The following is a 57,671-nucleotide window of genomic DNA, read 5'->3' on the forward strand; positions in this document are numbered from 1 at the left end:
GCGGGTTGTTGACTCAATGACCACGCAACACTTCAAGTGGATTCGTCAGGCCGCTGCAGAACCATGGCGGAATGATTACCCATCATTGAACCTGATCTCTACTTCAACTGTATTCCAACAAGACCATAACGGTTACACCCACCAAGATCCAGGTATGTTAACCCACTTGTCTGAAAAGAAGTCTGACTTTATCCGTCAGTACCTTCCAGCCGATGGGAACACGCTCTTGGCTGTATTTAACCGGGCCTTCAACGACCGTCAAAAGTTGAACCACATCGTTGCTTCTAAGCAACCTCGTCAACAATGGTTCTCTATTGATGAAGCCGAAGAATTGGCTACTAAGGGTGTTAAGACTATCGATTGGGCTTCCACTGTTGCCGAAGGTGAAGATGCTGATATCGTCTTTGCTTCTGCCGGTGTTGAACCAACCATCGAAACTCTGGCTGCTCTTAGCCTGATCAACGACGCCTTCCCAGCCGTTAAGATGCGTTACGTTAACGTTGTTGAATTGGAACGTCTTCAAAAGAAGAACGGCCCTCTGAACGACGAACGTGCATTGAGCGATGCTGAATTCACGTCACTCTTCGGTCAATCTGGTACGCCAGTTCTGTTTGGCTTCCACGGTTACGAAGACTTGATCGAATCCTTCTTCTACGAACGTCAACACTTAGGCTTGCACGTTCATGGTTACCGTGAAGACGGTGATATCACGACTGCTTACGACATGCGTGTATACTCCGAATTAGACCGGTTCCACCAAGCCAAGGATGCTGCGAACACCTTAGCTGCTAAGGGTGTTATTGACGAAGCTGCCGCAAAGGCCTTCGACAAGAAGATGGATGACATCTTAGCTAAGCACTTCAAGGTTACCCGTGACGAAGGTCATGATATTGAAGAATTTACGAAGTGGGCTTGGAGTCCATTGAAGAAGTAATTTCTTCTTACTAAATTTTTCAGAGAGGGTCATCTCCAATTGGAGGTGACCCTCTTTTTGGTAGAACTAAAAAATGGACCCAGAAATTTTTAGTTTTTTGATTTTCGGTTGCAAAAAGTGAAAGAGAGGTCGCTCTCAGAGAAATCGAGGGTGGGCCATCTCTTCAGTTTGATTTCACTACGGTTAATTATTAGACGTGTGTCAGGCTATCAGTCATCTCATAGCCAATTGATGTCACCCCACAACAAAACCCCACGCTTTCACGGCAGCGTGGGGTTTTTGGAAGTATTGAAGTTTTTGAAATGATTACTTAGTGAAGTCGACAACCATCCGGCCAACGATCTTGTTAGCCTTCATTTCATCGATGATATCGTTAACTTCGTCAAGACGACGAGTCTGAACGATAGGGTGAACCTTGCCTTCAGCACCGAATTGGAAGGTTTCAGCTAAGTCTTGACGGGTACCAACTAAGGAACCACGAACTGAGATACCATCCAGAACAGTCTTGGCAATGTTCAATTCCATATCACCTTGAGGTAAGGCAACGGCAACCAACTTGCCATCTGGCTTCAAAGCGTTAACGGATTGGGTGAAGGCGTCCTTCGTAACGGCCGTAACTTGGGCGTTATCCACACCGCCGACCTTCTTTTGGATTTGTTCAGCAACATCACCGTCATGACGGTTGATTAAGATTTCAGCACCGTCTTTCTTGGCAGCGGCTAACTTGTCAGGGTTACCATCAACGGCGATAACGTGGGCACCGAAGACGTTGTGAGCGTATTGGATAGCCAAGTTACCTAAACCACCGGCACCGACAACTTCAACCCATTGGCCGGGCTTCGTTTCACCAGTCTTCAAAGCCTTGTACATGGTAACACCGGCACAAGTCAGGGAAGTTGCTTCGACAGGGTCCAAACCTTCTGGGACCTTAACGGCGTAGTTGGCATCAACGATACATTCTTCAGCCATGGCACCGTCAACGGTGAAGCCAGCGTTCTTAACGTTCCGGCAAAGAGTTTCGCGGCCGGTCAGGCAGTATTCACAGTGGCCACAGCCCTTGAAGAACCAAGCGATCGAAACACGGTCACCAATCTTTAAGTTTTCAACGTCGTCGGCAACTTGGATAACCCGGCCAACACCTTCGTGTCCAATAATCCGGCCCGGTTGCTTACCAAAATCACCAGCGGCAACGTGTAAGTCGGTGTGACAGAGACCACAGTATTCCATCTTAACTAAGGCTTCACCATGGGTGATGGGACGTAAGGTAACATCTTTAATGTCAACGTAACCGTCAACTGAATCGCGAATAACAGCAGCTTTCATTTCAAAAAACCCCTTTTCTTTTTTCTACAATGCCTAGTATACTAAAAACTCACTCAATTTCAAGTGAAAATGTGAACAAAAACAAAAAACTTAATATGTGATCCGTTGTTCAAAGCCGACAATGGTCGCTTTCTTGGATTGTTGATTAAACGGCCTAATGTGAAAGAAAAAATTTGAAGGGTTTTCAAAAGCAGATTGTCAAATTGTATGCAACCGGTTGTCATTGATAGCCAATTTGAAAATCAGCTGGCCAATAACGTAAAAATTGGATAAATGTGAGGCGACTGGTGGTTTTCGCATACAATTATGAGAAACTATGATAAAATTAAATGTTGAAATGAATAACGGACGCCCGCCGCCGGTATGGATTTGTTTGGTGGTGGACGCATTTAATTAGTCAGAGGAGTTAAAGCGCAATGAGTCGAATTTTAATTATTGAAGATGAAAAAAATCTCGCCCGCTTTGTCGAGCTTGAATTGAAGCACGAAGGCTACGAGACCAACGTGCAGTTCAACGGTCGGACGGGGCTGGAAGCAGCGCTATCCCAAGACTTCGATGTTATTTTGCTGGACCTAATGTTGCCAGAACTTAACGGAATTGAAGTGGCCCGGCGCGTGCGGGAAGTCAAGAGTACGCCGATCATCATGATGACGGCGCGTGACTCCGTGATCGATCGGGTATCGGGGTTAGACCACGGGGCTGATGACTACATTGTTAAGCCATTTGCGATTGAAGAATTATTGGCACGGGTGCGGGCCTTATTACGGCGGATTCATCTGGAAGGTGAACAGAAGAACACCAAGCAGACGACCGTTAAATTCAAGGACCTTACCATTGAAAAGGAAAACCGGATCGTGCGGCGGGGCGATGAAGTGATCAATCTGACCAAGCGCGAGTACGAACTGCTCTTGGCCTTGATGGAAAACATCAACGTGGTCTTGGCCAGAGACGTGCTCTTGACCAAGGTCTGGGGTTACGAATCCGAAGTGGAAACCAACGTGGTCGATGTCTACGTGCGGTATCTTCGGAATAAAATTGATGTGGCCGGCCAGAAGAGTTACATTCAGACGGTCCGGGGCACGGGGTACGTGATGCGTTCGTGAAAGCCATCAATCTAGAAGATCGCGAGAAGCAGGCAGAAGAAGCCCCGAAGAAGAAGGGCTTTCGTTTTTCTCTAAAATGGGAATGGACGTTGTCAACGGCCTTTGGGGTGCTGATTATCTTTGCGGCCATCGTGATTTTAATTTTTAGTAGTTTTATGACGGTTCTGATGCGGCAGGAGAAAACGCACGTGGCGGATTCGTTAAACGTCGTGGTCGAGCGACTGAGCAATCAGAGTGCCACGCTGACGGACCATCAGGTTGATCAGCTCTTGCGGCCGCGGAACGTCCTGGCCGATGAGACCAGTGGTTCCAACCAGGGAGCGCCCTACAACAACGCGGTGGTCACGACCCTAGCGCGGGACAGTCAGACAGTGACGGTGTACGATCCGCAGGGCAAGGCGCTCTTCTCAACCGGGGACACCACCGCTAAATTTAAGGCGGTCGGCAAGCAACATATCGCCGTCACCACGCTGAATAAGCGCAAACACTTGGTCGGACGGATGCCGATTCACAGTAAGGAAAATGACCAGTTGCTGGGGTACGTCCAGGTGACGGATAATCTGAAGGATTACCGGGCCACGCAGGTCAAGTTATTCCAGGTCGCCATTGTCTTGGGCTTGATTGCGGGGCTGGCGGTCGCCATCCTCAGTTATATTCTGGCGTCATTTCTTCTGCGGCCAGTGGAGTCGATTCGCGAGACGATTCACGCCGTTAGAGACGATCCGCAGACGGATAAACGGGTACCGGAGATTCGCCACACGGATGAGCTCAGCGACCTCGGTAATCTGTTCAACGGCATGCTGGATACGACGCAGGGCTACATGGACCAGCAACAGCAGTTCGTGGAGGATGTTTCCCACGAATTGCGGACGCCCGTGGCGATTATTCAGGGTCACATGGAGATGCTGGATCGCTGGGGTAAGGATGATCCCGAAGTCCTCGATGAATCCATCAAGGCTTCCTTACAGGAGACCAAGCGGATGAAGAGCCTGGTTCAAGAAATGTTGGACCTGCAACGGGCCGAACAGATTGAGGTGAACTACACCAATGAGGTCACCAACGTCAGTGAAGTGGTTCAACAGGTTTACGACAACTTCAAGATGATTCACCCGGACTTCGTCTTTATCCTCGATGACGACGTTCACCAGCCGGTTCAGGCGCAGATTTATCGGAATCACTTGGAACAGATTCTGATTATTCTGCTGGACAACGCGGTGAAATACACGCAGACGCGGAAGGAAATTCACCTGACCTTCGAGAGCGACTCTAGGAACGTCGAGGTGGCCGTTCAAGACTTCGGTGAGGGAATCTCCCAAGAGAACCGTGACCGGGTCTTTAACCGCTTCTATCGGGTTGATAAGGCCCGTTCGCGGACCAAGGGTGGCAACGGACTGGGGTTGGCGATTGCTAAACGGCTGATCGAAGCCTATCACGGGAAGATTACCATTGAAAGTGCCGTGGGCTACGGGTCCGTCTTCCGGATTTCCCTGCCGATTCTATCGGATGAGGATGCCCGCGTGCTGAATGAAAAGAAGGAACGTGCGCAGGCCGAGGCTAACGATACTGGGATTCCGGGGATCAAGTCGGCCTTGCTGGAGGATTCTCCAGACCAGACGGCGTCCGAACACGAAGATCCAACCAAATCAAAATCTTAAAGATTAGCAAGAGAACCCTCACGGAACGGACAGCGTTCTGTGGGGGTTTTTAGGTTGATTTTGATTTTGGTGGTTGACAGGTTAAGGGGCATCGGGTATTCTAAGATAACTAGTTAGTTACTCTAGTAGTTAACCGATACGGGGAGGAAATTTTAAAATGAAATTTTTACTGAAGTTTGTCTTGTTTTGTGGGGGATTAGTAGTGTTGCTGGGCGCCGGCGCCGTGATTACGCCCAACCTGACCAAGAACCAGGGTTCGGAGTTGGCTTTAGCCATTGATAACGTGAATCCGGCGGTCAAGACGGAGGCCGTTTACGCCGAGACTACCGTTAAACCCATTCGTCACTACATCGGTGGGGGCGGTGAACACGAATACGTCTACGAGATGCAGACCTATAATCAACGTGGGGAAGCCCGCAAGCTCCACTTCGAATCGCAATGGGTGCTGAAGCCCCATCACTATCTAAAGATCACCACGAAGGGGCAAAACGTGGAGACCTGGGAGGCCGTGGATAAAGCCGATGTTCCCAGTGGCGTACGGCAGAATTTGTTGATGTCGTAAAGCGTGTGGTGCCAGGCGCTGAACCTGAATGGCCAATTGTCTCAAATTAGCCTGATACTTGCTAAATACAAGCATACCGATTGTTATAGCCAATAAGCGCAGCTACAGGGTTTGCAGTCGGTGATGGAAAATATCAGCAATCAAAGAGGTTAATAACCGCTAAACGCCAAAAAGCTCTCAGTCATCGCGACTGAGAGCTTTTTCGTAGTCATTTGAGATTGAATTAATGATGCCGTTGTTGCTTACCGGCATTCCGGTTACGGTTTTTCTTTTGTTGCGTGGCACTGGCTTGGGCCTTGGCCGCCGGTGTTGCGGGCTTGGAAACGACCGGTTCAATCACCGGAGCGGGCCGGTCTTTCATCTTTTCCTTGATTTCCCGGCGAATCTTAGGCCGGTAGAAGTTGATGATTAACGTCTGAACACAGGCGAACAGCCCACCCACGAAGAAGTAGAGGCCTAACCCGGCTGGTGAACTCAACGTGAAGAAGAGAATCATCATTGGGGAAAGAAGTAGCGTAATTCGCATCTGTTTCTTCTGATCTTCGGGCATCCCCAGCATAGACAGGTAAGCCTGAAGCAGGTAAGACAGGAAGGACAGGATGGCCAGAATCCAACTGGATTTCCCTAATGGAATCGAGAAGAACACGGCGCTGGATAATTCCGGTGAATACCGAATCGCGGCGTAGAGGGCGGCGAAGATGGGCATCTGAATCAACAGTGGTAAACAGCCAATTCCACCGGTCATGCTAATGCCGTTTTCCTTGTACATGGCCATCATGGCCTGGCCGGCAGCGGATTGTTCTTCCGGCGTCTTGGCTTCCTTCTGGCGCTTCTGTAGGGCGGCCATCTGTGGTCGTACCATGGAGATTTTTTCTTGTTGGACGGTCGCATTGCGCATCTGCTTCACCATGACGGGGAGCAGCACCATCCGGACGATCACCGTCAGGACGATGATGGCCCAGCCATAACTGTTACCAAAGATTTGGGCCAGCCAATCCATAACGTGTTGCCCGGGAACGGCCAAGTAGTCGTAGACGAAGCCGTACGGTTTACCGTTCTTGGTCTGCACACAGCCGCTCAGGACGAGGGCCATGGCCGCTAGAGCACCGGTAACCGTGACTTTCTTGGAGATTTTCATTTAATTTTGAACCCCTTTGTATTTAAAACGTAGAGCGCGCACGCCCCCAAACGGCAGAAACGCCGCTAACATCAAACATATTACTTGATTTGGTGTTGATTTTCAAATGATTATCTAGTGATTATGCGAAAATCGCTGAAGCGTTGCGTCCGGGCCGCGGTTATCTTGAGGTCGTGGACCACCGCCCAGGGGGTGACGCCCCGCTTAATTTGCTGGGCGAAGTCGGCTAGTTGGGGCTCATCCCCGCTGGCGACGATGGCGACCTGTCCCGTGGGCAAATTCTGAACCGTTCCGGTAACGCCCAATTGGCGGGCCAACTTCGCGGCGGACCAGCGAAAGCCCACCCCCTGAACCTGGCCGGTGACTAACATGTGTTGCGTGATCACAAAAAGTTCCCCCTCATGTGGAAATTTAGATTAATCATACCGCGAAGTTCCGCGAGTGCCTAGTGATATGGTAAAATTAACCGTGCAACTTGTGGCGGGGTTTAACCCCACGCTGACGGTTAAAGTTAGGTCAGCGTTTAATGAAACGGATTTCTACTATATATAAATGAATAAATGCGGCTGAGATGGAGGCTATTAACTTGAGAGAAAAAATAACGTCGGGTCAAAACAAGCGCGTCAAGCAGTGGCGGGCCTTAACTTCGAAGAAGGGGCGGCGGGCCACGCAGTCCTACTTATTGGAGGGGTGGCACCTGGTTCAGGAAGCCTTGAAGGCCGAGCTTCCTTTGACCGCCATCATGGGGACCGCGGAGCAATTGGCCGCGCACGAGGCGGCTTTTCCGGCGACCGTCGACGTCTTCGAATTAACCGACAGCATTGCCCAGACCCTGGGAGACACCAGTACACCGCAGGGCATCTTCGCTACGGCCCCGATCCCCGATGAGACGGCGATTGACCCGGCCACGGCCACGGGAACCTGGCTGTTCTTGGATCACGTCCAGGACCCCGGCAACATTGGCACGATGGTTCGGACGGCCGATGCGGCGGGATTGACCGGCGTGGTCTTGGGCTTGGGGAGTGCGAGTCGCTTTCTGCCGAAGGTCTTACGGTCCATGCAGGGCAGTCAGTTCCACGTTCAATTGGTGGAAGGCGACCTGCACGACTGGATTAGCGCGTTTACCCGGCGGCAGTTGCCGGTCTACGGGACGAACCTCGATCCCCAGGCAAAGGATTACCGAGACGTGGCGCCCCTGAGTGCTGGGGCCATCGTGATGGGAAACGAGGGGAATGGCATGGCGCCGGACCTCCAGCAATTAACCACACGAAATCTTTACATTCCGATTAAGGGGCAGGCGGAATCGCTCAACGTTGCCGTTGCAGCGGGGATTGTCATGTTCCGTTTGGTCGGTTGAACGTTAAGAAACGGTAAATCAGACCGATTTTCAGGACATTTTCATTGCTTTTTCTTTAAAAGGAAGTATGATATAGGGTAATTGAGAAAGACTAAAAATCATAATTCTAAATGAAAAGGAAGCATTCTATGACCAAACTTACTTGGCGTGATGACCCCGAGTACCTCGCTTTAGTTTCTGATTTGTTGGAAAAGGAGCCGGTTCAACGCCTGGCGAATTATACCCAGCATCACCATTCAACCCGTTTGGAACACTCTATTTCGGTGTCCTATAACAGTTATTTAGTTGCAAAGAAACTTGGCTTGAATACCCGGGCCACCGCACGGGGTGGTTTGTTACACGATCTATTCTATTATGACTGGCGCACGACGAAGTTCAACTTGGGTTCCCATGCCTTCATTCATCCGCGTGTGGCCCTGCGGAACGCTGAAAAGCTGACCGACCTGAGCCCGATGGAAAAGGATATTATCTTGAAGCACATGTGGGGTGCAACGCTGGCAATGCCGAAGTATCGGGAAAGTGCCATCGTCTCCTTGGTTGATGATTACGAAGCCGTTCATGAATTCTTTGGACCAACTCGCAAGCACGTCCAAGCCTTCGTTGAAAAGCTTACGCCTAACGCCTAGTTTCGCTCGAAACTTAGATGGGAGGCTAGAATTAACATGCAAATGATGTCATCAGAGAAGCCGGCGGAGAAAGTTGATTTCTCACTCTGTCCGCGGTTCGAACAGACCTTCTCTTTCCTTGGGAAGAAGTGGAATGGTCTCATCATTGACGTGCTCCTCCACGAGGGGCCCCAACGATTTAAAGACCTCGCCCGTAAGGTACCCCGTTGCAGTGACCGGGTCTTGGTCGAACGTCTTAAGGAACTTGAGGTTAACGGCGTCATCGTTCGGCGGACTTTCCCGGACAACTCGTTGATCGAATACGAGTTGACCACGAAGGGCGAAGAATTTAAGGATGTCATGGCCGCGGTTCATGCGTGGTCCGACAAGTGGTCTTGCCCAACCGAGGAAGACCAGAAGTAGTTGACAGTCGTTTAAAAGTCGGCTAGTCTATAACATGTAATAATTTAAAAACGATGATAGAAAAGCAGTAGCCGGTGCAATTTGTCAGGAAGAGTTTGCCAAGACTGGAAGCAAACTTCAAATTACTGGGTGAATTCAGTTCTTGAGTTGTAATCGGGAGTCGTGGCGACACGATGAATGATTTTCCGGTGAGTGACCGTTATCACTTCTGAGTGTGGTTGGCAACCTTTGGGGAGCTAACTGAATCAGGGTGGTACCGCGAAGCTTCGTCCCTAGTTTAAGGGACGGAGCCTTTTTTTGTGGTCAGGGGTACCCAACGGAAGTAGAAAAAAGCAGAGAAAATGGAGGATGACGTATGTCGTTAAAGGATAAACTCAGCGAATTGCGGCAACGCGGTTTAGCAGATATCAAAAAATCTTCAGACTTAAAAGACGTTAATCAAGTGCGCGTCCAGTTGTTAGGGAAAAAGGGGCCCATTACCGAAGTCTTACGCGGAATGCGGGACCTAGACGCCGAAGAACGGCCCAAGGTGGGGGCGTTTGCTAACGAGATTCGTGACGACTTGACCAATGCCTTGGCCCAACGCAAGGCCGAACTGGAACAGGCCGTTTTAAACGCTCAATTGGCCAAGGAAACGTTGGATGTTACCTTACCCGGGACACCGGTTGCCAAGGGTGAACCCCACGTGATCCAACAGATCGTGGACCAGATTGAAGACCTCTTCTTGGGGATGGGCTACCAAGTCCTCAGCGGTCCTGAAGTGGAAGAAGACAAGTATAACTTTGAAATGATGAACTTGCCCAAGAACCACCCAGCCCGGGATATGCAGGACACGTTCTACATCACGAAGGAAATTCTGATGCGGACGCAGACCTCACCGATGCAGGCGCGGACGCTGGAGAAACACGACTTCAGCCAAGGGCCACTGAAGATGATCTCTCCCGGTGTGGTTTACCGGCGCGATACCGATGACCCGACCCACTCCCACCAATTCCATCAGGTGGAAGGATTGGTCATTGACAAGCACATCACGATGGCTGATTTGAAGGGAACCCTACAGGTCTTGGCCCACGAATTATTTGGTGACAAATTTGACGTCCGGTTGCGGCCGAGTTACTTCCCATTCACCGAACCCTCGGTCGAAGCCGATATTACCTGCTTTAACTGTGGTGGGAAGGGCTGCAAGGTCTGCAAGAACACCGGCTGGATCGAAGTATTAGGAGCCGGAATGGTTCACCCGAACGTCTTGAAGATGGCCGGCGTTGATCCCGACGTTTACGGTGGCTTTGCCTTTGGGGTTGGTCCCGATCGCTTTGCCATGTTGAAGTATGGTGTCGATGATATCCGGAACTTCTACTTAAATGACGTCCGGTTCCTCACCCAATTTACAAAGAAAGGATAATCGCCAACCATGAAGATTTCATACAATTGGATTAAAGAATATTTGGATTTAAATGTAAAGCCCGCTGATTTGGCGGAAAAGATCGAACGGACTTCCGTGGAAGTTGACGGGGTGACCACGCCGAGTGATGGCCTCAAGAAGATTGTGGTTGGGCACGTCCTCTCAATGGTTGCCCACCCAGATTCCGACCATTTACACATCTGTCAGGTCGACGTCGGCGAAGACGATCCCTTACAAATCGTGTGTGGCGCGCCCAACGTGGCGGCCGGTCAGAATGTGATCGTGGCCTTACCCGGTTCCCGGATTGCCGACAACGTTAAGATTAAGAAGTCCAAGATGCGCGGTGTGCCTTCTGCCGGGATGATCTGTGCCTTACAAGAAATTGGCTTCAGTGAAGACGTGGTCCCCAAGGCTTACGTGGACGGGATCTACGTGTTGCCCGCAGACGCCAAGCCAGGGGATGCCGTTTACGACTACCTGGGCATGAACGACAGCCTGATCGATTTGGACGTGACGCCTAACCGGGGGGACATGCTGAGCCTCTACGGAACCTTGCATGACTTGGCCGCCATTTACGACCAACCCGTCAAGCTGGACCATCCCGAGGTGAAAGAATCCGGTGCGGCCATTGCCGACCAACTCGCCGTGCACGTGGATGACCAGCTGTCACCACAGTACCGGATGCGCTTAGTGAAGAACATCAAGCTGGCCCCAAGTCCCATGTGGCTGCAGATTCGCCTCTGGAATGCCGGGATGCGGCCAATCAATAACGTGGTGGACATTACCAACTACATCATGTTGAAGTATGGTCAACCACTCCACGCCTTCGACTACGACAAGTTTGCCGGTGAAGACGTGTACGTGCGGACGGCCAAGGCCGGTGAAAAGCTGACGACCTTAGACGAAAACGACCACGATCTCGACGAAAATGATATCGTGATTGCCGACGAGAAGGCCCCAATCGCCTTAGCCGGTGTCATGGGTGGTTTGAGCACGTCGATTCAGGACGGCACGACCACGGTGGCTATTGAATCCGCCGTCTTCGAACACGACCACATCCGTAAGGCCGCTCAACGGCACAACTTGCACACGGACGCTTCCCAACGTTTCGAACGGGGCGTTAACCAAGCCGGTGTGCAAGAAGCCTTGGATGCCGCCGCTCAGATGATGAACGAGTTGGCCGCCGGTGACGTGCAGGTTGGCACGGTGGTCGGGAGTGAAAATATTCCCGCCCCCGCAGTAATTGACCTCACGTTGACCCACGTCAATGCGGTTCTGGGAACCGAACTCACCATGGACCAGGTTTCACATATTCTGGAGAGCCTGGGCTTCAAGGTGGCCATCAACGGCGATACGTTGACGGTGACCGTGGCCGTTCGCCGGAACGATATTCACATTCCAGCCGACTTGTTGGAAGAAATCGCGCGGATTTACGGTTACGACCGGCTTCCCGCAACCTTACCAACCGGCCGGATGACGATGGGCACGTTGACCACCAAGCAACGCCTGATGCGTGCCACGCGGCATTCGCTGGAAGGCTTAGGCCTGAACCAAGCGATCTCTTACGCCCTGACGACCGAAGAAAAGGCACAGATGTTCATGATGAAGGCCAGCGAACCGACCCACTTGGCTTGGCCAATGACGGTGGATCACGCCGTTTTGCGGATGAACGTGATCTCCGGTCTATTGGACGACATCGCTTACAACTCCGCCCGTAAGGTCAAGGACGTGGCCCTGTACGAACAAGGCCGGGTCTTCTACCGCGAGGACGGTAACGAACGGCCAAGCGAAGAGGAACACATCGCCGGAGCCATCACCGGGACGTTGATGCCCGAAGCCTGGAACCAACCCGCTAAACCGGTCGACTTCTATCAAATGAAGGGGATTGTGGCGGCCTACCTGCAAGACATGGCGGTTAACGGGGACGTGACCTACGAACCGAATGCCGACATGCCTGAAATGCATCCAGGTCGGACTGCAGATGTGCTGGTCCACGGCCACCGGATTGGTTTCTTGGGGCAAATTCACCCGTTGATTGCTAAGCAATTTAAGATTGCGGCGACCTACGTCTTCGAACTAAATCTTCAGGCGATCATCGATATGCCTAAGCAAGAAAACCAATACGATGTCATTTCCCGTTATCCAGCTATCACCCGCGACATTGCGATGTTGGTGGACGATGACATTACCAACGAACAGGTCGTGGCCTTGATTGAACGCCGCGGCGGGGCCTTCCTGCAATCCGTTAAACTGTTTGATGTTTACGACGGCGTGAAGGTGCCGAAGGGCAAGAAGTCTCTGGCCTACACCTTGACCTACCAAGACAAGCACGAGACCTTGGTCGACGACGCCGTGACCCAAGCCTTTGAGAAGGTATCTAAGCGTCTGGAAGACGACTTAGGTGCGCAGATTCGTTAATAATGAGTGAAGAGACGCGCTTGATTTCTCAGTTAGAAATCGAACGCGTTTTTACTGAATCGTTGGACCATGTAAAAATGGGGAGCAACGGTTTAGTCGGTGATTTATTACAATTTCATCAAAGTCGAGCTTTCGTGTTTCCGCTCACCGGGAATTTCTGTATAATAGAGAAGACTATGGCATAGAACGGAGGAAATAAGTTGGATAATGGCAATACGCCCACACCGTCGAGGCAGGATTCGGGCAAAAAACGATCGTTTGGCCGACGCATCATGATTGGTGTGGCGAGTCTGCTGGTTTTACTGGCAGTGGTGATTGGAATCTTCGGGTATCATTACTTCCAGACGGCACTCAAGCCAATGAATACCAAGGATAATAACGTGGTTCAAGTTCACGTCCCCCTAGGCGCTACGTCCAATAAGATTGGACAAATCTTGCAGGACAAAAAAGTTGTGAAGAGTGGGATGGTCTTCAACTACTACGTGAAATCGAATAAGTTCACGAACTTTCAGGCGGGGTATTACCAGTTAAAGCCGTCCATGACATTAAAGCAGATTGCCAAGCAACTCCAAAAGGGGGGCTCGGCAGAACCCATCCAGAGTACGGCGGGGAAGTTGCTAGTTCGTGAGGGCGAGACGGTTGACCAGTTAGCGGCCGAGATTCCGATTCAAACGGACTTCACCAAGGCGGAGTTCTTAAAGCTGATGAAGGATCAGAGCTTCTTTGACCAGTTGGCCAAGAAGTATCCGCAACTGTTGACCTCGGCCAAGAACGCCAAGCACGTGCGCTATCGGTTAGAAGGCTATCTGGCACCCGCCACGTACCAGGCCGGTAAGAAGATGACCCTCAAGGATATCGTGACGCAGATGGTCGCCAAGACCGACCAGAACCTGCAGGGCAGTTACGCCACCATCAAGAAACAGAAGCGAAGTGTCCAAGAGGTCCTGACGTTGGCGTCCCTGGTTGAACGTGAAGGGGTCTCACAGACGGATCGCGACAAGATTGCCGGGGTCTTCTTGAACCGGATTAAAGCTGGTATGGCCTTACAGTCCGATATTTCCGTGCAATACGCCTTGAAGACGAACAAGAAGACCTTGACCTACAAGGATCTTAAGGTGAAATCACCATACAACCTGTATACGCATACGGGGTATGGTCCGGGGCCATTTGCTAATCCAAGTGTTTCCTCCATCAAGGCGGTGTTGCACCCTAAGGATCAGAAGAAGGGGTACTACTACTTCATCGCTAATACCAAGACGGGAAAGGTTTACTTCTCCCAGACTTACGCACAGCATCAAGAAAAGACCAGTTCATTAGCAAGTGATAATAAGTAAAGGATGGCGACAGTGTTGGCAGACAAAAAGCGACCGATTATTATTGGGGTTACCGGGGGTTCCGGAAGTGGCAAGACAACGGTTAGTCGGGCAATTTTTAATCAATTGATTGGGCATTCCATCATGATTTTACAGCAGGATTCGTACTACAATGACCAATCGGACATGACCATGGAAGAACGGGCGGCCGTCAACTATGACCATCCGTTGGCCTTCGACACGGACTTGCTGATCTCGCAACTCAAACAGCTGTTGGATAGAAAGCCGATTGAAAAACCGGTCTACGACTACACGCTTTCCACGCGGAGTCATAAGACCATTCACCAGGAACCACGAGACGTCATCATCTTGGAAGGAATTCTGATTCTGGATGACGAACGCCTGCGTAACCTGATGGACATCAAGGTCTTCGTTGATACGGATGATGATATTCGGATCATTCGGCGAATCGAACGGGATATGAATGAACGGGGTCGTTCCTTGGAATCCATCATTCAACAATACCTAGCAACGGTTAAGCCAACGTACCATCAATTCGTGGAACCAACCAAGCGTTACGCTGATTTGATTGTTCCCGAAGGTGGCGAGAACCAGGTCGCCATTGACCTCTTAGTCACGAAGATTCGGGCGATTCTCGAAGCCAGTGGCAATGAACAAGTTTTTGACAATCCAGATACAACCATATAGAATAGGACGGGTTAGCTGGTAAACCGGCTAACCTTTTCTACAAACTAAAATTTAGGTTAGCGCACGCGTTAATATTAAAAAAATAATTTAAAAGGGGTGGCCAGTGTGGCACAAGATAAAATGTATCCAATGACTGAAGAAGGTAAGGAAAAGCTCGAAAAAGAGCTGGAAGACTTAAAGATGGTGCAACGGCCAAAGGTGATTGACCGGATTAAAATTGCCCGTTCTTACGGTGACTTGTCCGAAAACTCGGAATACGAATCAGCCAAGGACGAACAAAGTATGTTGGAAACGCGGATTAGCACCGTCGAACGGATGCTTCAATACGCCCAAATCATCGACAACGATGGGACCGACAAGGATGAAATCACGGTGGGGAAGAAGGTTACCTTCAAGGAATTACCCGATGAAGAACCCGAAGAATACACCATCGTGGGGGCCGCTGAAGCCGATCCTATGTCCGGTAAAATTTCCAACGATTCCCCAATTGCCAAGGGTCTGTTAGGCCACCGCAAGGGTGAAGAAGTCACCTTCGATACGCCGGGTGGTGACATGTCCGTGAAGGTTTTGGACGTGGAATAACGGAATTTCCGTTTCGATAATTAAAGTTATCTGCTGAAAAGTCTGGGACGTCTGCCCGGGCTTTTTTTGCGTGATGAGCGGTCAGGCGGCCCGGCTAGTTAGAATTGCTGGCAACCGGGGGCTGTGTCAGAAACTTGCCAAGAAGACCTCTGCCATGTTATAAATGAGGAGAACATGAAAACGGATTCATAGTCTGCCTAAGAGGAGTCTTGGATAATGAAAATTACGGTTACTGATGCAGCAAGTAAATGGTTTCGAGAAGAAATGGGAATGACCGGTCGCGGCATTCGCTTCTTCGGTAAGGTTTACGGTAAGACGCCAGTGCACGAAGGATTTTCACTGGGGATGACGCCGGATGACCATCCCCGAGATCCTGTTGTAACGGAGACCAAGGACGATGTGACTTACTACATTACTGAAGGGGATCAATGGTTCTTCGTGGGCTACGACCTGACCATCGATTACGACCCCAAGACGGATGGGCCGACCTATATTTACGATGAGAACGGTGAATTGGACCGATAGTTAAAAGCTCTGTGCGTGACGGCAGAGCTTTTTGCTTACGGTTGGTGATCGGGCTTAACGGTCGCAGGGCTTTTGCTTGTGTTCTGCGGGAACTTCCGGTAGGATATGAGGCACAGCTAGGAACCTTCAATGTAAGATATGACGTCAAACAAGCGGTCCACCAATTCATTTGGCGGGCCGCTTGTTTGGTTTCATTTGACTGTGAATGTACGAGAACGCTGACTTGAGCGCAATAGGTTTTCATTGACCAGCATGACGGGATTGGCTGGCCTTATCGCTTCCTCCCGATGAGCTGGCATCACCTCTGATGATCTCAGACGTGGTAGTCATTAGCCACGATCCGGTGTTGGAGAAGCTAGGCGATGTGATGTTTATTGCGGGGGAGTCTGCGTTTGTAGCCGTGAGTGAAGCGACATCTAGGCTCAGCCGGGGAATTCACCAGCGGTTTTGGCTGGTGAATTGGTGACTTTGAAACGCGGTCTTTTCGCGGTTCAAAGCAAGGTTCGAGACCGGGGTGTGGCTCGGACCGTCCTTCCCCAGCGTTCCAGCCTAGATGTCGCGAACGGCAAGGCGACCAGCACGGTCAGTGTGACAATAGCTCGAACCATCTGAGCTTAGCGTCGCCGGTGAACCAGCCACCAGCCGCCGGTCAGGACCACCAGAGTCAGGCCACTGATGAGTAAGCCAAGGTTCAACAGGGGTGGCCAGTAAGACAGGGTCACCGTGTTTTTGCCCTGCGGCACCTTCACCGCGGTAAACATTCCGACCGTTTTGTAGGTCTTGGCCGGTTTGCCATTGACCGTGGCGTGCCAACCTTTGGAATACGGAATCGAAGTGTTCAGAACCTGGTTGGCCTTGGTGGTCACCGTTCCGCTGAAGTAGCGGCTGGAATGCTTGGTGAGGTGCCAAGGCTGGGCCTTGAGTTGGGTCACGGCCGACTTGAAGCGGTTAGCGTTCAACCGGTACAGCGTGAAGTTTTCCAGCCACAGGGAGCCCTTCTTCAGGGTGATGGTCAGCTTGATGGTCTTGCCCTTGGCGTGATCGGCGGCACTCACCAGAATGGTATTCCGGTAGGTCTTGTACTGGTTGAGCGTCTTGCCGTTGAGCACGAAGGTGGCGTTGTCCGGGTTAACGGTCGAGCCAAACGTCAGGTAGTATGGGTCGTTGGTCGTCGGCTTAATGGTCAACGTGATACTTCCGGGCTTCAGCAGATTCTTCTTCTGCAGCATGGCGCCGGTGATCTTCGTTTGCTGATTAATGTTAGCAAAGGTAACCTGATCGAAGTTCTCCGCCACGTACAGCTGCCGATCGGCGGTGTTGCCGGTCAAGGCAGCTAGCCAGTTGGCCTGGTACTGTGCCGGGTCGGCCGTCTTGTTCTTCAGTGAAAGAATCTGTGAGTTAGCCGCATAGCCCAATGGGAGGGCGTAGGGGTTCCGATAGGTGGTGGCCCAGTGGTCGGCACCAACTTTAGTGTAATCGGCCACATCGGCCTTATTAGACGAGGCTGGAAGCATGCTGGAACCGCTGAGTGCCCCGGAGAGTTCCTTTTGTTTGAAATAGTATTTCATATTCAGCAGGGAATCCGTGACCAGCGTCCCGTTGCTGTAGGCCACAAAGCCGTCGCCGTCCGGGTTCCCGGTATTGCCATAAAAGGCGGGCACGGCCTTCGGTAAGACGGAGGAGAAGACGCCCCCGCCGTTGAAGCCGGTCTGGAAGGCATCTCCCTTGGTCCGCATGAAGGTCTTTCCGATGCGGTAGAAGCCCTGGTCTTTCTTCTGGACACGGTTAACCAGCCGTTGAAGTTCGTTGGTGTAGTTGCCGTATTCGCCCTGAGAGACGTAACTAATGTTGTTTAACGAGATGAAGGCGTTGGCTGTCACTTCCGTTACCCCGATGACGAAGAACATCAGCGGGTAGATCCAGTAGTGGCGGATTGGCAGGGTGGTGAGGATTAATGCCATGACCACGAAGAACATGCCCAGTAGAACCTGATTGACCTGGAGAAATTTGAAATGCTTCAGGTTCAGGGCCACGTAAGCCGCTCCGGCGACGACGATGAGCGTCACCACGGCGATGGCTAGCCACCCCGGTTCGAAGTCGTCGGTGAGGGTCTGCGCCGCCAACCAAATCAGCCAGAAGCTGACGATAAAGGAAAAGCGGTACGGGTACCAGACGGGGAATTGCCCGGCGTGCCACAGGAGATCCAGCGGTTGCACGCACAGTGAGAGGGCGAGAAAGGCGGTGACGATGCCCGCCGTAATCCGGGTACGTAACGCAATCTTGCGGTCGCCGAAGTAGAAGAGCGCGCCCAGCAAGGCAATGGCCCCAATGAAGAGGTTAGCCGTCCCATCGGGCATCTGGTCAAAGTTAAAGGCCCCTAGGAAGAATTTCGCCAGCATTTTAGGCGGGAAGAACTCGAACTTCCACTTAAATGAAGTGACCGTGTACTGGGCCTTACTCTGGGCCAGTGACCACCAGGTAGGTAGAAGAATCACGGCCGACAGGAGGCCGGCGGCAATCGAGGTCCAGGCGAACTGACCAGCCCGCTTGAGTACGCCACGAAAATCGGTGTAACGATCAACCGCGAGGAAGATAAAGGCGAGGATCATGAACAGACAAATCATGTAGGCCATGTAGTAGTTCACGACGAGCGTAATCGCCAGCCAGACGACGTAGGTGCGCCACTTGCCGGTGGTCATCAGGAGATACAGACCGTAGAACACGAGCGGCAAGAGGTAGGCTGCGTCCAACCACATGATGTTCAGCTGGTTAGCAATCGACCAACCCATCAGCGCATAGGCCGTGGCGAAGGTGATCGCCTTGAGCCCGGATTGCGGAGTGGTCTTGAGCAGTAGCCAAGCGAACGCCAGCCCGGCCAGTCCGTATTTGACGACCGTCAGGAAGAAGACCCCGGTCGTCAGCGAAGACCCCGGACACAGCAACAGAATCCAATTTAAGGGGCTCAGCAGATAGTAAGCCCAGGTCCCCAACATTTCCCCGCCCAAGCCATTGGCAAAGGAATAGAAGATGCTGCTGGGGTCGTGGAGTAAGGCCCGCCGCATGTAGGCAAAGAAGTCGATGTATTGTTGGCCTAAATCGACCGTTAACAGGCTACTCGACCCAAAGGGGGCCATTTGACGGTAAATAAAATAGGCCGTCATGAGAACAAACGGGGTTAAAAAAGCCCCGAGGAGGGTAAATTGGCGTGGTGAGAGGCGCCAGCGCCGGTTTCGAACTTGCAAGTAAGCCACCTCAATCTTTAGAAATTATAAAAGTTAACTTGGAGCCTGTACATTTTGCGTTCTGGTCTCTAGAATAGCATAGAAACATTAAATTTCGGTAGCGGGATAGTTGTCTCAAGCGAAGTTTGGTAAAATAGTAGCTGTACAATAAGGAGCAGAGCTGTTGTGAAGAATTTTTATAATCGAGTTAGCAACCGTAACCGGCGTTCTGACGGCCCCCAGAAGTCGCAGATCCCGTTTCGGTTAAACTTCCTATTCATTATCGTTGCCCTGTTATTTGCAGCGCTGATTGGTCAGTTGGCGTATTTGCAAGTGATTTACGGGTCAAAATTTAAGGCGGAGGTCAATTCGACCGATACCACCATTGAGACAACCAACGTGCAACGGGGGATGGTTTACGATTCCACCGACAAGGTCTTAGTGGGTAACAAGGCCCATCAGGCGATCTCGTACACCAAGGGGGTCAACGTCTTATCGACCAGCATGTACGATATTGCCAACAAACTTGGCCAATATTTGACGGTCTCAACGAGTAGCCTAACGCCTCGTCAGGCCATTGATTATTACCTGACCGACACGAAGCGGTTGAAGGCGGTTGAAAGCAAGCTTTCCGGAACCAAGGGCTTGTCGACCACGGCACTTTACAACAAGGCCTTGAGTTATTTGGAGAATGATTCTTCCTTCAAATTAACCAAGACTCAGCAAAACGCCGCTGCCATCTTTGCGAAGATGAGTGGGGCCTACGCGTTGTCAACCACCTACATCAAGGATTCTGGCGTGTCGAGTACGGAAATTGCCGAGATTGGTGAACATCTGTCCGAGATGCCCGGGGTTCAGGTCGGCACGAGTTGGTCGCGGGACTACCCGAACGGTAAGTCGATGAATTCCATCATCGGGACCGTTTCGTCCGAAAAGACCGGGTTACCGAGTGACCGGGTCAATGAGTTACTGGCGCAAGGTTATTCGCGTAATGACAGTGTGGGGCAATCCTACCTGGAACAGGAGTACGAATCCGTGCTGCGCGGGACCAAGGCCGAGAAGCAGGTCGAAGTGGCCGGGAACAATACGGTGACTAAGGAAGTCAAGAAGTATGGCGGGCAGAAGGGGGATAACCTTCAGTTAACCATTAATTCTAAATTCCAGAGTCAACTGCAGAGTCTGGTCAAGTCGGCCGAGTCTGGGGCCGGTGGAAACTCCACCGGGACCTACGCGGTGGTCATGAACCCGAATACCGGTGGGGTCATCGGGATGGCCGGGGTCGACCGGAACCCATCGACGGGTAAGATTACCGATAACGCCCTGGGCACCATTAACAGCGACATCGTTATGGGGTCCGTTGTCAAGGGTGCCATGGTGTCCGGAGCCCTGATGGACGGTGTTATCACGCCCACCAACAGTGTCTTGACCGATAAACCGATCACGGTTGGTGGGGTCAAGAAGGCTTCCTGGTTCAACAAGTCCGGGGGTCAGGATATCGCGGTTACCGCCGCGGGCGCCCTCGAAGTGTCGTCTAACTCCTACATGATGCAGTTGGCGATGAAGGAAGCCGGCTTTAACTATTCCTCCGGTGCCGCGTTGACCATGAGTACCAAGGCGTTCGATATCGAGCGCGGGTACTTCAAGCAATTCGGTCTCGGTGTGAAGACGGGCATTGACTTGCCGGGTGAAAGTTCCGGCTTGGAAGGGTCTAGTTCGTATTCTCACATTGGGAACGCCTTGGACCTGTCCTTCGGGAACTACGATGCCTATACGGTGATGCAGGTCGCCCAGTACATGTCTACCATCGCTAACGGCGGAACCCGGATCGCGCCACACGTGGTGCAATCCATTCGGGGGACGACGTCGAGTGGGAAGCTCGGTGCAGTCAAGTCGACGGTTGAGCCGAAAGTCTTGAACACGATTGGTATGACCGAAGCGGAGAAGAAACTGGTCAAGGAAGGGCTCTACGATGTGGTTCATGGGAGCAATACCTACAAGACCGGTGGCGCCATGTCTTCGATTACGCCGAAGATTTCCGCCAAGACCGGGACGGCCCAGACCTACTACAAGGGTAGCGAAACGGTTACCCTGAGTCTGGCATCCTTTGCGCCATCAACGAATCCCCAAGTGGTCGTGGCCTTGGCCATGCCTAACCTGGGAACTGATGCCGAAAGCAACAACATGACGTTGGCCAAGAAGATTTACGCCGCCTACTGGAAGACGGTTCAGTCAACCTCAACGATTAATCAATAATGACCGTTAAGCAACGTCGACTAGTCCGGAAGGCTGGTGGGCGTTGCTTTTTTGGTGGGCCGATACTTGATGCCTAAAGGTTGAAAGTAGAATAAACGCGCTGATTCCCGGAACGGCAGTGTTCTGTCCACTAAAATTAGTGAGGCCAGGAGCCTGCGCCTGCCGGGGGTTCATATTTTTGCGAGCGGTAAGGCGACCAGTCACCCACGAATGTTTTGATCGGCGAAACCGCATTGGTAGCCGTTAATTTAGCTGTTAAGTATTTTTCCTTAACATATTTGGATTTATAGCTGGTAATTGCGCCGAATTAATGGTAATATATTACGAGTTAAGGCTCATGCCTGTAATTCTGAACAAGTTGGGAGGTTACCCACAATGCGTGTACACATCACTTTAGAATGTACTGAATGTCACGAACGCAACTACTTATCCAGCAAGAACCGGCGTAATAACCCGGACCGGGTTGAATTTAAGAAGTACTGCCCGCGTGAACGGAAAGTAACTTTGCATCGCGAAACTAAGTAAGGGTACGGGCGAGAGTCCGACCCTTTTTTTATATCACGAAAGAATCAAGGGGGTAAATGATGCCAAGTAAAGCAGAGATTCGCCAGCAAACGATTCAGGCACTGTCCGCAATGGCCGTGCTGGATCGGCGGCGGGCGGCCGATGATCTTTATCAGCAACTTTGGTCGTCTGCCGCTTACCAACAAGCCCGGACGATTGCGACGACGATTAGTGGGGGCTTCGAGTTGGCCACGCGACCGATCATTGAACGCGCCCAAGCCGATGGAAAGACCGTTGCCGTGCCTCAGACCCTGCCGCACCGGCAGATGGCCTTTCACGTGATGGATGAGACCACCACGCTTGCCCGGACGAAATTCGGACTGATGGAGCCGCAGGACAACCGCGTGATTGACCCGGCGGACTTCGATTTACTCATCGTTCCTGGATTGGTCTTTGCGGCCACTGGTGAGCGCGTGGGCTTCGGTGGCGGCTATTACGACCGTTACCTGCCGCACACGACCGGGACCAAGGTAGCCTTGGCGTTACCGGCCCAACAGATTGACCGGCCGACCTGGCCCGTAGATTCTTTTGACGTATTATTGGACGCGGTACTAGCCGCTAAATTAGAATAGAGAGGAAGCGGCAGTGTGGCGCAAGTTAAATATCGACTGAGCCGGCTTAATCAATATCCCTTTATGACCGTGGGCCTGATCGTCATCATGGTGCTGGTCTATGGGGCAATGACCCTCGCTGGGGGGAGCACCAACGTCAATGTCCTGATTGCCTTTGGGGCGAAACTCAATGCGCTGATTCAACAGGGCGAGTGGTGGCGGTTGGTGACCCCTATCTTCCTGCACATTGGCTTTACGCACATCCTGATGAACATGATTACGTTGTATTTCGTGGGGATGCAGATTGAGGCGGCGTTTGGTCACACGCGATTCCTGGCCCTGTTCTTGGTGTCTGGGATCGGCGGTAACATCGCTAGTTTTTGTTTCTCGAATAGTTTATCGGCGGGAGCCAGCACGGCCATTTTCGGTCTGTTTGGGGCGTTTATGATGTTAGGGGAATCCTTCTGGCAAAATCCAGTGATTCGCCAGCTCGCCCAGACCTTCCTGGCCTTCGTGGTGATGAACATTCTGTTTGATTTATTCGCGCCGGGGATTGATTTGGCGGGACACATTGGTGGACTGGCCGCGGGCTTTTTGGTAGCGTATTCACTGGGGGTTCCTCGAATTGGTAAGGTTAGCCCGGTTAAACGAGTTGTAGCAACGGTTGCTTTAATCGTTGGATTGGTATGGTTGTATCTGCACGGTATGGCGCAGTAGAAGCGAAAATGTCTCGTGCAATTTCACGGAGGTTGTGGCACAATGAAAACGTTATATGATGTTCAGCAGCTACTTAAAAAATTTGGTATTTATGTCTACGTGGGCAAGCGTCTCTGGGACATCGAAGTCATGGCATTGGAATTGGATCACCTCCATCAAGCACGGGTGGTCGACGACAAGACCTTTGTGGCGGCCAAGGTGGTTCTCACACATGAACACCGCATTGAAGTACAACATGCAAAAGATCAACACCAATCCATTGGAGGGATTTAGAGTATGGCACGGAATTTAATTGGAATCGACTTAGGTGGGACCACGACAAAGATGGCGTTTCTGTCCACTGCTGGCGAGATTCTGGCAAAGTGGAGCATTCCGACGGATATTTCAGACGAAGGAAGCCACATCGTTCCCAACATCATCGATTCAATCAACCAACATATTAGCAATTCAGAATTTAGCAAGGACGACTTTATTGGCATCGGCATGGGGACGCCGGGCTCTGTGGATATTGACAATGGAACGGTCATTGGCGCCTTCAACTTAAATTGGAAGAAGCGCCAACAGGTGCGCGACCAGATTCAGGCCGGCATTGGGCTTCAATTTATCCTAGATAACGATGCCAACGTGGCTTCCTTAGGTGAATACTGGAAGGGTGCCGGTGAAAAGGATGCCGATGTGGTCTTCGTGACCTTGGGCACCGGTGTCGGCGGTGGGGTCATCGCTGGTGGTCACCTGCTCCACGGGATTAACGGTGGCGCCGGTGAACTTGGCCACGTGACGGTTCAACCTAACGGCTACCTGTGCACCTGCGGTAAGCGCGGTTGCCTGGAACAATACGCTTCGGCAACCGGCGTGGTTCACGTGGCCGCCGATATGGCCAAGGACTTCATGGGCACCTCGCGCTTGAAGGAAATGGAAGACAATCAGGAGAGCGTCACCTCCAAGATGGTCTTCTACCTGGCCGACAACGGCGACATCTTGGCCAACCAAGTGGTCGATCGCGTGACCTTCTACTTAGGCTTGGCCCTGGCTAACGTGGCCAACATCTTGAACCCAGCCAACATCATCATCGGTGGTGGGGTCTCGAATGCCGGTAACACGCTGTTACAACCAACGACGCGGTATTTCCAAGAAAATGCCTTCCCGGCGGTTCGGGACTCAACCAAGTTACGGTTGGCTCAACTTGGGAACGATGCCGGCGTCATTGGCGCGGCGTCATTAGCTTTACGGTTTCAAAAAACAAATTAAAGATTTAGAGGATTAGGAAGGAAGATTTCGTTTTGGTTATTGGTGCAATCTCAGGATGGACGGTCTACATGATTGTCCTCATCATTCTTATTGCCGTGTGGGGCGGCTGGCAGTTGACCACGGTTATTCGGCGCAACCGGGTAGCAAAGTTGATCGATGCCGATACATTTGAGGCTGGTATTCGGACGGCTCAAGTCGTTGACTTACGCGAAAAGAAGGACTTTGACGCGGGACACATTTTGGGGGCGCGCAACTTTCCTTACTCCACGTTCAAGGCTTACCACAACCAGCTGCGTAAGGATCTTCCGGTCTACTTATACGACCAAGGGAAGACCATTAGCACACGTGCGGCCATCATGTTGGGTAAAGATGGTTTCCAGCAGATCTTTATCTTAAAGAATGGTTACGTTCGTTGGGAAGGTAAGACGAAGAAGACGAAATATTAAAAAATAAGGACGCTCGGCATTGGCCGGGGGTCCTTATTTTATGGGCGTTACCCACGGAAAGCTCGTCGGTGAAGACGCCCTGATCATGTCATTAATCGTTTTAATTGTCCGGGCCATACACAAGACGGCAGAGATTGCCTTTAATTCAGGTGAAGCGATGGAGCGGTTAGCTGGCGAGTCCAGTAGGCAGAGCCGGTCGTGGGACGACCATCCCCAAAATAAAAGGAACCCGGAACGCTTTCCGGATTCCTGAGGGGCTTAACCATTGTGCGCAGAATGACTCTTCCGGTTGGCCCGTTTGCGGTTTTCTTCAAACCGTGCTTCTTGATCTTCAATTGGCTGAACGACTTTCTTTCTGAAAGAGAAGACGGCTCCGGCCACGGCACTAGCCGTCGCAACAACGCCAAAGAGGAATCCCTTTGTGAAATGTTTCATCGTATCGACTCCCATCATTTTTAATTAGTTATCCGCTTCCATTATGCTGGTTTTTGTACGAAATAGCCAGTGATTAGCAGATGCCAGTCGAAAAAAATCGTGGTTTTGTGGTACGCTAGATTTTAAGAATAGTGAAGGGAATGGGAACCGTGTTTACCCGACAAATAACGCAAATTATTGCCCACCGTGGGAGTAAGGGAACCCGGCCGGAGAATACGCTGTTGGCCTTCCAGGCGGCACTGGACGATGGTGCCGATGGGATTGAAACGGATGTTCAGTTGTCACGCGACGGGCAAATGATCATCATGCACGACGAGCAGGTGGACCGGACGACCAATGGGAGTGGGCAGGTGCGCGACCTGACACTGGCGCAACTCAAAGCGTTAGACGCGGGGAGCCACGTTGATCCCGCCTATGCGGGCACCCAGATTCCGACCTTGGACGAGGTGATTCGCCTTCTTCAGCGGAACTGCTTCACGGGGATTTTTAATCTCGAACTCAAAACCAATAAATTTCCATATCCCGGCCTCGAACAGCAACTGGCCACGTATTTCACGCAGCATCCGGTTGGCTTTCGGCTGGTCTTTTCCAGCTTCCGGGCCCAATCGTTGGTGACGTTAAGGCGGCTGTATCCGCAGGCGGAATACGCCAAGCTCTTCCAGACGGCGAGTCGACAGGCCAAGAAGATGGGACGGCTTCACCAGGTTGCGGACCTTCACCCGGACATTCGCTGGGTGAAGGCGCACCGCTTCTGGTTGCCCCACATGCAGTTACGGCCGTGGACGGTCAATTCGAGTGCGGACATGACCTATTGCTTCAAGCGCCGGTTTGCGGGAATTATTACCGATTATCCAGCCCAGGCAGTTCGTCTGCGGCAGCAAATACAAGGAGTGTCCGATTCATGGAAAAAGTCTTAGCAATCGTGGGGCCGACCGCCGTGGGGAAAACCGCGCTGGCCATCGCCCTGGCACAAAAATTCAACGGTGAAATCATTTCCGGCGATTCCATGCAGGTCTACCGTCACCTAGACATCGGAACAGCCAAAGCCACGCCGACGGAACAGGCCCAAGCGACCCACCACCTCATCGACGTCCGTGACGTTGATCAACAGTTCACGGTCGCCCAATTTGTGGCGGCCGCACAACGGTTAATTCCAGCCATCACGGCGCGGGGGCACTTGCCGATTATCGCCGGTGGGACGGGATTCTATCTGCAGGCGTTGTTTGACGGTTTGAAGCTCGGGGCCGATGCGCCGGGCGACCCGGCCGTTCGCGATCGTTTCCGGGCCATCGCCCGCGAGAAGGGGGCCACTTACCTGTGGCAGCAGCTCAACGCGCAGGACCCCCAGGCCGCGGCCAAGATTCCGACCACCAATGTCCGGCGAACCGTGCGGGCACTGGAGGTTATCGCGGTGACCGGCCACCCGTTCTCTCATCAGGAGAATGGGGGACCGCAGTATGACGAACGCTATCTGGCGCTCAATACGGACAGAGCCGTGCTGTACGACCGCATCAATCGACGGGTGGACCTGATGATGCAGACCGGCCTTCTCGATGAGGTTCGCTGGCTGGCGGATCAGGGCGGGACGACTTTACCGGCGGCCACGGGCATCGGCTACCGGGAACTCCTCCCGGTTCTCGATGCGCCGGAGAAACTCCCGGCGGCCATCGAAACAGTCAAACAGGATTCGCGGCACTATGCCAAACGCCAATTAACCTGGTTCCGTAACCAAACGACCGCGACCTGGTACGATTTGGTCCAGCACCCGGAGCAACGAGAAATCATTGATCGACGGGTTGCCGAATGGTTACAACGCTGATTTGGTATAGCCAATTAACTAAAGGTTTGTTAAAAATCAAGACTCATGTCATAAAATCTGACATAAGTTCTTGACTCTCTGTCGTGGGGTGGTATGATAGCGTCATAGTTAAAGGGGGCCAATCACATGAAGGAGAAAGAGTTACGCCGGTCAATGGCCGTGTTGCCAATGGGAACCGTGATGAAGTTGACGAGCTTAACCGCACGGCAAATTCGCTATTACGAGGCTCAGGGGCTGATTTCTCCCGAACGGAGCGAAGGCAATCGGCGGCTATATTCACTGAATGATATTGACCGCTTGCTGGAAATTCGTGATTATTTAGCGGATGGCGTGAACGTGGCGGGTATCAAGGCCATTTACGATCAGCAACACGCCGCGGCTCAGGCCAAGCGGGATGCCCAACAGCAACCGTTGACGGACGAGGATGTCCGCCGGATCTTGCAGGATGAGTTCATCCGGCAGGGGGGCTTGGGCCATCCGGACCCCGGGCTGCAACAGCGACCCCTTTAACCGGCGATTTGGTAGATACAAAAACTGACAGGGAGCGATTTTAATGGCAAAGCTGGATTATTCCAAAGATGATATTCGCCAGATGGCAAAGGACGAAAACGTTAAATTTTTACGGTTAATGTTCACCGATTTATTCGGGACGATTAAGAACGTCGAGGTGCCAATCAGCCAATTAGATAAATTGTTAGACAACAAGCTGATGTTTGATGGCTCCTCAATCGATGGCTTCGTGCGGATTGAAGAAAGTGACATGTACCTGTACCCTGACCTTTCAACTTGGATGATCTTCCCTTGGAGTACGGAACGAGGCAAGATTGCCCGGGTCATCTGTGAAGTCTACACCACGGATGGTAAGCCGTTCGAAGGGGATCCACGGAACAACCTGATTCGTGTCTTAAACGATATGCGTAAGGCTGGCTTCACGGCCTTCAACATTGGACCGGAACCGGAATTCTTCCTGTTCAAGATGGACGAAAATGGCAAGCCAACGACCGAACTGAACGATAAGGGAAGTTACTTCGATATGGCCCCAATGGACTTGGGTGAAAACTGCCGGCGTGAAATCGTGTTGACGCTGGAAGAAATGGGCTTTGATGTCGAAGCCGCCCACCACGAAGTCGCCCCTGGCCAACATGAAATTGACTTTAAGTATGCGGATGCCCTGACCGCCGCCGATAACATTCAGACGTTTAAGCTGGTGGTGAAGACCATCGCTCGGAAGTACGGCCTGTACGCGACCTTCATGCCAAAGCCGTTGACCGGGATTAACGGGTCCGGGATGCACTTGAACATGTCGTTATTCCACGACAAGGGCAACGCCTTCTACGATGAAAAGGGCAACATGCAATTGTCAGAAGACGCCTTCCACTTCCTGGGTGGCTTGTTGAAGCACGCCCGGAGCTTTACCGCCATCTGCAACCCAATCGTCAACAGTTACAAGCGCTTGGTTCCCGGTTACGAAGCCCCCGTTTACGTGGCTTGGTCCGGGTCTAACCGGTCGCCACTGATTCGGGTACCAAACTCCCGGGGCTTATCAACTCGTTTGGAACTCCGGAGCGTGGACCCGGCGGCTAACCCCTACCTGGCCATCGCGGCCGTGTTGGAAGCCGGCTTGGACGGTCTGCGGAATCAATTGGCTCCACGGGAAGCCATCGACCGGAACATCTACCGGATGGACGCCGAAGAACGTCAGGAAAAGCACATCACCAACCTGCCAGACACCTTGCACAATGCCTTGAAGGACTTGGCGGCCGATGAGGTCATGCGTAACGCCATGGGCCACCACCTGTTCCAGAGCTTCATGGAAGCCAAGAACTTGGAATACAACTCCTACCGGACGCAGGTCTCCCAGTGGGAACGCGAACAGTACTTGGAACTGTACTAAACCGAAATAAACAGCCGGACGTGGTCGCTTGACTACGTGTCGGACAAATAGGAGTCGCCCACGGCCTAAACGCTGTGGGTGGCTTTTTGATTTCGCTGAAGCCTAGTCCGCGCTGTCCGCCTTACCGTTCGCCAAATTTGGTCTGGAACGCGGTGGGAAGGACCGGACCAAGCCAAGGCCCGGTCTTGGTCCTCGCTTTGAGCCGACAGCCCACGTCTCAAAGCCGCCACAGTGCCGGTTCCGGCAGGCGTGGGTAGAAACGGTTGCGGCTCCCTTGTATGGTCGTTTCTGGCCGCCGTTTGCGCCGGTCGGGGCCTGTACTCACAGCGAGAAATTGGGCGAACGGGACGGCGTCTAACTCTAGCTTCACCGACGAGTGGCTAGCCAAGTCAGAACAGGGAAAGCTCACGGTTGGGGAGCTAACGGTACAAGTTTTTTAAAAATTTCGTTGTTTTCCGGCAAATTTGGGGGAAACTGCTTTATTCTGCGGCGTTTTTTGGTAACATGAACGTATAACCAAATGTTTTCAGCACAGGCTGGGGAACATGAGAATGAGGGATAATCCATGGAAAATCAAGAACAGCAAGCCAATGCGGCCGATGCCCTAACGCAGGTAATCGCCAACAAACTCGATTACTTAAGCACGATGCAGGCAGCGGTTCAGCATGGTGATGACCGAAAAATCTACGAACTTCTTGATCAAGTTCGCTATTACCAAGAAGTAAAGAAGACCCGGACAAACCGGTCTGTGAACCATTTAGCAGAATTGGTCGACAATATTCATCCCCAAATTAGCCACTATTTAAGCGACAATTTAATTGATTATTTAGGCCACATCTACCCGTTTTTCTATTACGAAGAATTTACCACGGGGATGTTCCACATCTACTTTGGTAACTGGTGGGACCGGCGTTTATTTGGTGACCTCGACGTCATCAACGTTCGCTTCGAATTCGACAAGACCGAATACCAGAAGCTCCGCGATTCCTTCGCACTGGAAAGCCAGAATCAACGCCTCAACACGTCTAAGATTGAAGCCATTTCTGCCGAAAGCGAAAAGCTCCAGGAACTGGTCAACGCCCAACCTAAGCGCGACAATCAGAAGACGCAGTTGCGCGAACAGTTAAAGGAAAACAGCGGCAAGAGCAGCATGCCTTGGGAATCCGGTAAGGTGAAGACGGAACGCCAAGAGATCATTGACCAATTAACTCAGTTGGCGGACGAGGACGAAAAGGCCTTAAACGCTCACAAGTTGATTAAGGAAAATGACGATAAGATCTTGGTCCTATCCAAGGAAGACACGATCTTAAATTATGAAAAGCAAAGCATTCGTGAGGCCTTCGATGACTTCGAACACTTCGAGGCGCACAATGCCAGCTTGTATGCCGACTACTTGAACAGCCTATTAGGCAAGAGCGAGGGCGAGGTGACTGTCGATGATTAACGAAAACGATCCATCCACGCTAACCACCAGCGGCCGTCTGTTGAACTATAACGAAGCCATTAAGGACGGCTTGCAGACGGGGTTGACCTTTACCAAGCTGATGGACCAACTCATCCGGACGACCGATCCCAACGAATTGGTCGATGCCGCCACGCAATTGGCCGACTTCAAGCTCGACTCCGATTACGTGACCTTCCCACACCAGTACAGCAACGCCGATTACTACCTGTTATTCATGTCACGGATGCTGGAACTCCACGATCAAGGAAGCCAGGTAATCTTACAATCGCGGGATCATCGCGAGGAATTAACGCAGCAGCTGACGAGCTTGGGCGACCGGGGGACGTTTAACTTCCGCGTGGAGACCTCCGAGAACGGTGGGGTGTTCTACCGCGAACGGGCTACGGGTCAGTCGCTGTTTTACCTGAATCTGGAACGGAAGATGTTCCGGTTCAACAGCCATGCGTTAACGCAGTTATTTATCATTGACCTGCACGATACGGTCCCGGCCGAAACGGTCAAGACGTCCGTTCAAGTTCTGCTCGACTTCGCGCGTTATCTCAAGGAAGACTACGGTTATTCCGTAGACTTTAACATCTTGGACGCGGCCAACCGGCAGAACTACGCGGTTCGCGCGGCCGACTTGCCGGCGGGTATCGTTGACCGGTTGTTTGTGGCGGCAGCGAAGAACGACTACATGCTGACGAACGGGGTTAACGGCAACGGCGCCGAGATTGCCCTCGATAAGGGCGTGGTCGTCGATATTTTCAACAACCAATTAGAGGGTCAACCAGAATGGGTTCTGACGGTTCATGACGATGAGCAGAAGATTTCTTGGTTCGATGTGCTCTTGCAATACCCGTTCATGCGGGATTGGTACTTAGAAAATCTATCGGATCTGGAGATTAAGTCAGATCCGCTCATCTTCGGTTAGGAGGTTCAGTCGGTGTTAGAGTTGGCAAAATTAGTGCAGCAGTCGATTGCATTGGACGAACAGATTACGCGGGACCGCGACATCGAGTTGCCCCGTAAGGTTCAGATTGAAAATGCCTACGTTGCACTGGACGTGGAATTAGCAGAGACGGCGAATACGTCTGAGTGGTTCAAAGTGTGGAAGACACATCGCGGCAAGGCCGACGAGGGGCAAACACCCCGGCAGACCTTGCTCACGGAGTACACCGATGCGATGGATTTCTTCTTCCTGGTGGCCGCTAAGAAGACGTGGACGCATCTGATTATGATGACCGAAGAAGACTTGACTGGTCTAGAGAAGAGCCGGCCAGCCAAGGATTTAGATCAACAATACTTAATTTTGAAACGAATGCTCTTTAATAGTGATTTTGACCACCGACAAGAAGACTTTCGCCACGCTTGGCGGCTCTTCTTGAAGTGGGGATTCGTGGACTTGGGTTTCCAACAAGATGAGATTCAAGCCGCCTATGAGGCCAAGCGTCAGGTTAACCTGGATCGCCAGGCCAATGATTATTAAGGCATACAATCGAGAGGGATCGTCGTTGTCGTCGGTCCTTTTTGCTTAGGCTGATTGCTAAGGGGCCATTCGGGGCGATTCGTGAAATCCGGCTGGTATTTTGCAGACAGGACTGTTAGAATGCAAGGACTGTTAGGAATTGGTCGGTGGTTAGTCAATTAAAAATTGGCGCCACTAGGCATAATTGACACCGACGTAAAAGTTATAGGCTGTAAATAATTGTCGCTGATGAATCAGCGATGGGGTCGCCAAACGACGAACACTTAGAACGGATACAAGAGGGAGGAGACTACCATTAGTCATATCGATCCACGGGTCATTCGAACCAACGAACGACTCCGTCAAGCACTGAGTACCTTACTTGAGGACCACCAACTAAAGGAAGTTTCCGTGCAGGCCTTAACCAAGACGGCTCAGATTACACGGGGCACCTTTTACTTACACTATCAAGATAAAGCCGATTTTCTACTGCAAACGGAAAAGCAGGTCATCGCCGAATGGTTTGCCCACGCGGAAACCATCACCACGGTGGCCGATGAGGCGTCGGCCACCGGGCGTGTTCGCGTGGTGGGATTTGACCTGAACGCCGGTCTTCAATTTGCCGACCAGCATCATCAAATCCTCACAACCTTATTTGATACGCAATTTCCGCAATTTCGCAAGACACTTCTAGATACGCTGATTCAAAAGCTTTATCGCTTTGGCATGAGCTTTGAGGGCGATCAGGAGAACTTTCACATGACGGAAAATGAGATTCCAGCGAGCTATCTGGCCTCGGCCTTCATGGGGATGATCATGCAGTGGCTGGCGGACGACCGGCGCTTTGGTTATGAGCACCTGGGCCGTAGCTTCGCCAAACTATTACCGGATCAACAGGCCACGCGCCTGAGTCAGTGGTTTTTGACCACAAATCTCAATCGCTAACGGTCAATTGAAAATAAAGCTTGACGTGAGATAGCCCATCAAGTATAATTTTCATGTTGTATTTGTGGACTTCCACAGCTGCAACCGCTCGGGACGAGTCATTAAGTTTTCCGCTTGCGGAGCACTTGTTTTCGGCGAGTCTAAGTCTAACAATATAAGGAGGTGCACATACATGTACGCAATTATCGTAACTGGCGGCAAGCAGTACAAGGTCGAAGCAGGCCAAGCTGTTTATGTCGAAAAGTTGAACGTTGAAGCTGGTGAAAAGGTTACTTTTGACCAAGTTGTCTTTGTCGGTGGCGACACGCCTAAGATTGGGACACCAACTGTTGCAGGTGCAACTGTTACTGGAACTGTTGAAAAGCAGGGTCTGGAAAAGAAGGTTGTTACTTTCAAGTACAAGGCCAAGAAAGGCCAACATACGAAGAAGGGTCACCGTCAACCATACACGAAGGTTGTCGTTGATGCTATCAACGCTTAAACCTAAAGATTAAGAGAGGCGATCTCGATGATTCACGCGACGTTCCATCACGGAACTAACCGAATCGATTCATTCCAAATCACTGGCCACGCTGACTCAGGTGAGTATGGTCAAGACATCGTTTGTGCTGCAGTCTCGGTGCTTGCGATTACGACTGTCAATAGTCTGCAACGAATCGCTGAGATTCCGGTGCAGGTTGACAACCGCGATCAGGAAGGTGGCTTTCTGGAAGTCCACCTCCCACCAAAGCTGGAAGCAACGGCTGAACTTAAGGGACAAACGCTCCTCCAGAGTTTTGAGGATGGGTTAAGAGATGTCGCCACAAATTACGCGGATTTTGTTAAATTCGCAGAAACCAAAGACTAATTTGCGGAGGTGAAACTTATGCTGATGAACATGAACTTACAATTCTTCTCTCACCATAAAGGTGGTGGGTCTACTGCTAACGGTCGTGACTCTGCTGGTCGTCGTCTTGGGACGAAGGCTGCTGACGGTTCTACTGTTACCGGTGGTTCTATCCTTTACCGTCAACGTGGGACGCACATCTACCCTGGCTTAAACGTAGGCCGCGGTGGTGACGATACGTTGTTTGCTAAGGTTGCTGGCGTCGTTAAATTCGAACGTCTGGGCCGTGACAAGCGTCAAGTATCCGTATACCCAGTTGCAGAAGAAGCAGCTAAATAACACGAGGTTTTCCTCGTAACGACTGAAGAGCTTGAGGCGAGACCAATTCGCTTTGAGCTCTTCTTTCTTCTCTCTAAGGGTTACCGCCAATCAGGGTCACCGTGGGGCGTTACATATCTGTGAGCCATCGTGGTGTTGCTTCGGTGGTCGGCAAATGCGTTGGGAGAAGTTAAGCCAATCGACTAGGATTGGCACAACAATCAATTCATCTCTATTTTGGCAAAGGGGCTGGGTTTATGACGACTAGAATCGAACGGTTACAGGCACAATTTGATCGCTTAAGTATCGATAGTTTTCTGGTGTCTAGCGCAAGCAATCAGCAGTATCTGGCTGGGGCTAGTGTCGAGAGTGGCGACGGGTACCTACTGGTGACGGCCAAGGACGCCGTGTTTATCACGGATGCTCGGTACCAAACGGAGCTTAAGCAGACCATTCCGGAGATGCCCTTGGCAATCACCCGGGATTACTTGCAGGCGGCTAACGACCATTTACAGGCCGTAGGGGCCACCGTACTGGGAATCGAGGATAGTTTATCCTTGGGCGAGTACCAGTGGTTAGATGAGCATTTATGGACGGATATCGTGCCGCTGACCGGTGTGGTCGATGCGCTGCGGCAGATCAAGGAACCGGCCGAGATTGCGGCTATCCGGCGGGCAACCGCCCTGACCAGCCAAGGTGTCACCGCGCTCTTTGATCAACTCCACGTGGGGCTGACCGAACGGCAGGCCGCTCACTGGCTGGAACGGTGGATGGTCGACCACGGCGCGACCGGGACCAGCTTTGACACCATCGTCGCCAGTGGGCCACGGTCCGCTTGGCCGCACGGGTCGGCGAGTGATAAACCCTTAGCCGCTCATGAGATGGTCACGATTGACTGCGGGTTCTACGTGGACGGGTACACGTCCGACGTGACGCGAACCGTGGCCTTGGGCGATCCTGGCAATCACCTGAAGGCGGCGTACCAAGCCGTTCAGACCACGCAAGAAAAGATCATGGCCGCCGTTAAGCCCGGCGTCACGGGTGGCGAACTGGATCGCATTGGTCGCGATTACCTGACCGAACAGGGGATGGGGGAAGCCTTCATCCACGGTACCGGTCACGGGATTGGACTAGATATCCATGAGGGACCCAACATCGGTCGTGGCTGGCCGGACGTGATGACCGCTAACGAGGTGATCACGGTGGAACCCGGTGTCTACTTTGCTGGCGAGGGGGGACTGCGAATCGAAGACGATTTGTTAGTTACCCCAACCGGTCACGAGACGCTGACTACCGCGCCTCGGAATTTAATTATTCTGTAAGTCACACGCTCATCTTGCTTTTTATGGGTAAGAATTGATATTATAAAGAGGACATATTTTAGGAGGCTGAACACATTATGGCAATTTCTACTGCTGATTTTAAAAACGGTTTAACAATTGAAGTCGATCACGCAATCTGGCGGATTATTGAATTCCAACACGTTAAGCCAGGTAAGGGTGGCGCATTCGTCCGTTCAAAGCTGAAGAACTTACGGACCGGTGCCGTTCAAGAAAAGACTTTCCGTGCCGGTGCTAAGATGGAACGTGCCGACATCCAAACGCGTTCCATGCAATACCTGTACGAAGATGCCGACAACCGGGTCTTCATGGACACCGACAACTTCGAACAAATCGAAGTGCCCGACGAACAAATCAAGGACCAATTACCTTACTTGCAAGAAAACATGAATGTTGACTTGGTTCAATTTGGTAACGAAGTTCTGGGGATTGAAGTTCCGAACACCGTAGTCTTAGAGGTAACGGCGACTGAACCTGGTATCAAGGGGAACACCGCTTCCGGTGGTTCCAAGCCAGCAACCATGAACACGGGACTCGTTGTTCAGGTGCCATTCTTCGTTAACGAAGGCGACAAGCTCTCCATCAACACGACCGATGGAACTTACATTTCTCGTGCCTAAGTTTTAAACGTTTAAACAGTAAGGGAGGGTCAACGAATGGCAGAAGATACTAATATCATTTTAGAATCAAAGGAACCCGCACTGGGCAAGATTGAAGTGGCGCCACAAGTCCTCGAAATCATCGTCGGCATTGCGGCTAGCCAAACTGAGGGCGTTGCGCGGATGCGTGGTTCATTGGCAAACAGCGTCACGGAGCTTTTGGGTCGCAAGGAACAACACGGTAAGGGCGTTAAGCTCGTGTTTGACGGCGACGAATTAGCAGTTGATGTTTACGTTTACTTGAATTACGGGGTAGCGGTTCCCAAGGTTGCCTTGGCCATTCAGGATAGCGTGAAGCAACAATTGCTGTTCATGACCGACCTCGATTTACGTGAAGTCAACGTTCACGTGGAAGGCGTCATTCCCGAAAAGACGGCGCAACAGGTGGATCCAGACAACCTGTTTAACCAGACCGATGAAGGAGACAGTGACCAATAGTGACACTTACACGACATCAGATTCGGGAACGCGCATTTCAAATGTTGTTTGCATTGAATGCCAATCCTGAAGCCGATCAAGAGGCGTTATACCAACGCGTCTTGACCGATGACCCGAACCAAACCGTTCCTGTACCCGCTTATCTGACGACTTTAGTTCAGGGCGTCTTGGCCAACCAAGCCGAGCTGGACGCGCAGATCGACCAGTATTTGAGTACTGGTTGGCAATTAAAGCGAATCGCGAAGACCGATCTGGTCATTATGCGCATGGCTTTCTTTGAAATCGAGCACGTGGAAGAAGTGCCGAACCGGGTGGCCGTCAACGAAGCCTTGGAATTAGCCAAGAACTTCAGCGATGACCGTTCACGGCGGTTTATTAACGGTGTGCTGGCCCATACGTTGGACGGCGACTCCGCGGATTCACAAGCTTAACTAGAGAGGACCGATTGCCGGAAGGGTGGTCGGTCTTTTGTTTACGGATTTTTGGAGGCGGGTCACGGTGAATTGGCGGGATCTGGCGGTTAGGGGGTTGTTCGCCAAGACCAGCACGAGGCGGTGTCGTCCGCGGAAGTATAGTTTTTGTTATGGGAACGGATACCTTGCCCGTTTTCAGAAGAGGTATGCTAAAATGGAAAGTAACTTGAATTTTATGGGGAGGACGAGTTGCAATGGCAATCATCATCGACGGTAAACAGATCGCAAAGGACCTCAACGCACAGACCCAGCAACGGGTAGCGGCGTTAGCGAAACAGGGGGTCGTTCCCGGCCTCGCCGTGATTATCGTGGGCGATGATCCGGCCAGCGCTATTTACGTGCGGAACAAGCACCGCAAGGCCGTTAAATTAGGTATCAAGTCCGTCGTGCGGGAGTTGCCGGCTTCCATCAGTCAGGCGGAACTGCTCGCCATCGTTGACCAGTACAACCACGATGCCACCATTCACGGGATTCTGGTTCAGTCGCCACTACCCGTGGGTTTGGACGAACAGGCCGTAGTGGCGGCCATTGACCCGGCCAAGGACGTGGATGGCTTTCACCCGCTGAACGTGGGGCGGTTACTGGCTAATTTGCCCGGCCATTATCCCGTTTCGTGTACGCCCCGCGGTATCATGACCATGCTGGGCACCCTGAATGAACACCTGCGCGGTAAACAAGCCGTCGTGGTCGGTCGGAGCATGATTGTCGGTCGGCCCATGGCGGCCATGCTGCTGAACGCCGATATGACGGTCACGGTGGCCCATGTGCATACCAAGCATTTGAGCGAACTGACCCGTACGGCCGACGTCTTAGTGGTCGCCACGGGCGTCACGCATTTGATTAAAGGCAACGCTATTAAACGTGGCGCCATCGTCATTGACGTGGGGATGGACCGCGATGAACAGGGTAAGTTAACGGGCGATGTCGACTTCGATGCCGCCGTCGACCGCGCCGGGGCCATTACGCCGGTGCCCGGGGGAGTCGGCCCCATGACGATTGCCACGTTAATGCAGCAGACGGTAGATTTATGTGAGTGGAGTGAGCAACTTGGCAGCAACTGATTACTTAACGGTTACGGCGCTGACCCAGTATTTGAAGCGTAAATTCGATGTGGATCCTTACCTGGGCAAGGTGTATCTGACGGGTGAAATCTCGAACTTTCGCCTGCGGCCACACGCCCACCAATACTTTAGTCTCAAGGATGACCACGCCAAGATCAGTGCCATCATGTTTCGGTCGGCCTTCGAGAAGTTGAAATTCACGCCGGAAACCGGGATGAAGGTGCTGGTCACCGGGCGGATTTCGCTGTATGAGCCCACGGGACAGTATCAGATTTACGTGGAGCGCATGGAACCGGACGGCATCGGCCAGCTCTATCAGGCCTACGAGCAATTGAAGAAAAAATTAGCCGATGAGGGTCTCTTCTCAGCGCCCAAACGGCCCTTGCCCCGCTTTCCCAAGCGGATTGCGGTGATTACCAGTCCCAGTGGGGCCGTCATTCGGGACATCATCACGACCACGCGCCGGCGGTATCCCATCGCCCAGATTGTCCTGTATCCCGCGGTGGTCCAAGGAGATGGCGCGGCGCCCGACCTGGTTCGCCAACTGGAACGGGTCAACGCGGCCGGAACCTACGATACCCTGATCATTGGTCGGGGTGGGGGCTCGATTGAAGACCTCTGGCCGTTTAACGAGGAGAGTGTCGCGCGGGCTATTGCGGCCAGTCGTATTCCGATTATTTCCTCGGTGGGCCACGAGACGGATACGACTATCGCCGATTTGGTAGCCGACGTGCGGGCCGCTACGCCCACGGCGGCGGCCGAATTGGCCGTCCCGGTGTTGACCGATGAAGTCTTGAAGCTTCAGCAGCAGCGGACGCGGCTCTTTAATGCCATGACCAACCGGATTCATTTCCAACAGGAACGTTTAAATAAATTAATGGCGGCCTACGTCTTCCGTCAGCCGCAGCGTTTGTACGAAACCTACGTGCAACGCCTCGACCACGCCCAACAAGGCTTGGCGCGCAACATGCAGCAGCAATTACGCCAGAATCGGCAACGGTATCAGTTGGCCGAACAGGGCCTGCGAAGCCGAAATCCGTTGGCTCGCGTGCAACGCGACCGGACCACGGTGGACCAGCTGACGGCACGTTTGCGGACGGAAGCCCAGCGGTATCTGGAAGATCGGCAGGAGCACGTGGGTAAATTAATCAGTGGTTTGGATTATTTAAGTCCCCTGAAGATTATGAGTCGCGGCTATAGCTACGTGACCCAAGACGATCACGTGGTGCGGCAGACCGGTGATTTGAAGACCGGCAACGCCACGATTCATTTGAGCGATGGGACGGCCACCGCAGAGATTGTAGACATTCAACCAGCATCGGAGGATCAGCATGAGTGAAGAACAAAAACCAACTTTTGAAGAGAACTTAACAACTTTAGAAAACATCGTGGCGCAGTTGGAACAGGGTGACATTCCGTTGGAACAAGCCCTCTCCCAATTTCAGAAGGGCGTTGCCTTGAGTAAGGACCTGCAGACGACTCTGCAGGGCGCCGAAAAAACGCTGGCGACCATGATGGACGATAACGATCAGGAACAAGCTTTCGAGACGCCACAAGGGGGCACGGGTGATGCCGATTGAGACACGGCTAACAGAATTTGAGACGACTTGGGTGCCACGGTTAAATGCCCCGCTTCAAGCGGCCATTGCGCAAGACACCGGCGATGACCGGTTGGCCGAAGCCATGGCGTACTCCGTCCTGGCCGGGGGTAAGCGGCTGCGACCGCTCCTGACGGTGGCCACCTTGCAGGCGGTGGGACAGACTTTCGACGATGCCCGGCATTGGCGGCCGGTGATGGCCCTGGAACTACTCCATACGTATTCGCTGATTCATGACGATTTACCCGCCATGGATAACGATGACTTGCGGCGCGGCGAACCGACCAACCACGTGAAATTCGGCGCGGGGATGGCCACGCTGGCCGGCGACGGCCTGTTGACGTTGGCCTTTCAGTGGCTCACGGCCACGAACCTGCCGGCGACCACTCAGGCTCAACTCGTTCAGGCTCTGGCCGTTGCGGCCGGTCCTGGTGGGATGGTAGCGGGTCAGGCCAAGGATATCCAGTCCGAACACGTTGACCTACCGCTCGATCGGTTGCGGGTGCTCCATCGCGAGAAGACCGGGGCCTTGCTCCACTACGCCGTTCAGGCGGGCCTGATTCTGGGAGCGGTCCCTCAAGACCAGCGCGCGCCTTACCTAGCGTTTGCCGATGCCTTCGGGCTGGCCTTTCAGATTTACGATGATATCCTAGACGTGGTTGGCACGGCGGCAGAATTGGGAAAGGCTACCCAAAAGGATGCTGGCGAGGCGAAGAATACCTATCCCGGCAAGCTCGGCCTTGAGGGAGCCAATCAAGCGTTGATCGCCACGATTCGGACCGGTAAGGACGCGCTGGCGCAGTTACCGGCCGGTGATGGTCGCGAGCTGTTGGCGGCCTTCTTCAGTTATTTTGACACGAAACGGGTGAAACCATGAAAAAGAAACGGGTTGCGGATTTATTAGTGGAACAGGGCGTCTTTACCTCGTTAGACGAGGCGAAGCGTGCGGTGATGGCCGGAGAAATCCTGGGAACCAACGAAGAACGCTTGGACAAGCCGGGTTCTTTGATTCCGGCGGACACGGAGCTACACCTTAAGGGACACCCACTGCCCTACGTGTCGCGGGGTGGGTTTAAGCTGGCCAAGGCCCTCGAGGCGTTTGGCATTGACGTGACCGACCGGGTGGTTTTGGACATTGGCTCGTCCACCGGGGGCTTTACCGACGTGATGCTCCAGCACGGCGCCAAGCTGAGCTACGCCCTAGACGTGGGCAGCAACCAGCTGGTCTGGAAGCTGCGGCAGGACCCGCGCGTGGTGGTCATGGAACACACGAACTTCCGCTACAGTAAGTTAGCCGACTTTACCAGGGGGCAACCGACGTTTAGTTCGATTGACGTTTCCTTCATTTCGCTGAAAATGATTTTGCCGCCACTAAAGGACATTTTGGCCGTTGGTGGGGATGTCGTAGCGTTGATTAAGCCGCAGTTTGAGGCGGATCGCGCGGATGTGGGTCGCCACGGTATTGTGCGGGATCGCGCGGTGCATACGGCAGTGGTGCAGCAGATTATTGACTTTGCGGTGGCTACCGGCTTCAGCGTGCTCGGTCTGGATTTCTCGCCGATTAAGGGTGGCGAAGGGAATATTGAGTTCCTGGTTCATTTACGATCGGTTGATAAAAATGCAGTTTGTGCAAGTTCAGTTTCCGTTGACCGGACGATTGATGCCGCCTATGAGGGCCTGAATCACTAGTTTATGAGAAAATTATGAGAATTTGCTTTCCAAATACTTAGGTCTGGTATATGATAAGATTATGCATTTTTTATCAGAGAAAGAGGGGGCCAAGTATGAAGAAGCAAGAACGCCAGCAACTGCTTAAACGTCTATTAACGTCACGTGAAATTGAACGTCAGGAGGATTTTGTTCATCTTCTTGAGGCGGATGGGATTCACGTCACTCAGGCGACGATTTCACGGGATATTAAAGAGATGCAGCTGGTGAAGTTGCCGGCTGAATCTGGCGGATACCGATACAGCCTGCCAGTTCAAAAGAAAATTGACACCCAGAAGAAATTACAACGAACCTTACAAAACGCGTACGTTTCCTTCGCCGTTCAGGGGGAATTTACCATCCTGAAAGTGTTGCCGGGTAACGGTCCAGTGATTGCGTCACTGCTGGATCAGATGCGTTACGAGTTCGTGTTTGGCACGGTTGGCGACGATAGCTCCGTGTTAACCGTTTGTGTTTCCCACAAGGGTGCCTTACAATTAGAAGAGACGATTAACCGCATGATTGCGGATTAGAACCGACCACGACTGACCGACCAGCGCAGTGCTGACGAAGGAGCTGTGGTCGTTTTACGCTCACGACTTGTGATTATTCAACGTGGACGTATAAAGATAACGAAAACGAATAAAATCGCGTCAGATTTGGGAGGCCAGAACGTGTTACAGGAGCTGTCGATTAAAAATTTTGCCATTATTGACCAGTTGGATGTTGCCTTTAAAAATGGCATGACGGTCTTGACCGGGGAAACCGGGGCCGGGAAGTCGATTATTATTGATGCCGTGGGGCTACTAGCCGGTGGTCGGGGGTCGGCCAACTTTGTGCGGACCGGGATGGACAAGGCCATCATCCAAGGGAGCTTCGTCTTTCCGGCCGGCGGAACCACCTACCGGGTACTCGATGACCTGGGAATTGACCACGACGATGGTAGCGTGATTCTTCAGCGTGAGATTCACGCCAACGGTCGCAACACCTGTCGGGTCAACGGCATGCTGGTCAATACCAGCACCCTCAAGCGGATTGGTGAGACGGCCGTGGACATTCACGGGCAAAACGAGCATCAGGAGCTCATGCAACCGGAGAAGCACCTGGGGATGCTCGATGAGTTTGCGGGCCAAAAGGTCGCCCAGCTGTCGGCCAGCTATACGCAGAAATATGCCGCCTACACGCAGTTGAAGGCGACCCTGGAGAGCCGACGGGCCAACGAAAAGGAATGGGCCCAACACCTCGACATGCTGAAATTCCAGGTAGACGAGATTGAAACGGCCCAGCTGCGTGCCGGTGAAGAAGATGAACTCGTAGCGGAGCGCGATCGGCTGGATAATTTCCAGAAAATTAACGACGCCTTGCAACAGACCCAGGCCATTCTGACCGGCGAAGAGACCAGCGCCGGGGCCAACGACCAGATTGGCAGTGCCATGCAGGCTATGCAGGCGATTGCCGACTTCGACCCGGCCTTTAAGCAGATTGCGTCGAGCTTGGAGACGGCCTACTACGCGCTGAGCGACGCGGTGGGGGATGTGTCGTCTCAGCTGGACCTACTCGAGTGGGATGAGGGCCGACTAGACGAGATTGAACGCCGCTTGGACGTGATCAATCAGCTCAAGCGGAAATACGGCGACTCCGAGGAACAGGTTTTAAGTTACTACGATAAGATTGCCGCGGAGTTAAAGCAGATGCAGGCGACCGATGAGACGGCCGATGACCTGGAGGACCGGGTGGCCAGCCAGGAGTCGGACCTGCTGAAGCTGGCCGAAAAGCTCAGCAAGGCCCGCCAGCAGGCCGCTAAACGGCTGGAAAAGGCCATTCACGGTGAATTGGCCGATTTGTACATGGATAAGACCGTCTTTGCGGTGCATTTTACCCGGGCGAAGTCCCAGACACTGATGAGTACGGGGCTCGATCACGTGGAGTTCTACCTGCGAACCAATCCCGGTGAGGCCATGCGCCCGCTGGCTAAGATTGCGTCCGGTGGGGAATTGTCGCGGATCATGCTGGCCCTAAAGACCATCTTCTCCGAATCGCAGGGGATTACCTCAATCATCTTTGATGAGGTGGATACCGGGGTTAGCGGCCGGGTGGCTCAGGCCATCGCCGAAAAGATCAGTGGGATTGCGCAGGCCTCGCAGGTCCTGTGTATCACGCATTTACCGCAGGTCGCGGCCATGGCGGACCACCATTATTTCATTGCCAAGCGGGTGGTTGCCGATCGCACGGAGACCTCGTTAACCCGTTTAGACGAAAGTAGCCGAGTGGATGAACTCGCACGGATGTCGGCCGGAACTCAGGTCACGAAGCTGGCGTTGGAACACGCTCATGAGCTATTAAAATTAGCCGATGAAGCCAAGGCGGCTCACGCTTCCAGCCAAAATAAATCATGATTTAATCAGGCGGTTATTAAGCGATTGGTAATCGCCTTTAATATTGGCAACGAATTAGTTTAGTGGACATATAAATTAACCCTTAAATTAACCGCAGAGTTAGACTATAATTAAGTCAATAAACAAATACGGTGTAGGGGTGAATAGGTGATGTGGAAAAAGTTAAGCTTCTGGATTCTAGGCCTCATGATAGGGTTGTTGGTCCTGATGAGTGGGGGCTGGTTGACGGCACGAGCGGAGAATTTAAATGCCTATGTGACGGGTAGTGTTACTAAGCCGGCAGAAATCACGGAAGACGGCGTGACAAATCCGATTGACTCAGGAGCGGATTTAATGGCGGGCCAGGGTTACGTTCTGACTTATAACTGGGGAATTGAGGATGGTCAGACGATTAACGCTGGAGATACGGTGACGGTGACGTTACCGGAGACGGCCGATTATTCCAATTTTTTGGCGATACCCACTGACGTTCAACTTCAGGGGAGCGATAAGCCTGCCGGAAGCATGCTACCCAATCCGGACAATGCACACCAATTGATTATTACGTTTAATGGTAACTTAAGCAATACGAATACCGGTCGTACAGGGACTATTAGAGTTCACGTGCAGGGCAAAACGAATAGTTCGGGATCGGGTGGTGGTTCCGGCGTTGATCTGATCAGAAAGAATGGTTGGCCACTTAAGTATGATTATGATAAAAATGGTTATCCGACGCATATTGTTTGGCAGATTACGTTAAATCCCGACAATAAAAATTTGGGTGATGTTACCTTAACCGATCAGATTGGGCCGTACATGACTTTTCATCAAGCGCAACAGGACACCGATCCCTATAAGATAACGACCGACCCAGTCCTACCTGCGGGTGATTTTAGTGCCACCGATTCCGGATCGACCCTCGTCATGAAATTAAAAGGTGTGACGAAAAAAGTGGATATTTTCTACTATACAGATATTGATCCCCAGTATTTTCTGACCCATCAACAGGGGAATTTCAGTAATTCGGTTGGCCTGGTTAGTGCCTCCGGGGGCGGAGATACCACGACCGACCCGGGAGCTCCCGACGGTGTTCCGGCAACCCAAAACATTTTCAAAAACTATAGTTGGGGCGCCAGTGCGACTATTGATGGCTGGTACCTGGGAGGTTTTGAGCTAACGAAGACGGATGCTGACCAGTCAACGACTAAGTTGGCTGGTACGGTCTACACGTTACAAAGAGAGTCTAGTAAAGGTAATTGGTCAGACTATCAAACGGGTCTGGTCACGAATGCTCAGGGCATCTTAAGAGATATCAGTCTGGAAGTTGGCAACTATCGGCTGATTGAGACGACTGCACCGAATGGTTATCTGGTTGCTGATAAGCCCATCGACTTTACAATTTCGGCCGAAGATGATCCAACGGTTCACGAACTAACCCAAAGTGACCAGCCCAACGGCGCCACACTGACCAAAACCGATGAGAAGACAAAGGCGCCGGTTCCGGGTGCGACCTATCGCTTGGTTAAGGGCAAGGGTACAGGCACAGAGGCTACTCCCGATGACACCGCGGTGGTTAAAGACAATCTCACCACGAATGCTCAGGGACAGGTGACCGTTAGCAAGCTCGCTCCGGGAACGTACTACTTTGAAGAGACCCAAGCGCCCGACGGCTATCAGCTGAATTCAGAACCGGTTGCGGTCACCATTACCGCGCAGGATGAGAGCGTTCAAACGGTCAAGCAGAGTGACCAGCCAACCGAGGATAGTAGCAGCAGTAGTAGCACCGACAGTAGTAGCACCAGCAGTAGTGATGGGGAATCCTCGTCTTCTTCATCTTCATTCGATGTTAGTTCCAGTGTCCCAGCAACGAGTCATTCAAAGTCCTCGTCTTCTATCACGGATAATCCCCAATCCGACACTAATTCGGACACCAGCAGTACGAAGACGACCAATGCCAGTTCAACCACCACGAAGACTCAGCATCAGGTGGTGGCCAACGTGGGGACCAGCAGTTCTAGCGCTTCGACTGCGCCTCGGCATATCGGCAACGCTGCCGGCACGGACCGCGCAAGCCACGCCGCCACGTCACGGACCGCACAACAACGCGCCCTGCCACGAACCAATGGCCAGCGCAGCCTGTGGGCCTTCTTGATTGGCTTCCTGATTCTCGGGTTGAGCTTAGCCGGCTGGCGGTGGCATCAGTCACGGTTAAAGAATTAAGTTACCTAAATTAAAACGGACATCACAGTGGTGGTGTCCGTTTTGTCTATACCTAGTTAGCAAGTTAAGTGAACGAATCAATCCCGTCGTATGGCCGCTTTAGCCGCAGTACAGGTGAGCGTTTCAATAGGAGGATGATGGTAAATCATCGTATAATTGATGGTAACAAATAACGATTTGGGGGATGTTATCATGAAAGTCGGATTGTTTGTCGGGGTAGCTGTCGCTTCCTTGGGAATTGCGGTTGGGGTCAGCAATGTGCAGCCGCAATCGATTCACGCCGTAGCGACCGTTCAATCGACGCCCAAGGCTTATCGCGGAAGTTGGTTTCAGTATCAGGACTTGCAGTATCGGGTGAAGGTGACCAAGTCGACCTTCATCTTCGGGGGTGGCTACTACGCAAAGCAAAAGTGGCATCCCGTCGATCAGCAGACCTACCGGATCAGCCGAACGGTCAAGGCGGGCACGTGCACTTGGAATCAACGGGCCAATGCCCAGGGCTATCAGACCATTAAGATTAAGCATGGAAAATTCTTGGTCAAGCTCCAGGAGGGAATTCTAACGGTCAAGCAGTATCGTCAGGGGGAAGACGTCAACGGCTATCCGCTGTACTTCCATCAGGTCAAGCACCCAGCAACCGTATTCTCTAAGTAAAACAACGTCCACTGGAAGAGCGATGTCGCCATTTCAGTGGACGTTGTTGGGTCTAACGGGCGCGTTGCACGGACCGGAGCAGGCCGGGGGCCACGATTGTGGTTAAGGTCCGACTCTGTTTTAAAATGAGGTGACCAGCGGCGTCTTCCTTCAAGTGACCCATCACGGTCGTGGGCGCAACTTCTGCGGGCGCCTTGAACTGTAGGCGCACCAAGTAATGCCGGTCAAGGGCCTGCTGAATAAAGTAAGTCAATTGGAAAGTGGGCATCTGCGGATAAACAACCTGGCCGTTAATGACGGGCAAATCGCTGAAAAGTTCTTTGTACGCCGTTGCTACCCGATCAGACAGGGCAGTCGTGCCATTCGTAATTAAGTTTTGCATGCTGATCACCTCGAACATTTGTTTGTGCTTTTATTATACGAACGCGTGTTTGATATTGCAAGTAGTTTTTCACAATTTCCGGATAATTTTAAGCAGCGAGACGGTTAAGGTTGAGCTATCGCGCTTTTCTCGACTTATTAAATTTGAAGACCTACCACGAAAGGTGACCCGAACAGTTGGTCGCAGGTTGGGGATAAACGGGAACGCAGTCCAACCGCTTAGTAAACCGCTTACGCGCGGGCGTCAACCGCAATTTTTTTCGTGTTTTCGGGGTTAGGGGCAGTATTTCTTCCTAAATAGTGGTAATATAGTAACCTATAGATTATAGCTGAAGTCATAGAATTTTGACTTTAAACGACACGGTGCCCACGGGTGGCGGTGTCATAATTAAATTTTTAGTGAAGGGATTTTTAAACGATGGCTAAACGTGGAATGCTCATTGTGCTTTCGGGCCCATCCGGCGTTGGTAAGGGAACGGTGCGTAAAGCCCTGTTCGATACCGGCGAGACCGACTTTTCCTACTCCATTTCGATGACGACGCGGCAACCGCGTGAGGGAGAAGTCAACGGTGTCGATTATTACTTTGTCTCCAAGGAAGAATTCGAGGAGAACATTCGGACCGGACAGATGCTGGAATACGCCAAGTATGTTGACAATTACTATGGCACCCCGTTAAAATATGTTAATGAGACCTTGGATCAAGGCAAGGATGTTTTCTTGGAAATCGAAGTCAACGGGGCCATGCAGGTGCGGGCCAATTGTCCCGATGCCGTCTTTGTCTTTCTGACACCCCCTGATTTGATGGAATTGAAGCACCGCCTGATTGGTCGGGGAACCGACGCCATGGACGTCATTAACAAACGAATCAAGAAGGCCGTTGGTGAAATTCAGATGATGCGCAACTACGATTACGCGGTGGTCAACGATGAAGTTAGCAAGGCGGTTGACCGGATTCAGATGATTATTCGCAGTGAACGGTTACGGGTAACCCGGGTCATGCCGGATTACGAACAAATGATTGGAGACGAATAAAAAATGCTACTTTATCCCTCAGTTGATGATTTATTAGCACAAGTGGATTCACGGTATTCTTTAATTATGCTGGCTAGCAAGCGGGCCCACGAGCTCGATGCTGGTGCCAAGCCACTTTTGACCGACTACAAGTCCCCAAAGACGATTGGTCGCGCCCTCGAAGAAATCGCAGCCGGCGCTTTAATGATCGATCCGGACGAAAAAGATTTGAACGCCTAACACGGGCATTTCAGAAAAGACCAGGTTGCCGTTGGGTAATCTGGCTTTTTTTATCAAGTGAGTGCGAACGGAGGAAAAGGATGTTTGAAGGAAAACATGTGACGTTAACGATTAGTGGTAGTGTGGCGGCTTACAAGGCGGCGACGTTAGCCCGGTCCCTGCAGCGCGCGGGAGCCACGGTGCGGGTCGTCCTGACCGCGGCAGCGGCAAGATTCGTAACACCGGCTACCTTTGCGGCGTTGACCAAGCAACCGGTCTTGACCGACACGACCTGGTGGCACGATGACGGGCAGATTGCCCACGTGGAACTGGCCGATTGGACGGACCTCGCCATTGCGGCACCGGCCTCCGCCAACCTGATGGCCCAGTTCGCCAACGGTTTGGCCAATGATGTGGCCAGTGCCACTTGGCTGGCCACCGCCGCGCCCAAGGTGGTGGTGCCGGCCATGAACAGCCACATGTGGCAGGCCGCCGCAACCCAGCGTAATCGCCAGCGCTTGCTGGACGACGGCGTGACGGTTCTCCAGCCAGCCACCGGAGCACTGGCCGAGGGGTATGCCGGAACGGGTCGCTTCCCGGAACCGGCCGACATCGTGCGGCAGTTGGAACAACTCGAATTATTTACGCCCCAAACGCTTCGGGGGAAGTCCGTCATCGTCACGGCCGGCGGAACGCGTGAGCGGCTCGATCCCGTTCGGTTCCTGACGAATGATTCCTCCGGTAAGATGGGGTATGCCGTGGCCGCCGCGGCCCAAGCGGCCGGGGCCACGGTAACGTTGATTACGGCGCCGACCCGCCTGACCCCACCGGCCGGCGTAACCGTGGTGCCCATTCAGAGTACCGCGGAACTGGCCGAGGCCGTCCTGACGCGTTTTCCGCAAGCCGACGCCCTGGTGATGGCCGCCGCGGTCGCTGATTTTCAGCCACTAACGGCCGCCGATCAGAAGATTAAGAAGACTAAGGACAATGATGAATTGATTTTAAAACTCAAGAAGACGCCGGACATCTTAGCGGAAGTCGCCAAGGTTAAACGGACCAACCAAGTCACGGTGGGCTTTGCCGCTGAGACGCAGAATTTGCTGGCTAACGCGCAACGTAAGCTACAAAGCAAGTCCTTAGACCTGTTGGCCGCAAACGACGTCTCCCGGGCGGACATTGGCTTCAATAGCGATGACAATCAGGTTACCTTCATTCAAGCCGATGGTTCGCGCGATCAGACCCCTAAGACCAGTAAACAGATGATTGCGACGGCTTTAGTTGCGCGACTAGCCGCTATTTTAGAAACGAAATGAGGTGACCGCCATGGCCCAGATTGGCCAAATTTTAGTAGATGTTCCCACGATGCAGACGAATGATCCTTATTCTTACGCGATTCCCGCCGAGCTGGAACATCAAGTCCAAGTGGGGATGCGGGTGATTGTCCCGTTTGGTCGTGGCCACCGATTAGTCTCCGGCGTGGTGGTCGGGCTGAGCGATGTGACCAGCTTTGATGGCCAATTGAAGCCCATCGAAACGGTCCTCGACCTGGCGCCCGTCTTGAACACCGAGCTTCGTCAGCTGGCCGATTGGTTGGCTCAGACGACCTATGCGTTTCGTATTACCTGCATTCAAACGATGTTACCGAACCTCCTGAAGGCCCAACCGAAGCGCCAGATTCGCCCGACCCAGCCGTTAACGGCCGCCGAGATGGCCACGTACTTTCCGGATGGCGCGCCCCGCGACTTTGACGCCGCGAAGTTAGACGACGCCACGGTGGCCGGGCTCTTGAAGCTTCAACGGGCGGGAAAGGTCGAGGTGGTCTACGAGGTGAAGAACCGCGCGGCCGCTAAGACCACCACGGGCATTACGCCTGCCCTGACGCCGACCAAGCTCCGGGAGATTGCCGCAACGGTTCGCAAGCGGGCCCCGAAGCAGGCCGTTTTGCTCCAGTATCTGGCGGAAATGACGCCGGATACGCCCGTTGCCCAAGCCACCGTGGGTAAACGCGCCGGGGTCACGCCCGCCGTGATCGCCACGGCCGCTGACAAGGGGTGGCTGACCAAGTCGACACTGGAGGTCTACCGTGATCCGTTTCATCAGCCGGTGAAGCCGATCCAGCCGTTACGGTTGAATGCCGAGCAACAGACCGCCGTGCAGGCGATTACCCGGGCCATCGACGATCAGCAGACCCAGAATTTCCTGATTGAGGGTGTGACCGGGAGTGGGAAGACCGAGGTCTATCTCCAGAGTATCGCCCAGGCCCTTCAACGGGGACGAACGGCGTTGATGCTGGTGCCCGAGATCGCCTTAACTCCGCAGATGGTCAATCGCGTGAAGGCCCGGTTTGGCCAGCGCGTGGCCGTCCTGCATAGCGGTCTGTCCAAGGGCGAGCAGTATGACGAATGGCGCCGGATCGACTGCGGCGAGGCCACGGTGGTGGTGGGCGCCCGGTCGGCGGTCTTTGCACCGGTCGAGAACCTCGGCGTGATTATCATGGACGAGGAACACGAAAGCAGTTATAAGCAAGACGAGAATCCCCGGTATCACGCCCGCGACGTCGCGTTGTGGCGAGGGCGGTACCACCACTGTCCGGTCGTCTTGGGCAGCGCCACGCCTTCACTCGAGACGCGAGCTCGGGCGGCCAAGGGCCTGTACACCCGGTTGGTCCTGTCCAAGCGAGCGAAGGCCCAGCCCATGCCGACCGTTCACATCGTGGATATGCGTGAACAGCTGAAGCAGCAGGGTGACAGCGACTTTTCCGAACCCCTGATGACGGCGATTCAGGCCCGACTAGACCGGCACGAACAGATCGTCTTGATGCTGAATCGCCGGGGGTATTCGTCATTCGTGATGTGTCGGGACTGCGGTTTTGTACTGAAATGCCCGAATTGCGATATTTCTCTGACGTTACACATGGACACTCACAGCATGAAATGCCATTACTGCGGGCATGAAGAGGCGATTCCCCACGTGTGCCCGAACTGCCATAGCAAGAAGATTCGTTACTACGGGACCGGGACACAAAAGGTTCAGCAGGCCTTGGAGAAATTGCTCCCCACGGCTAAAATCCTACGAATGGACGTGGATTCAACGCGGCGTAAGGGGGCCCATGAACGAATCCTCCGGCAATTTGGGGAACACCAAGCGGATATCCTGCTGGGGACTCAGATGATTGCCAAGGGCCTGGACTTCCCCAACGTCACGTTGGTCGGGGTCTTGAACGCCGATACCGCCTTGGGCTTACCGGATTTCCGGGCCAGCGAACGGACCTTCCAATTGCTCACGCAGGTGAGTGGTCGGGCTGGTCGGGCAACTAAGCCCGGTGAGGTGTACATTCAGACCTTTAACCCGGACCACTACGCCATCCAGTTGGCGCAGAGCCAGGACTACGAGCGCTTCTTCGTGACGGAAATGCACATGCGCCATCAGGGGAATTATCCACCGTATTATTTTGCGGTCCAACTGACGGCCAGTCATGAGGAAGAAGCCGTGGCGGCCAAGGCGATGTATCAGATTGTGGCGGCCTTAAAGCAGGGGTTGAGCGCAAACGCCATCATCCTCGGCCCCACGCCCAAGGCAATTGCCCGGGTTAAACGGAAGTACTACTACCAAGTGGTGATTAAATACAAACACGAGCCGCAACTCCGCGCGGTGCTGGAACAGATTCGCCAGGCCGCCCAAGTGCCAGCCCGTCACGGTTTATCCGTGACCATCGACTCCGAACCGATGAATTTCATGTAAGTCCGCGAGGCTGAGTGGTCAGATTTCGAAAAAATCGGATGAAATTGCCAAAGACAATAGGGATTGGGCGCCCAATCTGCTATCATTAGAGTGTGTGACGTCGCTGTCCACCTAGCCGTTCGCCAAATTTGGTCTGGAACGCGGTGGGGAGGACGGAAAAAGCTAAAGTCCTGAATTTGAGTCGAGTCTCTAAGTTATTGTTATCTCAAGTAAAATGCGTGGGAAAATTCCACGGCTGAGCCTAAGCCTGACGCCGCTTGGTTACGTGTAACTCCAGGCGCTGGCGGTAAAGCTTATTTGATTTGTGGATGTTAGCGTAGTCGGAGGAGGCCAGGGATGGCGCCAGCCGTGACCGTGAAGTTAGCTGGTGTTTCTCAACCAGGTTACTTCACTAGGCGATTTAGAGAACGGCTCTAAATCGAGGAGAAAGACCGCGCTGTGGCTTTCTCCGGTCGTCACAGCGGCAGAATCCCTGGTAGCCGGAGACGCAGCGACTTAAAAAAACAAAACGTAAATAACTTAAAATCCAAAGAATTTAACCCAAGAAAGTATGGTGTACGATGACTTCAGTAATTTTTATGGGCACGCCCGAATTTTCGGCGCCCATTCTGAGCAGTTTAATTGAAAAGGGCTACGACGTCTTGGCTGTAGTGACCCAGCCCGATCGGCGCGTGGGCCGGAAGCACGTCTTAACCGCTTCCCCCGTCAAGCAGGTGGCCGTGGCACATAATATCGAGGTGCTCCAGCCCCAGAAGATCTCCGGTAGCGACGAGATGGCCCGCGCCATTGCGCTTGCGCCCGATCTGATTGTGACGGCGGCGTTCGGTCAATTCTTACCCACTAAGTTGTTAAAGGCGGCCAAGGTGGCGGCCGTGAACGTTCACGCGTCCCTTCTGCCCAAGTACCGCGGTGGGGCGCCGGTCCACTACGCCATCATGAATGGCGACAAGGAGACCGGCGTTTCCATCATGTTCATGGAAAAGAAGATGGATGCCGGCGCGGTCTTGGCCCAACGTGCCATTCCGATTACCGATCAGGACGATGTGGGTAGCATGTTCGATAAGCTCAGTCTGGTCGGTCGCGACCTGTTGTTAGAGACGCTCCCTAAGTTACTGGCCGGTGAGATTACGCCGGTGCCGCAGGACGAATCCCAGGTGACCTTCTCACCTACGATTAAGTCCGATGAGGAACGGATTGACCTGAACCTCAGCGCCCATCTGATTGACTGCAAGGTGCGGGCACTCCGCCCGGCGCCTATCGCCCACATTTACTTGAACGGCGTGCGGACCAAGCTGTGGGACGTAACGGTTCTGGATGAGACGACGGACCTCAAGCCCGGCGAACTGGTGAGCCACGATAAGCATCACTTGGCGATTGCGACTGGCGAACACGGGGTCTTGGCGCTAAACGAGATTCAACCGGCCGGCAAGCCGAAATTAAGCATTACCGACTTTCTCAATGGAACGAGCGACGCATTGACAATTGGCGAACAGGTGGCTGAATAATGACAAAGAATACGACTCCCCGGGCTTTAGCCGTTGAAGCTTTGACGCGCGTGGCCAACGGGGCTTACTCAAATTTACAATTGGAACAGACCTTAGAGAGCCATAACTTAAGCGACGTTGACCGCCGCTTCGTGACGAATCTGGTCTACGGGACCATCCAACATCAATTAACGTTGGAATACTACTTAGCGGGTTTCGTGAAGCCTAATCAAAAGGTGTTGCCGTGGGTCAAGATGACCTTACTGGTGGCGCTTTACCAGGAACTTTACTTGGATCGGGTGCCTAAGCGGGCCATCTTTAACGAAGCCATCCAACTGGCTAAGGACCGGGGCCACGAGGGGATTCGGCGCTTCGTCACCGGGGTCCTACACGCCATCGATCGGCAGGGGCTTCCCGATATCAGTCAGATTAAGGACCCCGTTCAACGGCTGAGCCTACAGTACTCCGTGCCGGAATGGCTGGTGACGGCGATTCAAAAGCAGGTCGGTGACGAGAAGGCCGTCAGCATTTTAGAAACGATTAATCAACCGGCCGCGCAGTCCGTGCGGGTCAATACGGCGGTGGCGACGGCCGAAGCGGTGCAACAATCCCTGACGGACCAAGGCTACACGGTCACGCCCAGTGTGGTTGCCGGCAATGCCTTTCGTTTGGATGACAAGGCGGCTAACCAGAGCAACGTCTTTGAAACCGGCGAGCTGACGATTCAAGATGAAAGTGCGATGCTTCCGGTGGAGGCCCTACAAGTCCGGCCTGGCGATCAGGTCTTAGACGCCTGTGCGGCTCCCGGTGGGAAGACCACCCAGATTTCCGCGCTCCTCAACGCCCATTCCGGCGGTAAGGTGACGGCCTTAGACCTCCATCCCAAGAAGGTTAACTTGATTGAAAAGAACGCCGAACGTCTGCACGTGAGCGACCGGGTGGATGCCGTGGCCTTGGACGCCCGGAAGATTAACGATCGCTTCCCCAAGAAGCAATTTGACCGAATCTTAGTCGATGCGCCGTGTTCCGGGTTGGGATTGATTCGACGGAAACCAGAGATTCGTTACGAAAAGACGCCGCAGGATATTCAGCAGTTGCAACGCGTTCAATTGGGAATTTTGGATGCCGTGAGCGAAAAGTTAAAGCCTAATGGCATCTTGGTTTACAGCACGTGTACCATTTTGGATACGGAAAATGCCGACGTGGCCGCTAAGTTCTTGGCGGATCATCCGGACTTCGAATCCATGCGGGTGAACACGCAGTTACAGGTCAAGGATGACCGGAGCACGGACACGTTAGCCATCTATCCGGATGATTTCGATTCAGACGGCTTCTTCGTGAGTGCCTTTCGTAAGAAAAAATAGGGGTGACGGGCAATGAAAGTGGCATACCGAACGTCAATTGGCAAGCAGCGCCAGGACAATGAGGATTACGTGGATGTTTTCACGAATTTAGCGGGGCAACACCTCGCCATTATCGCCGATGGCATTGGCGGTCACCAGGGGGGCGATGTGGCCAGCGCCATGGCCGTGTCCCACCTCGGCCATGAGTTTGAACAGACCAAGCTTGCCACGCCGAGCGATGCGCGCACCTGGATTACCGGGGAAATCACCGCGGAGAATCAGTCGATCATCGATAAGTCCAACCAGTTTGCCGATTTAAACGGGATGGGCACCACGTTGGTTGCCGCCCTGTACTTCACCGAGGAGGTCGTCATTGCGAGCATCGGTGATTCACGGGCCTACCTGCTGCGGGACCGCCAGTTTCGGCAATTGACGGAGGATCACTCCCTGGTTAACGAACTGGTCAAACGCGGCGAGATTAGTAAGCAAGCGGCCCGGCACCATCCCCAAAAGAACGTCATCATCCGTTCGCTAGGGATTTCGACCGACGCGCGTTTCGACCTGAACACCTACCCATTGGTGACGGGCGACCAGCTGTTGCTGTGTACCGATGGTCTGACGAACATGGTCACGGACGCAGACATTCAGGCGGTCTTGCTCAGCGACCGGACGACCGCGGAGAAGTGCGATCGCCTCATCGAGATGGCTAACGACGCCGGTGGCTTGGATAACATTACGGTTCTGATCATTGCGAACCTCGATGGGGAGGTGAGCTGATGCGCACGGGTTACACGTTAAATGGCCGTTACCGCATCGTCCGTTCTCTGGGCGAAGGGGGGATGGCCAACGTCTACTTGGCACATGACTTGATCCTGGACCGTGACGTGTCCGTCAAGCTCTTACGGTTAGATCTCAGAGATGACCCCGGAACCGTGCGCCGCTTTCAAAGGGAAGCTCTGGCGGCCACGGAATTAGTCAATGACAATATTGTCCAGGTCTACGATGTCGGTGAGGAAAATGGCATGCAGTACCTGGTCATGGAATACGTTGAGGGAACCGACCTCAAGGCCTTTATCAAGAAGAATTTTCCGATTCCGTATCAGGAAGTCATTCAAATTATGGCGCAGATCTTAAACGCCGTGAAGACGGCCCACGCCCATAACATTATTCACCGGGACCTCAAGCCCCAAAACATCTTGATTGATGCGCATCACGTCGCTAAAATTACCGACTTCGGGATTGCGGTGGCCCTGTCCGAACATAGTCTGACGCAGACCAACACGGTGCTGGGGTCGGTTCACTACCTCTCGCCGGAACAGGCGCGCGGGGGGATGGCGACCAAACAGTCTGACATCTATTCGTTAGGGATTATTCTCTATGAGATGCTGACCGGGACGGTGCCCTTCGAGGGAGAAACCGCCGTCTCCATTGCGTTGAAACACTTCCAATCGGAGATTCCGTCCGTCAGAGACATCGATCCCCGAATTCCCCAGGCGTTGGAGAACGTGGTGCTCAAGGCCACGGCGAAACGCCCAGCGGATCGGTATACCGATGTCGCCAGCATGGCGGAAGATTTGAAGACGTCGCTGTCGCCTAAGCGGGCGGGCGAGGTGCGTTTTACACCGGCCGAGAATGACGACGGTGAGACCAAGGTTTTGCCGGCCAGTGCCCTCAGTTCGGTGGCGGTGCCTCACGCGATCGCTAAGACTGATACGGCCGCCGCGGCAACGGCTAAGGCCGACCCCACACCCGATCAGGAGGAGACCGGCAAGAAAAAACGCAAGAAGTATCGCCACCCACGTCGACGTAAGTTCCTGATTGCGGGAGGCATTGTCCTTCTGCTTATCTTGGGGATTTTTATCGGGATGGCGCTGTTCCAGCCACAGATGACCAACGTGCCTAACGTGGTGGGTGACCAGGAAGCGGCCGCACGGCGGGCATTAACCTCGGCCAAGCTCAAGGTGGGTACGGTGCACAAGACCGCTAGCAATAAGGTCAAGCTCCACCGGGTTGTCCGGACGGAGCCGCGGTCTGGCACCCAGCTCAAGCAAGAGACGGTGGTTGACCTGTGGGTTAGTACCGGGCCGAAGCGGGTTAAACTGGCCGATTACCGCGGCGATTCGTACGCGAGCACGGCGGCCAAGCTGGAAGCTATGGGCTTTAGCGTTCACCGCGAGTCGGTGCATTCGACCAGCGTACCGGCCGGTAAGATCATGCAGCAGAGCGTGACGGCCGGTAGCAGCGTGGTTCCCAGCAAGACGGATCTGACCTTTACCGTTTCGACGGGATCGGAGACAGTGACCTTGACCGACCTGAGCAATAAGACGAAGCGGCAAGCCCAGAGCTATGCGACCGATCACAACTTGAATCTGGCCTTTCAATACGCCTATTCCAGCGATGTCGCTAAGGGCCGCGTGATTCGCCAGTCGCCAGGTGAGGGCGCCGTGGTTCAGGAAGGTGACGAGATCACCCTGACCATGTCGCGTGGTGCCCAGAGCGAGAGCAGTTCCAGCGTCGATGAGTTCAGTGTGAACGTCAAGATTCCATTCGACAGTGGCTCGAGCGATGATGACGATACCGACGACGATGACGACAGTAGTTCCTCGTCCAGCAGCGACAGCAATCTGGTGCAGATTTATCTGCGCGACCAGGACCACGATCTAAGCTCGATTTACAAACAGATGACGATTACTGCGGATACGACCGTGACGCTACCGTTTACGGTGGTATCGGGTAAATCCGGGGCCTACAAGGTGGTTCGTGATGGCC

General features: G+C 52.9%; 58 protein-coding genes and 1 other annotated feature (2 of these 59 cut by a window edge). Of the genes, 52 read left to right on the forward strand and 6 right to left on the reverse strand.

What is annotated here, in order from left to right; genetic code table 11:
* Window positions 1-934, forward strand: partial view of a phosphoketolase family protein gene (locus tag V8I28_RS00365; RefSeq protein ID WP_341778152.1) — the 3' end only. Its footprint begins 1,526 nt before the window's first position; 934 of the gene's 2,460 nt are visible here — the last part of the coding sequence; the start codon falls outside the window, past its left edge; the stop codon is at window positions 932-934.
* Window positions 935-1,240: 306 nt separating this feature from the next.
* Here the strand turns inward: V8I28_RS00365 and adhP are convergent, their stop codons facing one another.
* Entirely contained in the window at window positions 1,241-2,257 is a 1,017-nt protein-coding gene (gene adhP, locus V8I28_RS00370) for an alcohol dehydrogenase AdhP (protein ID WP_341778153.1), read from the reverse strand.
* Between the two features lie 416 nt (window positions 2,258-2,673).
* Between adhP and V8I28_RS00375 the strand changes: the two genes are divergently transcribed.
* From V8I28_RS00375 to V8I28_RS00385, 3 genes are all read left to right on the forward strand, one after another.
* A complete protein-coding gene (locus tag V8I28_RS00375; protein WP_020090053.1) occupies window positions 2,674-3,360 on the forward strand; it encodes a response regulator transcription factor in 687 nt (228 codons plus the stop codon).
* Entirely contained in the window at window positions 3,357-5,015 is a 1,659-nt protein-coding gene (locus V8I28_RS00380; protein ID WP_341778154.1) for a HAMP domain-containing sensor histidine kinase, read from the forward strand. Before V8I28_RS00375 ends, V8I28_RS00380 begins: the two co-directional genes overlap by 4 nt.
* 157 nt (window positions 5,016-5,172) lie before the next feature.
* The gene (locus tag V8I28_RS00385; protein WP_341778155.1) at window positions 5,173-5,577 is read left to right on the forward strand and encodes a YxeA family protein; all 405 of its coding nucleotides are present in this window, start codon (window positions 5,173-5,175) and stop codon (window positions 5,575-5,577) included.
* Between the two features lie 223 nt (window positions 5,578-5,800).
* On the opposite strand, the gene yidC is transcribed toward V8I28_RS00385, so the two are convergent.
* Window positions 5,801-6,715, reverse strand: coding sequence for a membrane protein insertase YidC (yidC, locus tag V8I28_RS00390; protein WP_341778156.1), 915 nt, complete (start codon window positions 6,713-6,715; stop codon window positions 5,801-5,803).
* A gap of 110 nt (window positions 6,716-6,825) precedes the next feature.
* Window positions 6,826-7,101 (reverse strand): acylphosphatase, encoded by a 276-nt coding sequence (locus tag V8I28_RS00395; protein ID WP_341778157.1) that lies wholly within the window; start codon window positions 7,099-7,101, stop codon window positions 6,826-6,828.
* A gap of 200 nt (window positions 7,102-7,301) precedes the next feature.
* Between V8I28_RS00395 and V8I28_RS00400 the strand changes: the two genes are divergently transcribed.
* The 9 genes from V8I28_RS00400 to V8I28_RS00440 all read left to right on the forward strand — a co-directional run bounded on the left by V8I28_RS00400 (window position 7,302) and on the right by V8I28_RS00440 (window position 16,048).
* On the forward strand, window positions 7,302-8,072 hold the full coding sequence (locus tag V8I28_RS00400; RefSeq protein WP_341778158.1) for a TrmH family RNA methyltransferase: 771 nt from the start codon (window positions 7,302-7,304) through the stop codon (window positions 8,070-8,072).
* Window positions 8,073-8,200: 128 nt separating this feature from the next.
* Window positions 8,201-8,698 carry an HD domain-containing protein gene (locus V8I28_RS00405; RefSeq protein ID WP_341778159.1) on the forward strand — a complete coding sequence of 166 codons (498 nt, stop codon included), beginning with the start codon at window positions 8,201-8,203 and terminating at the stop codon, window positions 8,696-8,698.
* 36 nt (window positions 8,699-8,734) lie between these two features.
* Entirely contained in the window at window positions 8,735-9,100 is a 366-nt protein-coding gene (locus V8I28_RS00410; protein WP_341778160.1) for a winged helix-turn-helix transcriptional regulator, read from the forward strand.
* Between the two features lie 355 nt (window positions 9,101-9,455).
* Window positions 9,456-10,502 carry a phenylalanine--tRNA ligase subunit alpha gene (pheS, locus tag V8I28_RS00415; protein ID WP_341778161.1) on the forward strand — a complete coding sequence of 349 codons (1,047 nt, stop codon included), beginning with the start codon at window positions 9,456-9,458 and terminating at the stop codon, window positions 10,500-10,502.
* A 9-nt stretch (window positions 10,503-10,511) separates the two neighbouring features.
* Window positions 10,512-12,920, forward strand: coding sequence for a phenylalanine--tRNA ligase subunit beta (gene pheT, locus V8I28_RS00420; protein ID WP_341778162.1), 2,409 nt, complete (start codon window positions 10,512-10,514; stop codon window positions 12,918-12,920).
* 200 nt (window positions 12,921-13,120) lie between these two features.
* Window positions 13,121-14,254, forward strand: coding sequence for an endolytic transglycosylase MltG (gene mltG, locus V8I28_RS00425; RefSeq protein WP_341778163.1), 1,134 nt, complete (start codon window positions 13,121-13,123; stop codon window positions 14,252-14,254).
* 3 nt (window positions 14,255-14,257) lie between these two features.
* Entirely contained in the window at window positions 14,258-14,941 is a 684-nt protein-coding gene (gene udk, locus V8I28_RS00430; protein ID WP_341778164.1) for a uridine kinase, read from the forward strand.
* Between the two features lie 105 nt (window positions 14,942-15,046).
* Window positions 15,047-15,523, forward strand: a complete 477-nt coding sequence (gene greA / locus V8I28_RS00435; protein WP_233669942.1) for a transcription elongation factor GreA — start codon at window positions 15,047-15,049, stop codon at window positions 15,521-15,523.
* Window positions 15,524-15,739: 216 nt separating this feature from the next.
* Complete coding sequence (locus V8I28_RS00440; RefSeq protein WP_341778165.1) at window positions 15,740-16,048, forward strand: HesB/YadR/YfhF family protein; 309 nt, start codon at window positions 15,740-15,742, stop codon at window positions 16,046-16,048.
* Between the two features lie 614 nt (window positions 16,049-16,662).
* Here V8I28_RS00440 and V8I28_RS00445 read toward each other — a convergent pair.
* Window positions 16,663-19,299 carry a YfhO family protein gene (locus tag V8I28_RS00445; protein ID WP_341778166.1) on the reverse strand — a complete coding sequence of 879 codons (2,637 nt, stop codon included), beginning with the start codon at window positions 19,297-19,299 and terminating at the stop codon, window positions 16,663-16,665.
* A 156-nt stretch (window positions 19,300-19,455) separates the two neighbouring features.
* Between V8I28_RS00445 and V8I28_RS00450 the strand changes: the two genes are divergently transcribed.
* The 7 genes from V8I28_RS00450 to V8I28_RS00480 all read left to right on the forward strand — a co-directional run bounded on the left by V8I28_RS00450 (window position 19,456) and on the right by V8I28_RS00480 (window position 25,048).
* Window positions 19,456-21,522: a peptidoglycan D,D-transpeptidase FtsI family protein gene (locus V8I28_RS00450; protein WP_341778167.1), complete on the forward strand. Its 2,067-nt coding sequence runs from the start codon at window positions 19,456-19,458 to the stop codon at window positions 21,520-21,522.
* Between the two features lie 375 nt (window positions 21,523-21,897).
* Complete coding sequence (gene rpmG, locus V8I28_RS00455; RefSeq protein WP_081721478.1) at window positions 21,898-22,047, forward strand: 50S ribosomal protein L33; 150 nt, start codon at window positions 21,898-21,900, stop codon at window positions 22,045-22,047.
* A 59-nt stretch (window positions 22,048-22,106) separates the two neighbouring features.
* Entirely contained in the window at window positions 22,107-22,658 is a 552-nt protein-coding gene (locus V8I28_RS00460; RefSeq protein WP_341778168.1) for a 5-formyltetrahydrofolate cyclo-ligase, read from the forward strand.
* A gap of 15 nt (window positions 22,659-22,673) precedes the next feature.
* A complete protein-coding gene (locus V8I28_RS00465; RefSeq protein WP_341778169.1) occupies window positions 22,674-23,354 on the forward strand; it encodes a rhomboid family intramembrane serine protease in 681 nt (226 codons plus the stop codon).
* Window positions 23,355-23,396: 42 nt separating this feature from the next.
* Window positions 23,397-23,627 carry a YqgQ family protein gene (locus tag V8I28_RS00470; RefSeq protein ID WP_233669948.1) on the forward strand — a complete coding sequence of 77 codons (231 nt, stop codon included), beginning with the start codon at window positions 23,397-23,399 and terminating at the stop codon, window positions 23,625-23,627.
* Window positions 23,628-23,630: 3 nt separating this feature from the next.
* Window positions 23,631-24,602 (forward strand): ROK family glucokinase, encoded by a 972-nt coding sequence (locus V8I28_RS00475; protein ID WP_341778170.1) that lies wholly within the window; start codon window positions 23,631-23,633, stop codon window positions 24,600-24,602.
* A gap of 32 nt (window positions 24,603-24,634) precedes the next feature.
* Window positions 24,635-25,048, forward strand: coding sequence for a rhodanese-like domain-containing protein (locus V8I28_RS00480; RefSeq protein WP_341778171.1), 414 nt, complete (start codon window positions 24,635-24,637; stop codon window positions 25,046-25,048).
* A 258-nt stretch (window positions 25,049-25,306) separates the two neighbouring features.
* On the opposite strand, the gene V8I28_RS00485 is transcribed toward V8I28_RS00480, so the two are convergent.
* Window positions 25,307-25,483, reverse strand: coding sequence for a DUF3042 family protein (locus V8I28_RS00485; RefSeq protein ID WP_083478194.1), 177 nt, complete (start codon window positions 25,481-25,483; stop codon window positions 25,307-25,309).
* Window positions 25,484-25,623: 140 nt separating this feature from the next.
* Between V8I28_RS00485 and V8I28_RS00490 the strand changes: the two genes are divergently transcribed.
* The 24 genes from V8I28_RS00490 (at window position 25,624) to V8I28_RS00605 (ending at window position 46,722) form a co-directional block, all read left to right on the forward strand.
* Complete coding sequence (locus V8I28_RS00490) at window positions 25,624-26,400, forward strand: glycerophosphodiester phosphodiesterase (RefSeq protein ID WP_341778614.1); 777 nt, start codon at window positions 25,624-25,626, stop codon at window positions 26,398-26,400.
* Window positions 26,385-27,302 (forward strand): tRNA (adenosine(37)-N6)-dimethylallyltransferase MiaA, encoded by a 918-nt coding sequence (miaA, locus tag V8I28_RS00495; protein ID WP_341778173.1) that lies wholly within the window; start codon window positions 26,385-26,387, stop codon window positions 27,300-27,302. The genes V8I28_RS00490 and miaA overlap by 16 nt, the downstream gene beginning before the upstream one ends.
* Window positions 27,303-27,428: 126 nt before the next feature.
* Window positions 27,429-27,812 carry a MerR family transcriptional regulator gene (locus V8I28_RS00500; protein ID WP_341778174.1) on the forward strand — a complete coding sequence of 128 codons (384 nt, stop codon included), beginning with the start codon at window positions 27,429-27,431 and terminating at the stop codon, window positions 27,810-27,812.
* A 43-nt stretch (window positions 27,813-27,855) separates the two neighbouring features.
* Window positions 27,856-29,196, forward strand: coding sequence for a type I glutamate--ammonia ligase (gene glnA, locus V8I28_RS00505; protein WP_341778175.1), 1,341 nt, complete (start codon window positions 27,856-27,858; stop codon window positions 29,194-29,196).
* A gap of 565 nt (window positions 29,197-29,761) precedes the next feature.
* Complete coding sequence (locus tag V8I28_RS00510) at window positions 29,762-30,640, forward strand: exonuclease SbcC (RefSeq protein ID WP_341778176.1); 879 nt, start codon at window positions 29,762-29,764, stop codon at window positions 30,638-30,640.
* Entirely contained in the window at window positions 30,633-31,574 is a 942-nt protein-coding gene (locus V8I28_RS00515; RefSeq protein ID WP_341778177.1) for a hypothetical protein, read from the forward strand. The genes V8I28_RS00510 and V8I28_RS00515 overlap by 8 nt, the downstream gene beginning before the upstream one ends.
* Before the next feature lie 12 nt (window positions 31,575-31,586).
* A complete protein-coding gene (locus V8I28_RS00520; RefSeq protein WP_341778178.1) occupies window positions 31,587-32,129 on the forward strand; it encodes a dUTP diphosphatase in 543 nt (180 codons plus the stop codon).
* A gap of 348 nt (window positions 32,130-32,477) precedes the next feature.
* On the forward strand, window positions 32,478-33,053 hold the full coding sequence (locus tag V8I28_RS00525; RefSeq protein WP_341778615.1) for a TetR/AcrR family transcriptional regulator: 576 nt from the start codon (window positions 32,478-32,480) through the stop codon (window positions 33,051-33,053).
* Window positions 33,054-33,125: 72 nt separating this feature from the next.
* Window positions 33,126-33,205: a sequence feature (ribosomal protein L21 leader region), on the forward strand.
* 20 nt (window positions 33,206-33,225) lie between these two features.
* The gene (gene rplU / locus V8I28_RS00530) at window positions 33,226-33,534 is read left to right on the forward strand and encodes a 50S ribosomal protein L21 (protein WP_011667708.1); all 309 of its coding nucleotides are present in this window, start codon (window positions 33,226-33,228) and stop codon (window positions 33,532-33,534) included.
* A 27-nt stretch (window positions 33,535-33,561) separates the two neighbouring features.
* Window positions 33,562-33,900, forward strand: a complete 339-nt coding sequence (locus V8I28_RS00535; protein ID WP_168899700.1) for a ribosomal-processing cysteine protease Prp — start codon at window positions 33,562-33,564, stop codon at window positions 33,898-33,900.
* A gap of 24 nt (window positions 33,901-33,924) precedes the next feature.
* Window positions 33,925-34,218 carry a 50S ribosomal protein L27 gene (gene rpmA / locus V8I28_RS00540; protein WP_269801535.1) on the forward strand — a complete coding sequence of 98 codons (294 nt, stop codon included), beginning with the start codon at window positions 33,925-33,927 and terminating at the stop codon, window positions 34,216-34,218.
* A gap of 236 nt (window positions 34,219-34,454) precedes the next feature.
* Complete coding sequence (locus V8I28_RS00545) at window positions 34,455-35,519, forward strand: M24 family metallopeptidase (RefSeq protein WP_341778183.1); 1,065 nt, start codon at window positions 34,455-34,457, stop codon at window positions 35,517-35,519.
* Between the two features lie 77 nt (window positions 35,520-35,596).
* Entirely contained in the window at window positions 35,597-36,157 is a 561-nt protein-coding gene (gene efp, locus V8I28_RS00550; protein ID WP_168899702.1) for an elongation factor P, read from the forward strand.
* 36 nt (window positions 36,158-36,193) lie between these two features.
* Window positions 36,194-36,634, forward strand: coding sequence for an Asp23/Gls24 family envelope stress response protein (locus tag V8I28_RS00555; RefSeq protein ID WP_057735358.1), 441 nt, complete (start codon window positions 36,194-36,196; stop codon window positions 36,632-36,634).
* Complete coding sequence (gene nusB, locus V8I28_RS00560) at window positions 36,634-37,065, forward strand: transcription antitermination factor NusB (protein ID WP_341778184.1); 432 nt, start codon at window positions 36,634-36,636, stop codon at window positions 37,063-37,065. The genes V8I28_RS00555 and nusB overlap by 1 nt, the downstream gene beginning before the upstream one ends.
* A 236-nt stretch (window positions 37,066-37,301) precedes the next feature.
* Entirely contained in the window at window positions 37,302-38,168 is an 867-nt protein-coding gene (locus tag V8I28_RS00565; protein ID WP_341778185.1) for a bifunctional 5,10-methylenetetrahydrofolate dehydrogenase/5,10-methenyltetrahydrofolate cyclohydrolase, read from the forward strand.
* Window positions 38,155-39,507 (forward strand): exodeoxyribonuclease VII large subunit, encoded by a 1,353-nt coding sequence (gene xseA, locus V8I28_RS00570; protein WP_341778187.1) that lies wholly within the window; start codon window positions 38,155-38,157, stop codon window positions 39,505-39,507. Before V8I28_RS00565 ends, xseA begins: the two co-directional genes overlap by 14 nt.
* Window positions 39,500-39,748: an exodeoxyribonuclease VII small subunit gene (locus V8I28_RS00575; RefSeq protein ID WP_341778188.1), complete on the forward strand. Its 249-nt coding sequence runs from the start codon at window positions 39,500-39,502 to the stop codon at window positions 39,746-39,748. Before xseA ends, V8I28_RS00575 begins: the two co-directional genes overlap by 8 nt.
* Complete coding sequence (locus V8I28_RS00580; RefSeq protein WP_341778189.1) at window positions 39,738-40,643, forward strand: polyprenyl synthetase family protein; 906 nt, start codon at window positions 39,738-39,740, stop codon at window positions 40,641-40,643. The genes V8I28_RS00575 and V8I28_RS00580 overlap by 11 nt, the downstream gene beginning before the upstream one ends.
* Window positions 40,640-41,455: a TlyA family RNA methyltransferase gene (locus V8I28_RS00585; protein WP_341778190.1), complete on the forward strand. Its 816-nt coding sequence runs from the start codon at window positions 40,640-40,642 to the stop codon at window positions 41,453-41,455. The genes V8I28_RS00580 and V8I28_RS00585 overlap by 4 nt, the downstream gene beginning before the upstream one ends.
* Before the next feature lie 95 nt (window positions 41,456-41,550).
* Window positions 41,551-42,006: an arginine repressor gene (locus tag V8I28_RS00590; RefSeq protein WP_341778191.1), complete on the forward strand. Its 456-nt coding sequence runs from the start codon at window positions 41,551-41,553 to the stop codon at window positions 42,004-42,006.
* Between the two features lie 141 nt (window positions 42,007-42,147).
* Window positions 42,148-43,869 carry a DNA repair protein RecN gene (gene recN, locus V8I28_RS00595; protein WP_341778192.1) on the forward strand — a complete coding sequence of 574 codons (1,722 nt, stop codon included), beginning with the start codon at window positions 42,148-42,150 and terminating at the stop codon, window positions 43,867-43,869.
* 150 nt (window positions 43,870-44,019) lie between these two features.
* Window positions 44,020-46,068 (forward strand): MSCRAMM family protein, encoded by a 2,049-nt coding sequence (locus V8I28_RS00600; protein ID WP_341778193.1) that lies wholly within the window; start codon window positions 44,020-44,022, stop codon window positions 46,066-46,068.
* Between the two features lie 192 nt (window positions 46,069-46,260).
* The gene (locus tag V8I28_RS00605) at window positions 46,261-46,722 is read left to right on the forward strand and encodes a hypothetical protein (RefSeq protein WP_341778194.1); all 462 of its coding nucleotides are present in this window, start codon (window positions 46,261-46,263) and stop codon (window positions 46,720-46,722) included.
* Between the two features lie 52 nt (window positions 46,723-46,774).
* Here the strand turns inward: V8I28_RS00605 and V8I28_RS00610 are convergent, their stop codons facing one another.
* Entirely contained in the window at window positions 46,775-47,104 is a 330-nt protein-coding gene (locus V8I28_RS00610) for a hypothetical protein (RefSeq protein WP_341778195.1), read from the reverse strand.
* Window positions 47,105-47,521: 417 nt separating this feature from the next.
* Between V8I28_RS00610 and gmk the strand changes: the two genes are divergently transcribed.
* The 8 genes from gmk to pknB all read left to right on the forward strand — a co-directional run.
* Window positions 47,522-48,136 (forward strand): guanylate kinase, encoded by a 615-nt coding sequence (gene gmk, locus V8I28_RS00615; protein ID WP_168899713.1) that lies wholly within the window; start codon window positions 47,522-47,524, stop codon window positions 48,134-48,136.
* A gap of 3 nt (window positions 48,137-48,139) precedes the next feature.
* Complete coding sequence (gene rpoZ, locus V8I28_RS00620; protein WP_020089007.1) at window positions 48,140-48,355, forward strand: DNA-directed RNA polymerase subunit omega; 216 nt, start codon at window positions 48,140-48,142, stop codon at window positions 48,353-48,355.
* A gap of 80 nt (window positions 48,356-48,435) precedes the next feature.
* A complete protein-coding gene (gene coaBC / locus V8I28_RS00625; protein WP_341778197.1) occupies window positions 48,436-49,647 on the forward strand; it encodes a bifunctional phosphopantothenoylcysteine decarboxylase/phosphopantothenate--cysteine ligase CoaBC in 1,212 nt (403 codons plus the stop codon).
* Between the two features lie 10 nt (window positions 49,648-49,657).
* The gene (gene priA / locus V8I28_RS00630; RefSeq protein ID WP_341778198.1) at window positions 49,658-52,075 is read left to right on the forward strand and encodes a primosomal protein N'; all 2,418 of its coding nucleotides are present in this window, start codon (window positions 49,658-49,660) and stop codon (window positions 52,073-52,075) included.
* A 560-nt stretch (window positions 52,076-52,635) separates the two neighbouring features.
* Window positions 52,636-53,580 carry a methionyl-tRNA formyltransferase gene (gene fmt, locus V8I28_RS00635; protein ID WP_341778199.1) on the forward strand — a complete coding sequence of 315 codons (945 nt, stop codon included), beginning with the start codon at window positions 52,636-52,638 and terminating at the stop codon, window positions 53,578-53,580.
* Window positions 53,580-54,923, forward strand: coding sequence for a 16S rRNA (cytosine(967)-C(5))-methyltransferase RsmB (gene rsmB, locus V8I28_RS00640; RefSeq protein ID WP_341778200.1), 1,344 nt, complete (start codon window positions 53,580-53,582; stop codon window positions 54,921-54,923). The genes fmt and rsmB overlap by 1 nt, the downstream gene beginning before the upstream one ends.
* A 12-nt stretch (window positions 54,924-54,935) precedes the next feature.
* Window positions 54,936-55,679: a Stp1/IreP family PP2C-type Ser/Thr phosphatase gene (locus V8I28_RS00645; RefSeq protein ID WP_341778202.1), complete on the forward strand. Its 744-nt coding sequence runs from the start codon at window positions 54,936-54,938 to the stop codon at window positions 55,677-55,679.
* Window positions 55,679-57,671, forward strand: the 5' portion of a protein-coding gene (gene pknB / locus V8I28_RS00650; protein ID WP_341778203.1) for a Stk1 family PASTA domain-containing Ser/Thr kinase. The gene runs 38 nt beyond the window's last position; 1,993 of the gene's 2,031 nt are visible here — the first part of the coding sequence; the start codon lies at window positions 55,679-55,681; its stop codon lies beyond the right edge, outside the window. Before V8I28_RS00645 ends, pknB begins: the two co-directional genes overlap by 1 nt.

It is taken from the genome of Levilactobacillus sp. HBUAS70063 (assembly GCF_038374745.1).
In the GTDB taxonomy this organism is placed as follows: domain Bacteria; phylum Bacillota; class Bacilli; order Lactobacillales; family Lactobacillaceae; genus Levilactobacillus.

Excerpts from the sequence above, each read along its gene's own strand:
- adhP (WP_341778153.1), bottom strand. The coding sequence starts at position 2,257 with ATGAAAGCTGCTGTTATTCGCGATTCAGTTGACGGTTACGTTGACATT.
- V8I28_RS00375 (WP_020090053.1), top strand. The coding sequence starts at position 2,674 with ATGAGTCGAATTTTAATTATTGAAGATGAAAAAAATCTCGCCCGCTTT.
- V8I28_RS00385 (WP_341778155.1), top strand. The coding sequence starts at position 5,173 with ATGAAATTTTTACTGAAGTTTGTCTTGTTTTGTGGGGGATTAGTAGTG.
- yidC (WP_341778156.1), bottom strand. The coding sequence starts at position 6,715 with ATGAAAATCTCCAAGAAAGTCACGGTTACCGGTGCTCTAGCGGCCATG.
- V8I28_RS00405 (WP_341778159.1), top strand. The coding sequence starts at position 8,201 with ATGACCAAACTTACTTGGCGTGATGACCCCGAGTACCTCGCTTTAGTT.
- V8I28_RS00410 (WP_341778160.1), top strand. The coding sequence starts at position 8,735 with ATGCAAATGATGTCATCAGAGAAGCCGGCGGAGAAAGTTGATTTCTCA.
- pheS (WP_341778161.1), top strand. The coding sequence starts at position 9,456 with ATGTCGTTAAAGGATAAACTCAGCGAATTGCGGCAACGCGGTTTAGCA.
- pheT (WP_341778162.1), top strand. The coding sequence starts at position 10,512 with ATGAAGATTTCATACAATTGGATTAAAGAATATTTGGATTTAAATGTA.
- udk (WP_341778164.1), top strand. The coding sequence starts at position 14,258 with ATGGCGACAGTGTTGGCAGACAAAAAGCGACCGATTATTATTGGGGTT.
- V8I28_RS00440 (WP_341778165.1), top strand. The coding sequence starts at position 15,740 with ATGAAAATTACGGTTACTGATGCAGCAAGTAAATGGTTTCGAGAAGAA.
- rpmG (WP_081721478.1), top strand. The coding sequence starts at position 21,898 with ATGCGTGTACACATCACTTTAGAATGTACTGAATGTCACGAACGCAAC.
- V8I28_RS00460 (WP_341778168.1), top strand. The coding sequence starts at position 22,107 with ATGCCAAGTAAAGCAGAGATTCGCCAGCAAACGATTCAGGCACTGTCC.
- V8I28_RS00470 (WP_233669948.1), top strand. The coding sequence starts at position 23,397 with ATGAAAACGTTATATGATGTTCAGCAGCTACTTAAAAAATTTGGTATT.
- V8I28_RS00475 (WP_341778170.1), top strand. The coding sequence starts at position 23,631 with ATGGCACGGAATTTAATTGGAATCGACTTAGGTGGGACCACGACAAAG.
- V8I28_RS00485 (WP_083478194.1), bottom strand. The coding sequence starts at position 25,483 with ATGAAACATTTCACAAAGGGATTCCTCTTTGGCGTTGTTGCGACGGCT.
- V8I28_RS00490 (WP_341778614.1), top strand. The coding sequence starts at position 25,624 with ATGGGAACCGTGTTTACCCGACAAATAACGCAAATTATTGCCCACCGT.
- miaA (WP_341778173.1), top strand. The coding sequence starts at position 26,385 with ATGGAAAAAGTCTTAGCAATCGTGGGGCCGACCGCCGTGGGGAAAACC.
- V8I28_RS00500 (WP_341778174.1), top strand. The coding sequence starts at position 27,429 with ATGAAGGAGAAAGAGTTACGCCGGTCAATGGCCGTGTTGCCAATGGGA.
- glnA (WP_341778175.1), top strand. The coding sequence starts at position 27,856 with ATGGCAAAGCTGGATTATTCCAAAGATGATATTCGCCAGATGGCAAAG.
- V8I28_RS00510 (WP_341778176.1), top strand. The coding sequence starts at position 29,762 with ATGGAAAATCAAGAACAGCAAGCCAATGCGGCCGATGCCCTAACGCAG.
- V8I28_RS00515 (WP_341778177.1), top strand. The coding sequence starts at position 30,633 with ATGATTAACGAAAACGATCCATCCACGCTAACCACCAGCGGCCGTCTG.
- rplU (WP_011667708.1), top strand. The coding sequence starts at position 33,226 with ATGTACGCAATTATCGTAACTGGCGGCAAGCAGTACAAGGTCGAAGCA.
- V8I28_RS00535 (WP_168899700.1), top strand. The coding sequence starts at position 33,562 with ATGATTCACGCGACGTTCCATCACGGAACTAACCGAATCGATTCATTC.
- rpmA (WP_269801535.1), top strand. The coding sequence starts at position 33,925 with ATGAACATGAACTTACAATTCTTCTCTCACCATAAAGGTGGTGGGTCT.
- V8I28_RS00545 (WP_341778183.1), top strand. The coding sequence starts at position 34,455 with ATGACGACTAGAATCGAACGGTTACAGGCACAATTTGATCGCTTAAGT.
- efp (WP_168899702.1), top strand. The coding sequence starts at position 35,597 with ATGGCAATTTCTACTGCTGATTTTAAAAACGGTTTAACAATTGAAGTC.
- V8I28_RS00555 (WP_057735358.1), top strand. The coding sequence starts at position 36,194 with ATGGCAGAAGATACTAATATCATTTTAGAATCAAAGGAACCCGCACTG.
- V8I28_RS00565 (WP_341778185.1), top strand. The coding sequence starts at position 37,302 with ATGGCAATCATCATCGACGGTAAACAGATCGCAAAGGACCTCAACGCA.
- V8I28_RS00575 (WP_341778188.1), top strand. The coding sequence starts at position 39,500 with ATGAGTGAAGAACAAAAACCAACTTTTGAAGAGAACTTAACAACTTTA.
- V8I28_RS00580 (WP_341778189.1), top strand. The coding sequence starts at position 39,738 with ATGCCGATTGAGACACGGCTAACAGAATTTGAGACGACTTGGGTGCCA.
- V8I28_RS00585 (WP_341778190.1), top strand. The coding sequence starts at position 40,640 with ATGAAAAAGAAACGGGTTGCGGATTTATTAGTGGAACAGGGCGTCTTT.
- V8I28_RS00590 (WP_341778191.1), top strand. The coding sequence starts at position 41,551 with ATGAAGAAGCAAGAACGCCAGCAACTGCTTAAACGTCTATTAACGTCA.
- V8I28_RS00600 (WP_341778193.1), top strand. The coding sequence starts at position 44,020 with ATGTGGAAAAAGTTAAGCTTCTGGATTCTAGGCCTCATGATAGGGTTG.
- V8I28_RS00605 (WP_341778194.1), top strand. The coding sequence starts at position 46,261 with ATGAAAGTCGGATTGTTTGTCGGGGTAGCTGTCGCTTCCTTGGGAATT.
- V8I28_RS00610 (WP_341778195.1), bottom strand. The coding sequence starts at position 47,104 with ATGCAAAACTTAATTACGAATGGCACGACTGCCCTGTCTGATCGGGTA.
- gmk (WP_168899713.1), top strand. The coding sequence starts at position 47,522 with ATGGCTAAACGTGGAATGCTCATTGTGCTTTCGGGCCCATCCGGCGTT.
- rpoZ (WP_020089007.1), top strand. The coding sequence starts at position 48,140 with ATGCTACTTTATCCCTCAGTTGATGATTTATTAGCACAAGTGGATTCA.
- coaBC (WP_341778197.1), top strand. The coding sequence starts at position 48,436 with ATGTTTGAAGGAAAACATGTGACGTTAACGATTAGTGGTAGTGTGGCG.
- priA (WP_341778198.1), top strand. The coding sequence starts at position 49,658 with ATGGCCCAGATTGGCCAAATTTTAGTAGATGTTCCCACGATGCAGACG.
- fmt (WP_341778199.1), top strand. The coding sequence starts at position 52,636 with ATGACTTCAGTAATTTTTATGGGCACGCCCGAATTTTCGGCGCCCATT.
- rsmB (WP_341778200.1), top strand. The coding sequence starts at position 53,580 with ATGACAAAGAATACGACTCCCCGGGCTTTAGCCGTTGAAGCTTTGACG.
- V8I28_RS00645 (WP_341778202.1), top strand. The coding sequence starts at position 54,936 with ATGAAAGTGGCATACCGAACGTCAATTGGCAAGCAGCGCCAGGACAAT.